The 54893-nt window shown below is 73.7% G+C and carries 53 protein-coding genes and 1 pseudogene (1 of these 54 cut by a window edge); 24 read left to right on the top strand and 30 right to left on the bottom strand.

The genetic code is table 11. The annotated features are described in order from the left end of the window. Positions 1-222 precede the first annotated feature (222 nt). Complete coding sequence (locus tag ACGF1Z_RS01580; RefSeq protein WP_392998698.1) at positions 223-894, bottom strand: class F sortase; 672 nt, start codon at positions 892-894, stop codon at positions 223-225. Between the two features lie 76 nt (positions 895-970). Continuing rightward, positions 971-1504, bottom strand: coding sequence for a sortase (locus tag ACGF1Z_RS01585; RefSeq protein WP_392998700.1), 534 nt, complete (start codon positions 1502-1504; stop codon positions 971-973). A gap of 396 nt (positions 1505-1900) precedes the next feature. On the opposite strand from ACGF1Z_RS01585, the gene ACGF1Z_RS01590 reads away from it, so the two are divergent. Further along, positions 1901-2962 carry a nitrous oxide reductase family maturation protein NosD gene (locus ACGF1Z_RS01590; protein WP_392998702.1) on the top strand — a complete coding sequence of 354 codons (1062 nt, stop codon included), beginning with the start codon at positions 1901-1903 and terminating at the stop codon, positions 2960-2962. Positions 2963-3040: 78 nt separating this feature from the next. Then, positions 3041-4069 carry a methyltransferase gene (locus ACGF1Z_RS01595; RefSeq protein ID WP_392998704.1) on the top strand — a complete coding sequence of 343 codons (1029 nt, stop codon included), beginning with the start codon at positions 3041-3043 and terminating at the stop codon, positions 4067-4069. Positions 4070-4350: 281 nt separating this feature from the next. Here ACGF1Z_RS01595 and ACGF1Z_RS01600 read toward each other — a convergent pair whose 3' ends face one another. The 7 genes from ACGF1Z_RS01600 to ACGF1Z_RS01630 all read right to left on the bottom strand — a co-directional run bounded on the left by ACGF1Z_RS01600 (position 4351) and on the right by ACGF1Z_RS01630 (position 9651). Continuing rightward, a complete protein-coding gene (locus ACGF1Z_RS01600; RefSeq protein WP_392998706.1) occupies positions 4351-4683 on the bottom strand; it encodes a TcmI family type II polyketide cyclase in 333 nt (110 codons plus the stop codon). A 23-nt stretch (positions 4684-4706) separates the two neighbouring features. Continuing rightward, the gene (locus ACGF1Z_RS01605; RefSeq protein WP_392998708.1) at positions 4707-5186 is read right to left on the bottom strand and encodes an SRPBCC family protein; all 480 of its coding nucleotides are present in this window, start codon (positions 5184-5186) and stop codon (positions 4707-4709) included. A 1-nt stretch (position 5187) separates the two neighbouring features. Next, a complete protein-coding gene (locus tag ACGF1Z_RS01610) occupies positions 5188-5448 on the bottom strand; it encodes an acyl carrier protein (protein ID WP_392998710.1) in 261 nt (86 codons plus the stop codon). Between the two features lie 25 nt (positions 5449-5473). Next, positions 5474-6721, bottom strand: coding sequence for a ketosynthase chain-length factor (locus ACGF1Z_RS01615; protein WP_392998712.1), 1248 nt, complete (start codon positions 6719-6721; stop codon positions 5474-5476). Continuing rightward, positions 6718-7986, bottom strand: coding sequence for a beta-ketoacyl-[acyl-carrier-protein] synthase family protein (locus tag ACGF1Z_RS01620; RefSeq protein ID WP_392998714.1), 1269 nt, complete (start codon positions 7984-7986; stop codon positions 6718-6720). The genes ACGF1Z_RS01615 and ACGF1Z_RS01620 overlap by 4 nt, the downstream gene beginning before the upstream one ends. Continuing rightward, positions 7983-8453 carry a cupin domain-containing protein gene (locus ACGF1Z_RS01625; protein WP_392998716.1) on the bottom strand — a complete coding sequence of 157 codons (471 nt, stop codon included), beginning with the start codon at positions 8451-8453 and terminating at the stop codon, positions 7983-7985. The genes ACGF1Z_RS01620 and ACGF1Z_RS01625 overlap by 4 nt, the downstream gene beginning before the upstream one ends. 64 nt (positions 8454-8517) lie before the next feature. Next, positions 8518-9651 carry a SchA/CurD-like domain-containing protein gene (locus ACGF1Z_RS01630; RefSeq protein ID WP_392998718.1) on the bottom strand — a complete coding sequence of 378 codons (1134 nt, stop codon included), beginning with the start codon at positions 9649-9651 and terminating at the stop codon, positions 8518-8520. A 231-nt stretch (positions 9652-9882) separates the two neighbouring features. Between ACGF1Z_RS01630 and ACGF1Z_RS01635 the strand changes: the two genes are divergently transcribed. After that, on the top strand, positions 9883-11577 hold the full coding sequence (locus tag ACGF1Z_RS01635; RefSeq protein ID WP_392998720.1) for an FAD-dependent oxidoreductase: 1695 nt from the start codon (positions 9883-9885) through the stop codon (positions 11575-11577). Between the two features lie 103 nt (positions 11578-11680). Here the strand turns inward: ACGF1Z_RS01635 and ACGF1Z_RS01640 are convergent, their stop codons facing one another. The 4 genes from ACGF1Z_RS01640 to ACGF1Z_RS01655 form a co-directional block, all read right to left on the bottom strand. Continuing rightward, the gene (locus ACGF1Z_RS01640; RefSeq protein ID WP_392998722.1) at positions 11681-13000 is read right to left on the bottom strand and encodes a radical SAM protein; all 1320 of its coding nucleotides are present in this window, start codon (positions 12998-13000) and stop codon (positions 11681-11683) included. A 131-nt stretch (positions 13001-13131) separates the two neighbouring features. After that, entirely contained in the window at positions 13132-13839 is a 708-nt protein-coding gene (locus tag ACGF1Z_RS01645) for a DUF2993 domain-containing protein (RefSeq protein ID WP_392998724.1), read from the bottom strand. A 58-nt stretch (positions 13840-13897) separates the two neighbouring features. After that, positions 13898-14809 carry an AAA family ATPase gene (locus ACGF1Z_RS01650; RefSeq protein ID WP_392998726.1) on the bottom strand — a complete coding sequence of 304 codons (912 nt, stop codon included), beginning with the start codon at positions 14807-14809 and terminating at the stop codon, positions 13898-13900. A gap of 2 nt (positions 14810-14811) precedes the next feature. Next, on the bottom strand, positions 14812-16029 hold the full coding sequence (locus ACGF1Z_RS01655) for an RNA ligase (protein ID WP_392998728.1): 1218 nt from the start codon (positions 16027-16029) through the stop codon (positions 14812-14814). Between the two features lie 513 nt (positions 16030-16542). Between ACGF1Z_RS01655 and ACGF1Z_RS01660 the strand changes: the two genes are divergently transcribed. Beyond that, positions 16543-16773, top strand: a complete 231-nt coding sequence (locus tag ACGF1Z_RS01660) for a hypothetical protein (protein WP_392998730.1) — start codon at positions 16543-16545, stop codon at positions 16771-16773. Positions 16774-16810: 37 nt separating this feature from the next. Beyond that, complete coding sequence (locus tag ACGF1Z_RS01665; RefSeq protein WP_392998732.1) at positions 16811-17479, top strand: class I SAM-dependent methyltransferase; 669 nt, start codon at positions 16811-16813, stop codon at positions 17477-17479. Between the two features lie 86 nt (positions 17480-17565). On the opposite strand, the gene ACGF1Z_RS01670 is transcribed toward ACGF1Z_RS01665, so the two are convergent. Both ACGF1Z_RS01670 and ACGF1Z_RS01675 read right to left on the bottom strand, forming a co-directional pair. Further along, positions 17566-19590: a prolyl oligopeptidase family protein gene (locus ACGF1Z_RS01670; protein ID WP_392998734.1), complete on the bottom strand. Its 2025-nt coding sequence runs from the start codon at positions 19588-19590 to the stop codon at positions 17566-17568. 102 nt (positions 19591-19692) lie between these two features. Continuing rightward, complete coding sequence (locus tag ACGF1Z_RS01675; protein ID WP_392998736.1) at positions 19693-20118, bottom strand: ester cyclase; 426 nt, start codon at positions 20116-20118, stop codon at positions 19693-19695. Between the two features lie 226 nt (positions 20119-20344). Here ACGF1Z_RS01675 and ACGF1Z_RS01680 point away from each other — a divergent pair, with 226 nt between their 5' ends. Beyond that, a complete protein-coding gene (locus ACGF1Z_RS01680; RefSeq protein WP_392998738.1) occupies positions 20345-22387 on the top strand; it encodes a phosphocholine-specific phospholipase C in 2043 nt (680 codons plus the stop codon). 538 nt (positions 22388-22925) lie between these two features. Further along, positions 22926-24293 (top strand): NAD(P)/FAD-dependent oxidoreductase, encoded by a 1368-nt coding sequence (locus ACGF1Z_RS01685; protein WP_392998740.1) that lies wholly within the window; start codon positions 22926-22928, stop codon positions 24291-24293. 7 nt (positions 24294-24300) lie between these two features. Here ACGF1Z_RS01685 and ACGF1Z_RS01690 read toward each other — a convergent pair. Beyond that, positions 24301-25434 (bottom strand): annotated as a pseudogene (locus ACGF1Z_RS01690) (MFS transporter); the annotation flags it as partial. Between the two features lie 173 nt (positions 25435-25607). Between ACGF1Z_RS01690 and ACGF1Z_RS01695 the strand changes: the two are divergent. Continuing rightward, on the top strand, positions 25608-26201 hold the full coding sequence (locus ACGF1Z_RS01695; RefSeq protein WP_392998742.1) for a CGNR zinc finger domain-containing protein: 594 nt from the start codon (positions 25608-25610) through the stop codon (positions 26199-26201). 4 nt (positions 26202-26205) lie between these two features. On the opposite strand, the gene ACGF1Z_RS01700 is transcribed toward ACGF1Z_RS01695, so the two are convergent. Then, positions 26206-26676 carry a hypothetical protein gene (locus tag ACGF1Z_RS01700; RefSeq protein WP_392998744.1) on the bottom strand — a complete coding sequence of 157 codons (471 nt, stop codon included), beginning with the start codon at positions 26674-26676 and terminating at the stop codon, positions 26206-26208. Positions 26677-26963: 287 nt separating this feature from the next. Further along, positions 26964-27734: a L,D-transpeptidase family protein gene (locus ACGF1Z_RS01705; protein ID WP_392998746.1), complete on the bottom strand. Its 771-nt coding sequence runs from the start codon at positions 27732-27734 to the stop codon at positions 26964-26966. Between the two features lie 175 nt (positions 27735-27909). On the opposite strand from ACGF1Z_RS01705, the gene ACGF1Z_RS01710 reads away from it, so the two are divergent. The 3 genes from ACGF1Z_RS01710 (at position 27910) to ACGF1Z_RS01720 (ending at position 30030) form a co-directional block, all read left to right on the top strand. Further along, on the top strand, positions 27910-28374 hold the full coding sequence (locus ACGF1Z_RS01710; protein ID WP_393000268.1) for a GNAT family N-acetyltransferase: 465 nt from the start codon (positions 27910-27912) through the stop codon (positions 28372-28374). 100 nt (positions 28375-28474) lie between these two features. After that, positions 28475-29554: a dihydrodipicolinate reductase gene (locus ACGF1Z_RS01715; protein ID WP_392998748.1), complete on the top strand. Its 1080-nt coding sequence runs from the start codon at positions 28475-28477 to the stop codon at positions 29552-29554. Continuing rightward, complete coding sequence (locus tag ACGF1Z_RS01720) at positions 29551-30030, top strand: carboxymuconolactone decarboxylase family protein (RefSeq protein WP_392998750.1); 480 nt, start codon at positions 29551-29553, stop codon at positions 30028-30030. Before ACGF1Z_RS01715 ends, ACGF1Z_RS01720 begins: the two co-directional genes overlap by 4 nt. Positions 30031-30093: 63 nt before the next feature. Here the strand turns inward: ACGF1Z_RS01720 and ACGF1Z_RS01725 are convergent, their stop codons facing one another. Continuing rightward, on the bottom strand, positions 30094-31749 hold the full coding sequence (locus ACGF1Z_RS01725; protein ID WP_392998752.1) for a GMC oxidoreductase: 1656 nt from the start codon (positions 31747-31749) through the stop codon (positions 30094-30096). Between the two features lie 397 nt (positions 31750-32146). On the opposite strand from ACGF1Z_RS01725, the gene ACGF1Z_RS01730 reads away from it, so the two are divergent. Next, the gene (locus tag ACGF1Z_RS01730) at positions 32147-35122 is read left to right on the top strand and encodes a protease pro-enzyme activation domain-containing protein (protein ID WP_392998754.1); all 2976 of its coding nucleotides are present in this window, start codon (positions 32147-32149) and stop codon (positions 35120-35122) included. Here the strand turns inward: ACGF1Z_RS01730 and ACGF1Z_RS01735 are convergent. Both ACGF1Z_RS01735 and ACGF1Z_RS01740 read right to left on the bottom strand, forming a co-directional pair. Further along, positions 35113-35442 (bottom strand): hypothetical protein, encoded by a 330-nt coding sequence (locus ACGF1Z_RS01735; RefSeq protein WP_392998756.1) that lies wholly within the window; start codon positions 35440-35442, stop codon positions 35113-35115. The two genes, ACGF1Z_RS01730 and ACGF1Z_RS01735, sit on opposite strands and share 10 nt — an antisense overlap. Before the next feature lie 92 nt (positions 35443-35534). After that, complete coding sequence (locus ACGF1Z_RS01740) at positions 35535-36299, bottom strand: alpha/beta fold hydrolase (protein WP_392998758.1); 765 nt, start codon at positions 36297-36299, stop codon at positions 35535-35537. Between the two features lie 159 nt (positions 36300-36458). On the opposite strand from ACGF1Z_RS01740, the gene ACGF1Z_RS01745 reads away from it, so the two are divergent. Beyond that, positions 36459-38978 carry a SpoIIE family protein phosphatase gene (locus tag ACGF1Z_RS01745; protein WP_392998760.1) on the top strand — a complete coding sequence of 840 codons (2520 nt, stop codon included), beginning with the start codon at positions 36459-36461 and terminating at the stop codon, positions 38976-38978. Positions 38979-38996: 18 nt separating this feature from the next. Here ACGF1Z_RS01745 and ACGF1Z_RS01750 read toward each other — a convergent pair whose 3' ends face one another. After that, positions 38997-39215, bottom strand: coding sequence for a hypothetical protein (locus ACGF1Z_RS01750; RefSeq protein ID WP_392998762.1), 219 nt, complete (start codon positions 39213-39215; stop codon positions 38997-38999). Between the two features lie 189 nt (positions 39216-39404). Between ACGF1Z_RS01750 and ACGF1Z_RS01755 the strand changes: the two genes are divergently transcribed. The 3 genes from ACGF1Z_RS01755 to ACGF1Z_RS01765 all read left to right on the top strand — a co-directional run bounded on the left by ACGF1Z_RS01755 (position 39405) and on the right by ACGF1Z_RS01765 (position 41509). Beyond that, positions 39405-39656: a type B 50S ribosomal protein L31 gene (locus tag ACGF1Z_RS01755; protein ID WP_392998764.1), complete on the top strand. Its 252-nt coding sequence runs from the start codon at positions 39405-39407 to the stop codon at positions 39654-39656. Positions 39657-39787: 131 nt separating this feature from the next. Further along, positions 39788-40627, top strand: a complete 840-nt coding sequence (locus ACGF1Z_RS01760) for an SDR family oxidoreductase (RefSeq protein ID WP_392998766.1) — start codon at positions 39788-39790, stop codon at positions 40625-40627. A gap of 120 nt (positions 40628-40747) precedes the next feature. Then, the gene (locus ACGF1Z_RS01765) at positions 40748-41509 is read left to right on the top strand and encodes an alpha/beta fold hydrolase (RefSeq protein ID WP_392998768.1); all 762 of its coding nucleotides are present in this window, start codon (positions 40748-40750) and stop codon (positions 41507-41509) included. Positions 41510-41602: 93 nt separating this feature from the next. Here ACGF1Z_RS01765 and ACGF1Z_RS01770 read toward each other — a convergent pair whose 3' ends face one another. Together ACGF1Z_RS01770 and ACGF1Z_RS01775 are read right to left on the bottom strand one after the other, a co-directional pair. Then, the gene (locus ACGF1Z_RS01770) at positions 41603-42100 is read right to left on the bottom strand and encodes a peptidylprolyl isomerase (protein WP_392998770.1); all 498 of its coding nucleotides are present in this window, start codon (positions 42098-42100) and stop codon (positions 41603-41605) included. A gap of 134 nt (positions 42101-42234) precedes the next feature. Further along, positions 42235-42453 (bottom strand): hypothetical protein, encoded by a 219-nt coding sequence (locus ACGF1Z_RS01775; protein WP_392998772.1) that lies wholly within the window; start codon positions 42451-42453, stop codon positions 42235-42237. A 181-nt stretch (positions 42454-42634) separates the two neighbouring features. Here ACGF1Z_RS01775 and ACGF1Z_RS01780 point away from each other — a divergent pair, with 181 nt between their 5' ends. Continuing rightward, positions 42635-43156 carry a hypothetical protein gene (locus tag ACGF1Z_RS01780; RefSeq protein ID WP_392998774.1) on the top strand — a complete coding sequence of 174 codons (522 nt, stop codon included), beginning with the start codon at positions 42635-42637 and terminating at the stop codon, positions 43154-43156. Positions 43157-43317: 161 nt separating this feature from the next. On the opposite strand, the gene ACGF1Z_RS01785 is transcribed toward ACGF1Z_RS01780, so the two are convergent. Then, positions 43318-44196, bottom strand: a complete 879-nt coding sequence (locus ACGF1Z_RS01785; RefSeq protein WP_392998776.1) for a YhjD/YihY/BrkB family envelope integrity protein — start codon at positions 44194-44196, stop codon at positions 43318-43320. Positions 44197-44324: 128 nt separating this feature from the next. Then, positions 44325-44798: a winged helix-turn-helix transcriptional regulator gene (locus tag ACGF1Z_RS01790; protein ID WP_392998778.1), complete on the bottom strand. Its 474-nt coding sequence runs from the start codon at positions 44796-44798 to the stop codon at positions 44325-44327. A gap of 112 nt (positions 44799-44910) precedes the next feature. On the opposite strand from ACGF1Z_RS01790, the gene ACGF1Z_RS01795 reads away from it, so the two are divergent. Next, the gene (locus tag ACGF1Z_RS01795; protein ID WP_392998780.1) at positions 44911-45399 is read left to right on the top strand and encodes a PaaI family thioesterase; all 489 of its coding nucleotides are present in this window, start codon (positions 44911-44913) and stop codon (positions 45397-45399) included. 88 nt (positions 45400-45487) lie between these two features. Here the strand turns inward: ACGF1Z_RS01795 and ACGF1Z_RS01800 are convergent, their stop codons facing one another. Next, on the bottom strand, positions 45488-45865 hold the full coding sequence (locus ACGF1Z_RS01800) for a luciferase family protein (RefSeq protein ID WP_392998782.1): 378 nt from the start codon (positions 45863-45865) through the stop codon (positions 45488-45490). Positions 45866-45948: 83 nt separating this feature from the next. Beyond that, positions 45949-47109 (bottom strand): PP2C family protein-serine/threonine phosphatase, encoded by a 1161-nt coding sequence (locus tag ACGF1Z_RS01805; protein WP_392998784.1) that lies wholly within the window; start codon positions 47107-47109, stop codon positions 45949-45951. Positions 47110-47414: 305 nt separating this feature from the next. On the opposite strand from ACGF1Z_RS01805, the gene ACGF1Z_RS01810 reads away from it, so the two are divergent. From ACGF1Z_RS01810 to ACGF1Z_RS01835, 6 genes are all read left to right on the top strand, one after another. Beyond that, a complete protein-coding gene (locus ACGF1Z_RS01810; RefSeq protein WP_392998786.1) occupies positions 47415-48284 on the top strand; it encodes an AAA family ATPase in 870 nt (289 codons plus the stop codon). Further along, complete coding sequence (locus ACGF1Z_RS01815) at positions 48281-49678, top strand: VWA domain-containing protein (protein WP_392998788.1); 1398 nt, start codon at positions 48281-48283, stop codon at positions 49676-49678. The genes ACGF1Z_RS01810 and ACGF1Z_RS01815 overlap by 4 nt, the downstream gene beginning before the upstream one ends. Positions 49679-49751: 73 nt before the next feature. Next, a complete protein-coding gene (locus tag ACGF1Z_RS01820; RefSeq protein WP_392998790.1) occupies positions 49752-50336 on the top strand; it encodes a nucleosidase in 585 nt (194 codons plus the stop codon). A 231-nt stretch (positions 50337-50567) separates the two neighbouring features. After that, positions 50568-50654: a putative leader peptide gene (locus ACGF1Z_RS01825; RefSeq protein ID WP_393000270.1), complete on the top strand. Its 87-nt coding sequence runs from the start codon at positions 50568-50570 to the stop codon at positions 50652-50654. A 230-nt stretch (positions 50655-50884) separates the two neighbouring features. Further along, positions 50885-52015 carry an LLM class flavin-dependent oxidoreductase gene (locus ACGF1Z_RS01830; RefSeq protein ID WP_392998792.1) on the top strand — a complete coding sequence of 377 codons (1131 nt, stop codon included), beginning with the start codon at positions 50885-50887 and terminating at the stop codon, positions 52013-52015. Beyond that, complete coding sequence (locus ACGF1Z_RS01835) at positions 52012-53376, top strand: NtaA/DmoA family FMN-dependent monooxygenase (protein WP_392998794.1); 1365 nt, start codon at positions 52012-52014, stop codon at positions 53374-53376. The genes ACGF1Z_RS01830 and ACGF1Z_RS01835 overlap by 4 nt, the downstream gene beginning before the upstream one ends. Positions 53377-53597: 221 nt before the next feature. On the opposite strand, the gene ACGF1Z_RS01840 is transcribed toward ACGF1Z_RS01835, so the two are convergent. Both ACGF1Z_RS01840 and ACGF1Z_RS01845 read right to left on the bottom strand, forming a co-directional pair. Continuing rightward, the gene (locus ACGF1Z_RS01840; protein WP_392998796.1) at positions 53598-54740 is read right to left on the bottom strand and encodes a PP2C family protein-serine/threonine phosphatase; all 1143 of its coding nucleotides are present in this window, start codon (positions 54738-54740) and stop codon (positions 53598-53600) included. A 39-nt stretch (positions 54741-54779) separates the two neighbouring features. After that, positions 54780-54893, bottom strand: the final stretch of a protein-coding gene (locus tag ACGF1Z_RS01845) for an MFS transporter (RefSeq protein ID WP_392998798.1). It continues 1269 nt past the right edge of the window; the window shows 114 of its 1383 coding nt (coding positions 1270-1383); its start codon lies off the right edge, out of view; it ends in the stop codon at positions 54780-54782.

Raw genomic sequence — 54893 nt, forward strand, 5'->3', positions numbered from 1 at the left:
CGGCGGACTCGGGCTGGGCACGGGCCTCGGCCAGGACGTCGGGGCCTCCGGCCCGGCAGCGTCCCCCGGCAGGGCGACAGGCCTCCAGGACGGCGGCAGGCCCCTGGCAGGGCGGCCGACCCGCGAAAGGGCAGCAGTCCCCCGGCACGGCAGCGGCCGGGGCAGCAGGCCTTCTGCCCGAGGGCGGCCGGGGCGGCGGGCCGCACGGCGGCGGGCCGCGGGCTATTCCGCCGCGGTGAGGGTCGCGTACACGACGACGTTGGCGTCGTACCCGGAGCCGCTCCGCCAGGACCCGCCACAGGTGATCAGCCGCAGCACCGGACGCCCGGACGGGCCGTACACCCGGTCGTCGGGGAAGGCGTTCTTCGCGTGGACCTCCACCGCGTCGACCGTGAACACCGCCGTCCGCCCGTCCTCGCGGTCGACGTCGATCTCGGCGCCCCGGGTCAGCGACCCGAGCCGGTAGAAGACGGCCGGCCCGGACGGGCTGTCCACATGGCCGGTCACGACGGCCGCACCCCGCGCGCCGGGAGCGGTGCCGTCGGCGTACCAGCCGGCGCGGGCGGCGGCCGAGGCAGGGGGCGGCCGGAGCCGGCCCCGGTGATCGAGCCCCAGCCTTGTCAGCTCGGCGGCCACCCCGATGTCCGGGATCCTGATGCTCACCGGGTCCGACGGAGGCAGGGGGCGTGCCGCGGGGTGGTCCGCACCGGCCTGCGGGGCGGTGCGCGGCACGGGCGGGCGCGCGTGCGCGGCGGTCGACGAGTCGACCGGGCCGTCGCCCAGCGCCCGGGCGACGAGGAGCAGGCCGGCGAGGGCCGTCCAGCCGACCGCGCCGAACGAGGGGGTGCGCCGCGGCGTCGTGCCGGTGCCCCGTCGCGCGGTGCCTTGCGTCATGTCGAGGATGCTTTCGTTCGAACCGGCGCCCTCCCCGTCCGCCCTCGTGCGGAGGGGTCCGGGGAGGGCCGCACGGTCAGGCCGAGGGCCTGGCGTTCGTGGCGCGCCGGCGCATGCGGATCGCTCCGCCCGCGACGGCGCCGCCGAGGAGCAGCGCGCCGAGGACGAGCTGACCGTCCGAGGAGTCCGTCTGCTCGGCCGCCGCGGCCCAGCCGTAACCGGCGTCCACAGCGCCGTTCGGCCGGCCGGAGACCTGGTAGGTCACCGTCTGCTTGATGCGCGGGGGGCACTTGAGGGTCACCGTGTCCGTGCCCGAGGCGGCGTCCTCGGGCACCTGGAAGGTCCCCACCAGGGTGCCCGGCCGTTCGCCCTGGAAGAGGTGGAACTGGCCGGCCGTCTCCGACTCGCCCTTGCCGTAGGTCTCCTTGCCGCACGCGGACGTGGTGACGGTGACGGTGGTGCCGGGGGCTGCCTTGGCCGGGAAGATCCGGGCGTCGCCTGCAGCCCCTCCGACCGCGGGCTCCGCGGCGGCGGCGAGGGCCGCGGGGCCGGACAGGACCAGGGTTCCCACGACCAGGACGGCCTGCAGAGCGGTACGTGCGGGAATCATGCATCTCTCCTTCGGCGGAGCCCGCCGGCTCGTCTGCCGGAAGGGTGCTGTGCTCCATGCACGAGGGAAAGGCCGGCCGGTGATCACCGCAACGCGAGGACCGCCCCCGGTTGTCCGCCGGACGGGTGCTCCTCGGCCCCCGTTCGCCCGGTCGCCGCAGGTCACAGCGGTGACCACGGTCCGTCACATATGACGCAGCCTCAGGTGCGAACGGGCGAGGCGGACTTCACCGTACGCCCGAGGGAGAGGCCGGCTCCCCGCGACCGGCTCCCCGCGGCCGGCTTCCCGCGTCGGGGGTCCCCGGGCCGGGGAGGGACGGTGGACACCCCGATCGGCCCCGGCCCACCCGGGCGATCACCGGTGGCGGGGCGGAACCCGCGCTCATAGCTTCGCGATATGACCAGACGACAGATCGCCCTCCTGGCGTGCGCCACCGCTCTCGCCGCCACGGGGCTGGGTGCCGCCGCACCGCCACCTGAGAGCCGCTCGATCCACCGGGTGATGCCCGGGGGGTCCATCCAGAAGGCCGTCGACGCCGCCAGGCCGGGCGACACGATCGTCCTGTCCCCCGGCACCTACCGCGAGAGCGTCCGGATCACCACCTCAGGGCTGACCCTGCGCGGCGCGGGCGGCCTGCCGACCGTCCTGGAGCCCGGCGCCGGCACCGACACCTGCGCGAAGGCGGGCAACGGCATCTGCGTGACGGGTACCGACGGACACCCCGTCGAGGGCGTCACCGTGCGCTCGGTGACCCTCCGGGGCTTCGCCAGGAACGGGCTGTGGGCCTCGTGGACCGACCGGCTGAAGGTCCAGCAGGTGATCGCCGAGAGGAACGGCACCTGGGGCATCGCCCAGGAGAGGTCCGTACGCAGCACGGTGCTCCGCAACATCGCCCGCGACAACGGCGACGCCGGCCTGTTCCTGGGCAACACCCTCGACCAGGAGCAGGGCGCCGCCGACACGATGGGCACCCGGGTCAGCGAGAACCGGGTGACCGGCAACCGGATCGGCATCACGGTCCGACGGCTGCGCAATCTCGCCGTCGAGCGCAACGAGGCGAGCGGCAACTGTGCCGCCGTGTTCGTCGTGGGCGACGAGTCCGCACCCCGGGCGGGCGCGATGAGCGTGCGCCGCAACAACATCCACGACAACAACAAGCTCTGCCCGAAGACCCCCCGGCTGCCGGCCCTGCAGGGCTCGGGCATCGTCCTGACCGGCGCGGAGGAGACCGTCGTCGCACGCAACAGGGTCGTGGACAACGTGGGCAGCTCGCCGTTGTCCGGCGGGATCGTGCTCTTCAAGAGCTTCGTGGGCGTCGTCAGCGAGCGGAACGAGATCCGCGACAACGTGGTGCTGCGCAACGGCAGCGCCGACCTGGCCAACCGGGACCTCGCGGGAACGGGCAACACCTTCCGCGGCAACACCTGCCGCGTCTCCGAGCCCGCGGGTCTGTGCTGACCGCGCGACGTCCTCCCCGCCCCTCATTCACCCGCCTGCCGGAACCGGCTCGGCACGACAGCAAAGGCACAGCGAGACATGACGACTCTTGATCCGGCTCCCCCGCCGCCCATGCGGCTGAGGGAGCTCGTCTTCGGGGCGGCCGCCGCCGCCGCGGTACGCGCTGCCGCCCGTCTCGGCGTGGCCGACGCCCTGGGCGACGAGCCCATGCGCGTGGAGGACCTCGCCGCCGCGGTGACGACCGAACCGGCCACCCTGCGGCGGCTGCTGCGCGCGCTGTCCAGCCAGGGGGTGTTCACGGAGCGGCCGGACGGCACCTTCGCCCACACCGAGATGTCCCGCCTGCTGCGCGAGGACGATCCGCACAGCCTGCGCTACATCGCGCTGTGGTGCACGGAGCCCTGGACGTGGGACGTGTGGCCCCGGCTCGACGAGGCGGTGCGTTCCGGCCGGAACGTCTTCGAGGACGTCTACGGGCGGGAGTTCTTCTCCTACCTCAACGAGGACGCGCCCGAGTCCGCCCATGTGTTCAACCGCGCCATGACCACCTCCAGCGAGCAGTCGGCCCGCGATGTCGCGGCACTGCTCGACCTGGGCGACGCGACCTCGGTCGTGGACATCGGCGGCGGTCAGGGGCACGTCCTGGCGAGTCTGCTGGAGAAGCACCCCGCGCTGCACGGCACGCTGCTCGACCTCCCGGCGGTGGTCGGCAACGCCGACGCGCGGCTGCGCGAGGGCGGTTCGCTGGCCTCCCGGGTCCGGATCGTGCCCGGCGACTGCCGCGAGGACATCCCCGTCCGGGCGGACGTGTACATCATCAAGAACATCCTGGAGTGGGACGACGAGAGCACGCGCAGGACGCTGCGCAACATCCGCGAGGCGGCGGCCCCCGGCGCACGCGTCGTCGTCATCGAGAACCTGGTGGACGACACCCCGTCGATGCGGTTCACGACGGCGATGGACCTGCTGCTGCTCCTCAACGTCGGAGGGGCCAAGCACACCCGGGCGAGCATGGTGGAACGGCTGACCGGCGCCGGACTCGTCCTCGGCGAGGTCCGTCCCGTCAACGCGTACCTCCACGCCTTCGAGTGCACCGTGCCCGTCTGACCGGGCGGTCCCCCCTCCTCCGTGCGCACCGGCCCCCGCGGCCGGTGCGCACTCCTGTGCCACCGGCGCTGCGGGCCGGGCCACGAACGGGCCGGATGCCGGGCGGGGCCGGGCCACGGACGGGGAGGAGGGCAGGACGGGGAGGAGGGGGGAGGGCAGATGCCCGGCCGGGGAAGAGGGAAGCGGCCCGGCCGGGGAACCCGGAAGGGGTCCGGGCACTTTCGAGGCCGCCGGCTCCGTGGACGGAGCCGGCGGCCTCGGCGTCGCTGCCGGGTGGGGCCTCAGGAGCCCGGCGCCCGCTCCCAGCGGTAGAAGCAGTGGGCCATGGCGTCCTTCGGGCTGCGCCAGGTCTCCGGGTCGTACGGGCTGACGAACGCCGAGAGCTGGTCGCTGATGGTGCGGAACTCCCGGTGCCCCGCGGTCCTGGCGATGGCCGGCGCCGGGTCCCGCTCGGACTCGATGAGGTGCAGGTACACGTCGCCGAACTGGAACAGGCTGCGCCGGTTGACGCCGACGAGGTGCGGCAGCTCACCGCGGTCGGACTCGGCGAACACCTCGGCGATCGACGGCGCCGAGCCCGGCGCCATGCGGGCGACGATCAGTGCGTGGTGCATGGACGTCCTTCCTGGGGTGCCCGTCAGGCGGACGCGACCGGGGCGTGGCCGCGCTCGCGCGCGGCCAGCACGATGCGGTCCCGGATGAGGGCCATCTGGGTGCGGGAGTTGCGGTTGATGTTGTCCGTCATCCACGTGTCGTCGACCGGGGCGTCGGGCTTCATGGCGAAGTCCTGGATCCAGCGCATCTGGACGCCGCCGGGCAGCTCCGTGTACTCCCACCGGATGTTCATGTGCGCGAACGGTCCGGTCTCGACGCGGTGGGCGCGGACGATCCGCCTCTCCCGGTCCACGGTGCGCTCGGACACCCAGCTCCAGACCGTCCCGTTGTCGTCCGGGTGCATGGTCAGCCGGAAGGTGGTCGTGTCGCCGTCGCGTGAGAGCACCTCGACGGAGGCGTACTCGCTGAAGAGGTCCGGCCAGCGCTCGATGTCGTTCGTGATCTCCCAGACCAGGTCGAGGGGAGCGTCGATGGTGATGCTGTTGTCGGTGTGTCCGGTCATGTCAGCGCCCCGCCTTCAGGACGTCGTTGACCAGGACGACGAACTCCGCCGGCGTCTTGCAGCGCTCGGCGTCGTTCGGGAGCGACACGCTGTAGCGGTTCTCCAGCTCGCCCACGATGCCCAGCAGGCCGAGCGAGTCCACCCCGAGGCTGCCGAAGTGGTTCTCCGGGTTCTGGGCGAGCTGCTGCGGGTCGACGGTCACGCCGGCCGACTGCTTCATCAGCGCGGCCAGTTCGTCGAAGGTCAGTTCCTTGGTGATCACTGTGTCTCTCCTTCTCCGCCCGGTCCTACCGGGCGGCCTCACCGCGGCGCACGACCAGCGCCGCGTTGGATCCCATGAGTCCCCGGCTGAGCACGAGGGCCGTGCGCAGTTCGGCGGGGCGCGCTCGGGACATCACCAGGTCGAGGTCGTGGCAGATGTCGAGCACATTGGGGGTGGGGGGCACCAGGCCGTGCTCCATCGCGAGCACCGCCGCCGCCGTGTCCAGCACGGACGCACCGCAGTAGGCGCGCCCGATGCCGGTCTTGGGCGCCGTCACCGGCACCCGGCGGGCGTGCGCGCCCAGGGCGTCGGCGATGGCCAGGGCCTCGGCCCGGTCGGCCTCCGGCACGCCGAGGGCGTCGGCGAACACGACGTCGACCTCCTCCGGCGCGCAGTCGGCCTCGTCGAGGGCGACCCGGATCGCCTGGGCGAGCCCTTCGCGGGACTCCGGCCAGCGCGAGGCGCCGGTGAAGGTGGCGCCGTGGCCGGCCACGAAGGCGCGGACGGTCGCTCCCCGGTCGAGCGCGCGCTGCTCGTCCTCGACGACGAACATGGCGCCGCCCTCGGCGGGGACGAAGCCGCAGGCGCCCTTGGTGAACGGGCGGTAGGCGCGGGCCGGGTCCTCGACGGTGCTGAGCTCGGGGTATCCGAGCTGGCAGGCCATCGAGTACGGGGCGAGCGGCGCCTCCGCGGCGCCGACGACCACGGCGCCGGTCCCCCGCCGGACGGCGCGGGCCGCGTGGGCGAGGGAGTCCAGGCCGCCGGCCTCGTCGCTGGCGACCACGCCGCACGGCCCCTTGAAGCCGTGCCGGATGGAGATCTGTCCGGTGCTCGCGGCGTAGAACCAGGCGATGGACTGGTAGGGGCCGACGAACTTGGATCCCTGTCCCCAGAGTTTCTGCAGCTCGCGCTGGCCGAACTCGCCGCCGCCCGATCCGGCGGCGGTGACCACTCCGATGGCGTAGGGGTCCTTCCGGCCGTGCTCGCCGCCGAGGCCGGCGTCGTGCAGGGCCAGTGCCGCCGCCGCCATCGCGTAGTGGGTGAAGCGGTCGGTCTGGACGAGGAAGCGCTCGTCGATCAGGGCGGAGGCGTCGAAGCCCTCGACCTGTCCCGCGACCTTCAGGGGGAGGTGCTCGCACCCCTCCCGGGTGATCCGGTCCAGGGCACCGAGTCCCTCGCGGACCGACTTCCAGTACGCGTCGGCGCGCAGCCCGTTGGGGGCGATCACGCCGATCCCGGTGACGGCCGTGCGCCGTGGCCGTTGACTGCTCATCGTGTCCTCCCACCCGGCCCGGTCAGGAGTACGGCGGACTGGAAGCCGCCGAAGCCGCTGCCTACGGAGAGCACGTTCCTCAGCTTCCGGGGGCGGGCGGTGCGCGGCACGTAGTCCAGGTCGCACTCGGGGTCGGGGGTCTCGTAGTTGGCCGTCGGGGGCACCACCTGGTGCTTCAGGGCGAGCACGCAGGCGGCGACCTCGATCGCGCCGATCGCCCCGAGCGAGTGCCCCACCATGGACTTGATGGAGCTCATGGGCGTGTCGTACGCGTGGGAGCCCAGGGACAGCTTCACGGCGGCCGTCTCGTGCCGGTCGTTCTGCCGGGTGCCGGAGCCGTGCGCGTTGACGTAGTCGATCGCCGTGGGGTCGGTCCTGGCCTGGGCGAGCGCGGTGTCGATCGCCCGGGACATCTCCAGCCCCTCGCTGGTCAGACCCGTCATGTGGTAGGCGTTGCCGTACGTGGCGTAGCCGCTGATCTCGCAGTAGACGTGCGCTCCGCGGGCCCGGGCGTGCTCGTACTCCTCCAGGACGAGGACCGCCGCGCCCTCTCCCATGACGAAGCCGTTGCGGCGGTTGTCGAAGGGCTTGGAGGCGTGCTCGGGGTCGTCGTTGTCCGGGGAGGTCGCCTTGATCGCGTCGAAGCACGCCATCGTGATCGGGGAGATCGGCGAGTCCGACGCCCCGGCGATGCACACGTCCGCCCGGCCCTCCTCGATGGTGTGGAAGGCGTAGCCGACGGCGTCGAGACCGGAGGTGCAGCCGGTGGAGACGGTCTGCACCGGACCGCGGGCGCCGAAGCGTTCCGCCACGACGGAGGCGAGGGTGCTCGGCGAGAACGCCAGGTGCAGTTTCGGCCGGGCGGCCCCGTGGTCCACGTCCCACCGCTGTCCGCGCTCGCTGACCAGGACGTAGTCGTGCTCCAGGCGGGTCGTGCCGCCGACGGCACTGCCCAGGGACACGGCGACGCGCCAGGGGTCCTCGGCGTCGGTGTCGAGACCGGAGTCGCGTACGGCCTCTCCCGCGGCGGCGACGGCGAACTGGACGTACCGGTCGGTGTGCTCGGTCAGTTCCGGGTCCAGGCCGTGGGCGAGCGGATCGAAGTCGCACTCGGCGGCGATGCGCGAGCGCAGGCCGGCCGGATCGAACAGGGTGATGCCCCGGGTCGCGGTCCGGCCCTCGGAGAGCAGGTCCCAGAAGGCCGCCGCGCCGTCCCCGCCCGGGGCTATGACCCCGATGCCGGTGACCGCCACGCGCCGGGTCACTCGAGCGCCCCCGTCCGCGCGGCCGCGTGGCCGTGGTCGCCCTCGCACCCGTGCGACCCGGTCGCGACGGGCTCGGCGTCCTCGGTGGCCTCGGTGTCGACGTGCCCCAGGCTGGGGCGCGGGGCGAGCGGTCCGAGGTGGAAGACCATGCGGGCCTCCACGTCGCCGACGTTGCGGAAGCGGTGCCGCACACCGATGGGGATCAGCAGCCCCTGATCGGGGAGCAGGGTGTGCGTGTCGCCGTCCAGGTCCACCTCGAAGTGCCCCTGGACCACGTACACGAACTCTTCGGAGTACGGGTGGTAGTGCTCGCCGATCCGCTCTCCCGGCTGCACGATGGCCAGGCCCATGAAGCCACTGGTGGAACCCACCGTGGCCGGCGTGAGCACGGCCCGGATGTCACCTCCGCGTCTGCGGTTGGGCTCCGTGTCGCTGAGGTTCACGATGTGCGGGAGCTGCTTGAGCATGGTTGATACCTCCGAGTGTGCGCTGACGGGTGGGGAGGCCGGGCGGAGGGCCGCGGTCGTCCGCTCAGGAGTCGCCCGAGGTCCGGTCGGTGACGGGCAGCATGTCGGCGTGCGACAGCAGCCGGTTGATGTTGCGCTCGTTGTCCAGGGCGCCCTCGACACCGATGGCGGGACCGTCGAGCAGACGCTCCAGTTCCGAGGCCTTCCCGGCGCCCTTGACGCCGAGGGAGGCGACGGGGTCCGCGTCGAGGTCGGCGGTGAGGTCGATGAGCCGCACCACGATGTCGTCGCGCGAGAAGAGGGTGCTGCCGTACACGGGGCTCTTCGGGTCCTCCGCGGCCTTCTGGTCCTGCTCGGCGAGCAGCCGGGCCAGCTCCATGCCCCGGCCGGGCTTGGCCGGGTAGTACAGGGCGTGCCGGCGCAGCCCGGCGGGCGTCGGGCGGCCGGAGACCACGTGGTGCACGGCCGGGAGCGCGGCGCGGGTGAAGAACACGCGGGCCGACTCGGGGTCGGCGAGGTCCCGGTCCTGCTCCAGGTAGGGGTTGATGGCCTCCTCGACCGCGCGGACGCCGGGCTGCCGGGCGACGTGGCGCAGCGCCGCGAGCAGGTCGCCCTCCACCTCGACGGCCCGCACCACCCGGTTGCCGTGCATGAAGAGCGAGGTGCGGCGCAGCCGGGTGTTCTCGTCGACCTGGGCCTCGGGCGACTCGTAGCCGGCGAGGAGCTCGGCGACCTTCGACTCGGAGCCCGGCTTGACGGTGAAGGTGAGCGCGTGGCGGGTCACGCCGTCGCCCTCCCGAGCCGTCCGCACGGCCGCGAGGGTCTCCGGCGTGGCCGGCAGCCGGGCTCCGGTCTCGCGGAGGATGCTGTAGCGCATCGACCGGGTGTCCCGGACGCAGCTGTGCATCGGCTTGACGGTGTCGACGTGCTCCTCGCTGTTGACCCAGGCCAGGAACGGCGGAGCGCTCTCCCACTCACTGGTGATGAGCCACTGGTTGGGGTTCTCGATGGACTGGCACAGCTGGTCGCTGATGTGTCCGGGGACGTCTGCGACCTGCCGGCGCATCACCTCGTACGCCTCGAGGAACTGCTGCTGGGCACCTTCGTACAGGTCGAGCAGCAGGATCACCCGCAGCCGGGATCCGTCGAACGCCGATTGCGAGGTGCGGGCCGTGGTGGTCGCGGTGGTGGTGGTCATACGACGCGTCTCTTCTCTTCTTCGAGAGCGGGGAGGGACGGTCCGGCTCGTGCGGCCGGGGTCGCCGTCATGTTCCGATGGTTGACGCGGTCCGGCGATCCCAGCGAGTCCCACGGCGCGGATGAGTGAACTACGCGTCATTCGGGTGCCCCTCGCGGGCGGCGCGGCCCGGGGAGGGCATGAATCTGCAACCCATCCCCGACGCGCGTCGCAGGTGACGCGGGAGGACCAATGAACCGAAGTGCACCGGCCGGCGATGAGATCGGGCACCGTACGCCCGTGCTCATCGTCGGCGGCTCCCTCGTGGGTCTGTCCACCTCGCTCTTCCTGGGGCGTCTCGGCGTGCCGCACACCCTCGTCGAGCGCCACTCGGGCACGTCGATCCACCCGCGTGGGCGGGGGAACAACGTGCGCACCATGGAGGTGTTCCGCGGCGCCGGGGTGCAGCAGCGCATCAAGGAGGCCGCGTCCGTCCTGGGCGCCAACAACGGCATCCTGCAGACGCCGACCCTGGTGGGCGAGGCCGGCGAGTGGCTGTTCAGGAAGATCGACTCGGACGGCAGTCTCGGCCGGTTCAGCCCCGCCGAGTGGTGTCTGTGCAGTCAGAACGACCTCGAACCGGTCCTGTTGGAGAGCGCTCGGGAGCTGGGCGCGGATCTGCGCTACTCGACCGAGCTGATGTCGTTCGAGCAGGACGCCGACGGCGTGACGGCGCAGGTCAAGAGCCGTGAGACGGGCGAGCACACCACCATTCGGGCGGATTTCCTGGTCGCGGCCGACGGCCCGCGCAGCCCCGTGCGCGAGCGGCTCGGCATCGGCCAGACCGGCCCGGGCGACCTGTTCCACAACGTGAGCATCACGTTCGTCTCCCGCGGCCTCGCGCCCCTCGTGGGCGACCGCCGGTTCATCGTCTGCTACCTGACGAACCCGGAGGCCGACGGGGCGCTGCTGCCCGTGGACAACGGCGAGCGCTGGGTGTTCCACGCCCCGTGGCATCCCGAGCGGGGCGAGACGCTGGAGGAGTTCACCGACGAGCGCTGCCGGGATCACATCCGGCGGGCCGTGGGGGTGCCGGACCTGGACGTGGAGATCACGGGCCGGGCCCCGTGGCACGCCGCCGAGCGGATCGCCGAGCGCTACGTGGCCGACCGGGTGTTCCTCGCGGGCGACGCGGCCCACGAGATGCCGCCCACGGGGGCCTTCGGCTCCAACACCGGCATTCAGGACGCGCACAACCTGGCCTGGAAGCTGGCCGCGGTGCTCGGTGGCTGGGCCGGTCGCGACCTGCTCACCTCGTACGACACGGAGCGCCGGCCGGTCGCTGAGGCGACGAGCGCCCGCGCCTCCTCGCGCTCGGTCGAGCACAGCCACCCGGGTTACGCCCCCGGTCCGGGAGCGGGCGGCCCTGGTGGAAGGACCGGCGGGATCCTCAACGTGGCCCTGGGCTACCGCTATCCGCACGGCGCGGTCCTGGGGGCGGACGTCACGGTGCCGGTCGTCCCGGACGGCCTGCGGCTGACGGGCGAGCCGGGCAGCCGTGCGCCCCACCTGTGGCTGGACCGCGCGGGCACCCGGATCTCGACGCTCGACCTCTGCGAGCGGTCCCTGGTGCTGCTGAGCTCCGCGAACGCCGCCGGCGGCTGGCACACCGCGGCCGCACGGGTGTCGGAGCGCCTCGCGGTGCCGGTCGACTCGTACCGGATCGGTACCGGTGGCGGCGCGGAACTGGCCCCGGAGGACGGCGTGGACTGGGCCGCCGCGTACGGCGTCACCCGGGACGGCGCGGTGCTGGTCCGCCCGGACGGGTTCGTCGCCTGGCGGTCCGACGGCGCGTCGGAGGATCCCGAGGGCGCCCTGCGGGCGGCTCTCACGGCGGTCCTCGCGCTGGACTCCCGGCCGGGCCGGGGCGCCCAGAGCAGGCGCTGACGCCCGGCGGACGCCGAGGATCACGGCCCCCGGCGAGAACGACGCCGCTCCTCCGCCGCACGGATGCGGCGGAGGAGCGGCGTCGTCTCCGGGTCCTGCGGGGTCAGTCCGTGGCGGCCGGGAGGCTGTCCATGAAGGAGCTCACCGAGAAGACCGCGTTGCCGGGGCCGGCCGGGCCGTAGCCGGGGGGCGAGCTGAGGCCGTGGGACTCCATCGTCGCCCGGTAGGCGTCGAGGAGCCGGATGTGGTACTCCAGCGGCGCACCGGCGGGGTTGGCCTTGCCGAGCGGGGTGGTGGGCTCGGGGCACCAGGTCGTGAACCGGGGCGTGATGCCGCGGGACATGAAGTACTCCAGGCCCTCCGTGGTGGAGGCGATGGCCTCGTCGACCGTGGTGAAGCCGAAGGGCTCGGCCATCTCCACGCCCGCCACGAAGTTGGGGATGACGTTGCGCGGGCCGAAGACCTCGGCGGAGTCGAGGATCCGGCGGTGCCACTCGTCGCGGCCCACGTACCTCTCCTTGCCCGGGCAGTACAGCTCGAACAGACGCTTGTCCCACACCTCGTAGTTGGGGTGGTAGATCTGGATGCCGTAGTCCTTGAAGCGCTGGACGTCAGCCTTGGGCAGGGCCTGGGCGACGACCTTGCCGATCCAGCGGCCGGGGAAGCGCTCCTCGATGGCCTGGGCGTACTGGCCGTAGAAGTCCGCCTCGTCCTTCCCGCCGACCTGGGAGGTGACGGCCCCGCCGGTGAGGGTGTAGGCGGTGGAGGCGCCCGTGGTGTCGTACTTGTCGATGATCGCGAGCGCCTCGAGGACCTCTTCCACGTCCTTCACCCCGGTGTAGGGGCGCCCGGCGGCCTTGTGCTGGCGCCAGTTGTGGTTGATGTCGCAGTACTGGCACTCCTCCTTGGCGCCGAAGTACTGGCAGACCCGGAAGACGGTCAGGTAGATCAGGTAGCCCCACTGGATGGTGGGGGCGACCTCCATGACCGACTTGCCGCTGGCGAGGGTGTGGCGGTAGTACTCGGGCATCGGCGGGAGGCCGACGTCGGCGATGCGGTTGCCGTCGAGGTAGAGACCGAGCATGCCGTCCTCCCCCGCGGCGACCCGGTAGGGCGATGCGGGGTTCACCCGCACGGACACGACGGTGCGCCGGAGCCCGTACGGGCCGCCCGTGAGGACGATCTCCTCGGGCGGGCGGCGCAGGGCGGCCTGGCCGAGCTCGGGCAGGGTGCGGTGGTCGAAGGAGAAGATGAAGTACGACTTGGGCTTGACCTCGCCCGATGCCTCGTCGCCGGAGTCGGTGAGGGCCGAGTCGTCGAACGCGATGCCGCCGCGCAGCAGGTCCTCCTTGATCACCGCCTCCTTGGGGACGTGCGGGAAGCGGTGCATGAGGTCTTCGACCTCGTCGGTGCGGCGGATCATGCGCGAAGACATCTCCTCGGTCGTGCGGTCGCGGGCTGCGTGGGCCTTGGTGTCCACCCTAGGACGGCTCCGGCGGGCCCGGCATCCGCCCCCGGTCCCGGTCGGTCTCCGTCGCCGGGCGGACGGCCCGGTCAGCGGCCCAGGACGACCTGGTGCCCGGTGACCTCCAGCTCCAGCCCGTCCGGGTGGGAGCGGGCCGCGGTGAAGTCGATGTTCCGGGGCAGGGGGACCCGCCAGGTGTACGTGGCGCCGCCGAGCTCGGGGACCCGCAGCTGGAACTCGTCGGCCGCGACGGCCACGCTCGCCGCCGTGTCCAGCGGCCTGCCCTCCCAGTTCCCGGTGATGCGCAGCGCGGCCTCCTGACCGCCCGCGGTGCTGCCGGCGGCCGGCACGACGGTGAGGGCGCCGCCCTTGCCGAGCAGCCGCGAGACGACTCCGGACAGGTCCTCGTAGCCGATGGTGACGCGGCCGGTGACCAGGTTGGCGCCGGCGCTGCGGGCGCTGAGCGAGGACGCGGTCAGGTCCTGCAGGTCCAGGTCGAGCTTCCGCACGTTGAGGTGGTCGCCCTGGGCGTTGACCGTGGTGTTGACGGAGAAGTTCCCGGCGCTCAGGGTCACGTGGTCGAGGCTGAGGTCCGCGGCCTGGGTGAGGAAGGGGAAGCCGTGGATCGAGACCTCGGTGAAGCCGTTGGTCGACCCGGCCCCGTAGCCGTACCTCTCCTCCGCGAGCGCGACGGCCTCCTTCTCCGCGTAGTGCACCGCGATCCGGTCCACCGCGACGAACAGCCCCGCGAGTACGACGACCATGATCACCAGCACTTTGACCCAGCGCCGCTTCATTCCGTGCTCCCCCCGTGTGTGCCGTGCCCGCTCGCTGCGGGCACCGGCTCACCCGATCCTAGAAGTTGCCGTAGTTGACCTGCCACGTGGGCAGCCCCATGCGGCGCCAGACGGCGACGACCCGGTCCCGGTCGTCGAGGGACACCCGGACGGCGTAGCGGTGGCGTACGTGGGCGTCGAAGAGCTCGGCCTTGACGAGGTCGTCGGAGCGGCCGTCGCCGGAGGCCCGCATCCACAGCTCGTCGTACGGCACCTCGTAGCGCTTCAGCCAGGCCTCGGTGAGCTCCCGGTGGTCCTCGCTGCGGCCGGAGAGCAGCACGATCCGGTCCTGGTGGGCGGCGCGGAAGGCCCGCAGGGCCTCGCGGACCGGGAGGTTGAGCAGGTCGAGGCCGCAGCGGGTGAAGTCGTACGGCCCGCGGTCGCCGCGCAGCGCGAGGGTGCCGTCGATGTCGCAGAGGACGGCACCGGGCAGCGCCGGGTCGGCGACGTACGGGGTGACGCCGGGGCGGTCGTTGAGCCAGGCGTCGGTGAGCCGCCAGCCGCCGCGGGTGGCCTTGGCGTGCTTGCCGGCGAGGATGCGGATGATCTCCTCGCCGACCGGCCGCTCGCGGGCGGCGTCCCGGCGGACGCACTCGTCGACGGGCACGTCGGTGTAGTCGTGCACCACGAAGGTGGCCTCGCGCCCGGCGACGGCGGCCTTGAGGCGCTTCGGGATGTGCGGGGTGAGGTGCGTGTTGTCGACGACGACGTCGAAGCCGTCGTCGACGGCGGCGCGGACCGCCGCGTCCTGGATGCCGAGGACGGTCTGCTCGTGGGCGGGCGAGCGGCGGTCGCCCGGCACGTCCAGCATGGTGCGCAGGTCGTCGAGGTTCACCCGGCGCATCCGGCCCTCGGACCGCTCCTGCAGGGCGCGGGCGGCGGTCGTCTTGCCGGAGGCCGGCAGTCCGGTCATGACGTGGACCACGGGCACGGTCAGTTCTCCTCGTCGGTGGTGAAGGGGTCGGCGGCCTCGGGGCGGAGGGCGCGCCAGAGCATCAGGTCGGTGCGGCGCCCGTCGAGGCGCAGGAAGACGGCGGAGCGCAGCTGCCGGTCGGGCAGCTGTGCGGCGGCCCGGGCGAAGGCGCCCCGGTCGTCGGCGAGGTGGGCCAGGGAGGCGTACGCCTCGTCGACGGCCCGCTCGCGCGCCGCGAAGTCCTCCTCCAGGCGGGTGATCACGGACCGCACCCAGGCGTCGAACTCGTCGGGCACCTGCTCCAGGAGGGCGTCGAGGGGACGCCCGCCCGCGGAGCGTATCCCGCCGAGCTCGGCCATCGACAGGCCGAGGCCCTGGGCCAGGATCCTGGCGGAGACGCCGGCGAAGCGCTGGATGCCGTGGCCGCGCCAGATGTCGCGCTCCGTGACACCGGTGAGGACCTTGTGGAGGCGTACGTACTCGGCGATCTTGGCCTTGGCGCGGACCCCGGAGGAGAAACGCAGCACGAAGCCCTCGGCGTCCATGCCGCTGGCGGGGCTGCCGTCGGGCAGCGTGTTCGTCTCGGTCAGCTTCAGGAGCTCGTCGAGCGGCATCGGCGGGTGGACGGTGACGACCGAGCCGATGCCCTGCCAGGCCGTCGCGGCCTCGGCGAGCGGGATCTCGGTGCCGTCGGGTCCGTGGGCGGCGAGCAGCACGAGGTCCCGGCGGGCGCCGTAGTCGACGACGATCCGGTTCTCCGGGTAGACGATCTCCGTCAGGTACGTCACGCCGGCCACGAGGGCCGTGGTGTCGGCGGCGTCGAGGCGGCGCTGGGCCCACGTGGCCTGGGTGCTGACGAAGGACCCCTTGGAGGCCACCCGCCACCGGCCCTCGTAGTGGAAGACGACGCCGAGGCTGCCGTCGACCTTCTCGTACACCTCGAACGGTTCGTCCGGGAGCGCGGGCGCGTACGGGCGCCCGGAGTCGTGCTCGGAGACGTTGAAGAACTTGGGCAGCGGCAGGGCGACGATCCGTCCGGTGCGGTCGTCGGCGACGAGACCGCGGCAGCGGGTGGTGACCTCGTTCCAGACGCCTTCGTACTGGCAGACCCGCGTGTACGTGTAGATCGACAGCGGCAGCTCGGGGTGCGCCTTGCGGGTCACGTGCCCGGCTTCGACGGCGGCGGCCAGCCGGTGCGGCGGCAGCAGCGCGTCGAGCATCAGATACGCCTGGCTCATGGGTTCCCTCCCCTGTTCAAGGCGGCCCATTCTTCTGTGCGTTCGCGCCCCTGACCAGCGAATTAGCGGACCGGGTCGGGCAGGGGGCGCTCCCGGCGGCGGCCCGCCCGCCAGACCGGCCCGCCGTGCCCGCGCGGCCGCCCTCCGACCCGCCGCGCGGGCACCCGGTCCCGGCGCCCGGCCCGGTCGTCCGGCCACCCGCCCGCCCGGGTGCCGGAGGTGCGCTTCTCGTGGTCACCCGGGGACCCCGGACCGGACCGGCGCCGGCCATCGCGACAGGCGTGATCTGCACGACTTCGCCGCCCGTGTGTCCGGCACCCCGGGAGAGGCGACGGCCGCGGAGACGGCCCTGGTCCCGCGCACCTACGAGCACGCCGGGCCGCCGGCGGCGGAGGCCTGAGCGGGCCGCCCGCGAGGCGTCCGGGATCCGGGCCCGCGCCGGGCCGGTGCGCCGGGCCCCGTAGACTCGCCGCCCGAGGACGTACGTCGCAGAACGCCGAGGAAGCGAGCCCCATGAACTACGCGGACACCACCGCCCCCATCTACGCCGAGCTCATACGTGAGCAGGGGGACGTTCCCGGCGAGGTGCGCCGGACCGCCGAGGAGGTGCTGCGCGACCTCAGCCGTGTGATCCAGATGCCGCCGTCCGGGCTCGCCCCGACCGGCGCGCAGATGCAGCAGATGCAGCCGATGCAGCAGATGCAGCAGATGCAGGGGATGCAGCCCACGCATCCGAGGCAGTGAGCAGGAGCCGCTTCGGCGGCCGACAGGGGGCCTGAGCATGACGGGTACGGAACACGCGAACGGGACCGGCGACGAGGTCCACGAGCGGGTACGACGCAGCTATGACGTGGTGGCCGAGGAGTACCGGGCCCGCATCGGGGACGAGCTCGACGGCAAGCCCCTGGACCGGGCGCTGCTCGCCGCCCTGGCCGAGCAGGCGGGTGACGGGGCGCTGATCGCCGATCTCGGCTGCGGGCCCGGACACATCGCCGGCTGGCTCGCGGAACACGGCCGGAACGTGGTCGGGGTCGACCTCTCCCCCGCGATGGTGGCGATCGGCCGCAAGGAGTATCCGCGGGCGGAGTTCCGCGAGGGCGACCTGCTCCGGCTGCCCGCGCGGGACGGCGAGTTCGACGCGGCCGTCGCGCTGTACTCGCTCATCCATCTCGCCCCGGCCGAGCTGGCGCCGGCCCTCGCCGAGATCCGGCGGGTGCTGCGGCCGGGCGCACCGCTCCTCGTCTCCTTCCACATCGGCAGCGAGGTGAGAAGGCTCACCGAGTGGTGGGGACACGACGTCGACGTCGACTTCCACTTCCTGGATCCCGCGGCCGTCGAGGCCGCGCTGCGGGAGGCGGGCTTCCGGATCGAGGCCCGGCTCGACCGCGCTCCCTATGCCCACGAGGCGGAGACGCGACGCGCCTATCTGCTGGCCCGCCGGGAGGACTGAGCACCGGGAAGGGCGGACGCCCGCGCGGTGCACCGCGCGGGCGACGGCAACATCCGGCTGTTCCCTCTCCCTCCCCCGCAGACGGGTCAGGCCCCCAGGGTGCGCCAGAGGAAGGTGTGCTCCAGGGCGCTGTTGTAGGCGGTCTGCTCGTGGTCGCTCGCGCCGGCGTGGCCGCCGGACAGGGTCTCGTGGAGCAGCACCCGGTGGCCGAGCTCGCGCAGCCGGGCGGCGGCCTTGCGCGCGTGCCCGGGGTGGACGCGGTCGTCTCTGGTCGAGGTGGTGAGCAGCACGGGCGGGTAGGGCTGCCCCGCGGCCAGCCGGTGGTACGGCGAGAGCGCGGCGAGGTGCGGCCGGTCCGCCGGATCGTCGGGGTCCCCGTATTCGGCGGTCCAGCTGGCACCGGCGAGCAGCGTGTGGAAGCGCAGCATGTCCAGTAGCGGGACGTGCGCGACGATCGCCCCGAAGAGCTCGGGGCTGCGCACGAGCATGGCGCCCATGAGGAGGCCGCCGTTGCTGGCTCCGGTGATGCCGAGGCGTTCGGGGGTGGTGATGCCCCGGGCGACGAGGTCGCGGGCGACGGCCTCGAAGTCCTCGTAGGCGCGGTGCCGGTCGGCCTTGAGGGCGCTGCGGTGCCAGCGCGGGCCGTACTCCCCGCCGCCGCGGATGCCCGCCACCACGTACGTGCCGCCGCGGGCGAGCCAGGCGCGGCCGCGCACGCTGTCGTAGGAGGGGGTCAGGGAGACCTCGAAGCCGCCGTATCCGGTGAGGAGGGTGGGCCCGGGAACGTGCTCGCGGGCGCCGACGACCGTGTAGGGGACGCGGGTGCCGTCGGCGGAGGTCGCGAAGTACTGGCGGGCGTCGAGGCCCGTGGCGTCGAAACGCTCGGGCGCCTGCTTCACGGTCTCGCCGGGCAGGCCGATCTCGCCGCGGTGGAGCGTGGTCGGGGTGAGGTGTCCGGTGATCGAGAGGAAGTACTCGTCGCCGGTGTCCGGGTCGGTGTCGGTCAGGGTCGCGGAGGCGAGCGGCGGGATCTCGGCGAGTTCGCGCCGCTGCCAGCCCTCGGGCCCCGGGGTGAGGACGTGCAGGCGGCTGGCGACGTCCTGGAGGGTCTCGACGACGAGGTGGTTGCGGGTCCAGGCGTGGCCGGCGAGGGCGGTCCGCTCGTCGGGGACGAAGAGGACCTCGGGCTCGCGGTCGCCGGCGAGGAAGGCGTCGAGGCGGAAGGCGAGCAGGGCGCCGGCGGGCCGGCCGAGCCAGGGCGTCTTGGGGGTGACGAGCAGCCATTCGCGGTGCACGGAGCTGTCGGCGTCGTCGGGGACGTCGATCCGGCGCAGCTCACCGGCCTCGGTCAGCAGGTGGGTCTCGTGGTGCCAGAAGTCGCGGTAGCGGGTGACGAAGTCGCGCTCGAAGCCCTCGGTCGGATCGTGCCAGGCGGAGACGGCGAGGTCCGACTCGGCGCCCTCGTGGACGAGTGCGGCGGACTCGAGCGGGGTGCCGCGGCGCCAGCGGCTTACCGTGCGGGGGTACCCGGAGGCGGTCATGGTGCCGGGCCCCTGGTCGGTGCCGACGAAGACGTGGTCCTCGTCGATCCAGCCGATGTCGGTCTTGGCCTCGGGCAGCCGGAAGCCGTCCTCGACGAAGGCCCGCCGCTCCAGGTCGTACTCCCGCACCACCACGGCGTCGCCGCCGCCCCGGGCGAGGCTCACCAGGGCCCGGCGGAAGGCGGGCCGCAGCACCTGCGCGCCGGCCCAGGTCCAGTCCTCGCCCTCGGCGGCGGCGAGTGCGTCGAGGTCGAGCAGGACGTCCCAGGCGGGCTCGTCGGTGCGGTACTCGTCGAGGGTGGTGCGCCGCCAGACGCCCCGGGTGTGACCGGCGCCCTGCCAGAAGTTGTAGAGGTGCTCCCCGCGCCGCCGGGGGTACGGGATCCGGTCGGGCGCGTCGAGCACCTCGCGCAGGTCGGCGACGAGCGCGGCGAAGCCCTGGCCGTCGGCGAGTTCGGCCTTCGTCTCGGCGTTGCGCTCCCGCACCCAGGCGAGCGCGCGCTCGCCCTCGACCTCCTCCAGCCAGAGGTAGGGGTCGGCGGGGCCGGTGTCCGTGCTCGTCTCGGTCATGCCGACGATTGTGGACCACGCCACGGACACCGTGCGGCCCGCCCCGGGCCGGCAGGGGTGCGGCCGGGGGCGGCCGATCGGCCGGCCCGCCGCGGTCCCGGTTCACTCCTCCGGCAGCAGGCCCAGCTGGTCGAGGAACTCCATCTGGTCGAAGTACAGCCGGTAGCTGGTGATCCGGCCGTCCTTCACCTGGGCCAGGTCGATCCCGCGGAGGTTGACGGTCCTGCCGGTCGCCGGCAGCGTCTCCCCGTCGGGCAGCGGGATCGGGCCGGTGTTCCTGCCGGTGTAGATGCCCTCGTCGATCGCGGTGTCGCCGGTCTCGAAGCGGTTCCGGTAGGTGAACGTCGCGTCCGGTATCGACGTGGTCATCGTCCGCCAGTACGCGACGATCGCGTCGCGCCCCTGGATCTCGCCCTCGTCGGGTGTGAGCGCGACGGCGTCCTCCGTGTAGAGGCCGGCGATCGTCTCGAGGTCTCCATGGGTCACCGCCTCGGTGAGACGGTCCATGACATCGCGTGCCTCGCCCATGATCCACCTCCGTGGTCAGGATCCCGGGTGCGTCCCGTCCTTCCATTCTTCCACCGGCACGCATTGGTTCGTTTCCGGACCAATCAGCAGACGCCTCAACCCGGAACCCTCAGGGTCCTCCGGAAGTTAACCAATCGATTACTGCACGGCCGTATACCTTTGAGCCCTGTTCCCTCATCCTGTCCTCGACGTGCCACCGGGGCACACGGGACACGAGGGGCGGGACATGATTCCCATCAGCCGCAGAGGGTTCGTCGGCATCGGGGCGGGGCTCGTCGCGGGGGCCGCGCTGCCCGCGGGTTCGGCCGGGGCGACCGAGGCGACCTCGGCCGCCGCCGCGGCGGCCACCGGGACCATCACCGACGTGAAGCACGTGGTGATCCTCATGCAGGAGAACCGGAGCTTCGACCACTACTTCGGCCGGCTGCGCGGCGTGCGGGGCTTCGGCGACCGGGCCGCGGGGAACATACCGGGCGGCTGGGGCACCTTCAACCAGCCCAACTGGGGCGGTCGGCAGTATCCGTGGAAGCTGAGTTCCACTCCCCCGGCGGGCGGCGTGGACGGCGAGACGCTCGCGCAGTGCAACGGCGACCTGCCGCACAGCTGGACCTCGCAGCACGCCGCCTGGAACAAGGGGCGGATGGACAACTGGGTGACGGGCGTGGGGAACACCCGCACTCTCGGCTACCTGGACCGCGGCGACATCCCGTTCCACTACGCACTCGCCGACAGCTACACGGTCTGCGACGCCTACTTCTGCTCGACGCTCAGCGCGACGGGCCCCAACCGCACCTTCCTGTGGAGCGGAAAGGTCGACGCCGGCAGCAAGGACGGCGGCGAGGAGTCCGGGCTGACCTGGGAGACGTACGCCGAGGCCCTGCAGCGGGCCGGGATGACCTGGAAGGTCTACCAGAACGCCCAGGACAACTACGGCGACAACGGTCTCGCCTACTTCAAGAGGTTCACCGACGCGCGGCCCGGCGACCCGCTCTGGGACCGCGGCATGGGCTCGGTGCCGAAGGTGACCGGCTCGACCCCGGACGACATCGCGGCCGCGATCCGCGCGGACGTCGTCGCCGGCACGCTGCCGCAGGTCTCCTGGGTGGTGGCGAGCGAGGCGTTCTCCGAGCACCCGTACGCCCCGCCCGGCGACGGTGCCCACTTCGTGGACCTGGTCTACCGGGCGCTGGCCGCGAACCCCGAGGTCTTCGACTCGACGGTGCTCTTCCTCAACTACGACGAGAACGACGGGTTCTTCGACCACGTGCCGCCGCCGGTCGCGCCGCCCGGCACCGCGGGCGAGTACATCGACGGGGTGCCGATCGGTCTCGGCTTCCGGGTCCCGATGATCGTCATGTCGCCGTGGACCCGGGGCGGCTGGGTCAGTTCCGAGGTCTTCGACCACACCTCCGTCCTGCGCTTCATGGAGGTCTGGACGGCGGCTCTCGGCACCCCCGCCTCCTGCCCCAACATCAGCGCCTGGCGCCGGAAGGTGGTCGGCGACCTGACCGGCGTCTTCGACTTCGCGCACCCGGTGTACGGGGTGCCGGCGAACCTGCCCGGCACCGCGAAGGTCATCGGGCAGTCCACCTGCGGTCCGCTGCCCAACCCGGCCCCGCAGGACAACGCGCTGCCCGCCCAGGAGCCGGGCACCCGCCCGGCGCGCGCCGTGCCCTACCAGGTCAACGGCAACCTCGACCGCTTCGAGTTCGGCGCCGCGGGCAAGATCCTCGCCTGGTTCTCCATGACCAACCAGGGGACCGAGGCCCGCCGCGCGGCACACTTCACGATCCATCCGCACCAGTACCGCGACACGGCCGCCTGGCAGTACACCGTCGACCCGGGCACCACCGCCACCGACTACTTCAACATCGGGCTCGGCTCCGGCTCCGGCAAGTACGACATCTCGATGATGGGCCCGAACCGCTTCCTGCGCCGCTTCATCGGCGACGCCTCCAAGGCGGGCAAGGACATCGAGGTCGCGGCGCGGTACGCGGTCGAGCCGGGCACCGGGAAGACGGCCGTCTGGTTCAGGATGACCAACAACTCCGCCTCGGACGTCACCTTCACCATCCGCTCCAACGCCTACCGCACGGACGGGCCCTGGACGTACACGGTGCCGGCGAAGTCCTCGCGCGAGGACTACTTCAACGCGGTCGCGTACAGCAACGGGTGGTACGACTTCACGATCCTCGCCGACCTCGACGGCACCTGGTCGCGCCGCTACACCGGCCACATCGAGACCGGCGCGCCGAGCATCTCGGGCTGACCCCTGCCCGCCCCGGGCCTGCCGCCGAGGCGGGACCGGGGCATACCGACAGGCCGCCCGCGGCTTCCCGGGGCGGCCACCCGGAGGCCCGCAGCCACCCCGAGGTCCGCGGCCACCCGCCGGACCGCAACCACCCGCCGGACCGGTCGCCGGGGGATGCCCGACCTGGCCCTGAGCTCCCCTGGACCGGCCGCCCGGAGGGCCGGCAGCCACCCGCCGGGCCGCTGCCGGGCCTGGCCGGGCCGGGCCGACGCCGGACCGGTCGCCGGGGGGATAGGGGTTGATGTGCACGGCCTCGCGCCGGGCGGCCCCGGCCTCCTCCAGCCGGCCGAGCGTGCGCAGCGCGTAGCCGCGGACGCCCCCCGCTGTCCGCCGCCGGCCGCCGGGGTCCGCAGCGGCCGCCCGGGGTCCCGCCGACGGCACCCTCGTCACCCACTCGGCCGATATACAGGGTTTCCCGATGATCCCCCCGGTTAGTCGTCTTCCAAGGACCGTCGATCTGTCGGCGGTCAGGAACGTGGAAGGGCGGACTGTCACCGTGTCTCGACCGAGAATCCTCGTGGTGGGCGCCGGATTCGCCGGGGTCGCGTGCGTACGGCGCCTCGAACGGCGGCTGGTCGACCGGGAGGCCGCGATCTCGCTGCTCTCCCCCTTCTCGTACCAGCTCTATCTGCCCCTGCTCCCCCAGGTCGCCTCCGGCGTCCTCACCCCCCAGTCGGTCGCGCTCTCCCTGCGGCGCAGCGAACGGCACCGGACCCGGATCATCCCCGGCGGCGCGGTCGGCATCGACACCGATGCCAAGGTCTGTGTGGTGCGCACCATCACGGGCGAGCTCGAGACCGAGCCGTACGACCACCTGGTCCTCGCACCCGGCAGCGTCACCCGCACCTTCGACATCCCCGGGCTCGCGGAGCACGCCCGCGGCATGAAGACGCTGGCCGAGGCGGCCTACATCCGTGACCACGTCATCGCTCAGCTCGACCTCGCCGACGCGAGCCAGGACGAGGCGGAGCGGGCCGCGCGGCTGCAGTTCGTGGTGGTCGGCGGCGGCTACGCGGGGACCGAGACGGTCGCCTGCCTGCAGCTGCTCACCGCCACCGCGGTCAAGCGCTATCCCCGGCTCGACCCGCGGCTCATCAAGTGGCACCTGGTCGACATCGCCCCCGCGCTGATGCCCGAACTGGGGCCCAAGCTGGGCGCGGCGGCCCTGGCCATCCTGCGCAGGCGGGGGATCGAGATCTCCCTCGGGGTGTCCGTGGCCTCGGTGGACGACGAGAACGTGACGCTCACCGACGGGCGGGTGCTGCCCTGCCGGACGCTCATCTGGACGGCCGGCGTCGCCGCGAGCCCGCTCATCGGGACGCTCGGCGCCGAGACCGTGCGCGGCCGTCTCGCGGTCGAGGCGGACATGACGGTGCCGGGCTTCCCCGGGGTGTACGCCCTGGGCGACGCGGCCGCGGTGCCCGACCTGGCCAAGGGCGAGAAGGGGGCGATCTGCCCGCCCACCGCGCAGCACGCGATGCGCCAGGGCAAGGTGGTCGCCGACAACCTGGTGGCGACGCTGCGGGGCGAGCGGACCCACCCGTACGAGCACAAGGACCTGGGCCTGGTCGTGGACCTGGGCGGGTTGGACGGCGTCTCCAAGCCGCTCGGCGTGGAACTCCACGGCATGCCCGCCCAGGCGGTCGCCCGCGCCTACCACTGGGGCGCGCTGCGCACCAACGTGGCCAAGACCCGGGTGCTGACGAACTGGCTGCTCAACGCGGTGGCCGGGGACGACTTCGTGCGCACGGGCTTCCTGTCCTCGAAGTCCGGCACGCTGCGCGACTTCGAGTACACGGACGCCTACCTCTCCCCCGAAGAGGTCCGCGCGAAGACGGCCGCTCTGCGCGCCGCCTCGTCCTGACACCCCCGCCGCCGGCCGCCGCGTGGGCCGCGGCGGCGAGCAGCTGCACGGCGGCGGCCGCGAGCAGGGCGCCCGGCAGGGAGCGGGCGGCGAGCGGCCCGGCCAGGGCCGCGCCCAGGGCGAATGCGGTGATCTTCACACTGGCCCCGGTCGTGAAGACCTGGGCCCGCAGCCGCTCCGGCGCCTCCCGCTGCCGCACCGCGAACAGGGCGGTGAGCTGGGGCCCTTCGGCGGCCCCCGCCAGGAGCACGGCGGCCACGAGCGGCCCGGTCCGGCAGCTCGCCGCGGTCGCGAAGGCCGCCGCGAGCACCAGCGGCGCGACCCACAGGACCGTGTCGGGCACGGGCGGGCGCCGCCGCCGGGCGAGCACCGCGCCCGCGCCGAGGGCGGCCAGGGCGACGCAGGCGAGCAGCAGCGCCCCGTTGCCCGGGGCGCCGAGGGCCCGCGCCCCGAGCAGCGGGAGGCACGCGACGAACCCGCCCTGCCCCAGGCAGGAGACCGTCGAGGTGAGGGTGGCCCGGGCCAGCGGCCGGGAGCGGGCCAGGAAGGCGAAGCCGCGCACCAGGTCGCCCGCGACGGCCCGCACGGTCACCGGTTCGCGCGGCGCAGGCCGGCGCGGCAGGCCCCTGGTGGCCGGCACGGCGACGAGGATCAGCGCGGCGGCGACCACCACCGCGGAAGCGGCGCCCGCCGGCCCCGCGAGGAGCCCCGCGAGGGCGGGGCCGAGCAGACCGGACGCGCCGAAGGTCATCGCGTCGAGCGCGTGGACCCGGTGCAGCCGGTCGGCGGGCACGGATCCGGAGAGCTGCGAGGTCCAGCCGCCCGCGAGGGCGGGGGCGAGTGTCCCGGCGGCGAGCGCGACCAGCAGCGTCAGCGCGAACGGGACGCGGCCGAGGCTCAGCAGGACACCCCACAACCCGAAGGCGTAGAGCACGAGTGTGCCGGCGAGCAGTCGGCCCGGACGCGCCGCCCGGTCCAGGAGCACGCCGAAGATGGGTCCGCCGAGCGCCGCGGCGGCCGTGATTCCCGCGAGGAGCGCCGCGGCGGTCGTGGTGGAGCCGGTCTGGGAGTAGCCGAGCAGCAGGAGCGCCGGGCCGGACATCTCGTCGCCGGTCCGCGCCGCGGTGGCGCCCAGGAGCAGACGCCGGGTGAGGGGACTCCCGAGGACGGAGCCCCGGGTGACGGAGCGTCGGGGAACCGGGCGCGGGCGGTCGCCGCGCGGGGTGTCCGGGCTGGAGCGCCGGTGGTGGTGGGGCACCGGCCCGACGCTACGCAGGTAACTCAAAAGTCCACAAGATGCGTTACATTCGCCGGATGGCCCCCACCACGCCCCCGGTCCTGGACGACGGCCCCGCCCGCCACTCCGTGCTCGCCAACGCACGGCGCGCCGCCGCTCTCGTCAACGTGCTGAGCGGTCCGGACCCGGGTCCGAGCCGGATCGACGAGGTCGCCGGGGTACTGCGTGCGTACGGCGAGAGCGAGCCGCTCGGACTGTCCGACGAGGATCTCCCCGGCCTGCGGGAAGCGGCCTCGGCCCTGCGGTCGGTGTTCGCCGCGGAGGGCGTCACCGAGGCGGCGGAGAGCCTCAACTCCCTGCTCGCCGCGCGGACGGGCCCGCTGCGGCTCACCGCGCACGGCGGTGCGAGCCCCTGGCATCCGCACGTGGACCGGGACGACGACGCCCCGTGGGCCGAGTGGTTCCTCGCCTCCTCGTGCCTGTCCCTGGCCGTGCTCCTGTGGGACCGGGGCCGCGCTCCCGGCGGCGTGTGCGCGTCGGGCGCGTGCCGGGACGTCTTCGTCCCCGACGGGCGCGGGCGGGAGCGCCGCTACTGCTCGCGCCGGTGCGCCACCCGCGAGCGGGTCGCGGCGCACCGGCGGGGCCGGCCGGCCGCCGAGGGCGGCCGGTGAGGCGTCAGATGTCGATGACGCGGTAGGCGATCGTGTAGACGCCGCCGGAGCCCTCCAGGGAGCGGTACTGGACCTCGGACCCGGCCTCGCTGCCGGTGACCAGGGTCGCGCCCAGCTTGTCGTCCCCGCCGAAGGTGTCCTTGTCCCAGAGCGTGAGCGTGCGGGCCTGCTCGCGGCCGAGGATCAGGGCCGCGTTGCCGTTGCCGTCGGTCAGGGTGCGCACGTAGCCGGTGCCCATGGTCTGGTACGTGATCCCGTTGCCGGGCCAGACCTTGACCTGGTTGCCGTTGGCGTCGGTGATGTTGAGGTAGGCCTCGTCGTGGTCGCCCTCGCTCTGCTGGTGGCAGGTGAGCTGGACGAGCTCGATCTTCACGTAGTCGATCGGCTCGGCCTGCGCCGTGCCGGCGAAGACTCCCAGGCTGCCGAGCCCGAGAAGGGCGGCGGCGGCCATGCGGACGCTGCGGTTCTTGTTCATGTGGTTCCCCCTTGGTGACGTCCCGTCGGGTGACGGGCTGCGGTGCGTCCCGCCTCCGTGGCGGGCCGTTCGTGCCGTTCCCCCCGGCACGTCCCTTACTGTGCCGGGCCGGCCGGGTCCCGTTCTACGCGCGTTCCGCTGGGTGGAACATCACGTACGACGGCGCCGCCACCAGCGCGCCGTCCTACGGCAGCCCACCCCGACGGGACCGCAGCAGCACGCACCGGTGCCGTGGTTCCGAGCCCGACCGGCACCGGACCCACCGTCGGCGCCGCCCCCTCCGCGGGTCAGCCGGCCAGCACCACGGCCGGTCCCATGACGACGACGGGCTCGCGGGCCGGGTCGAGCGCGCGCAGCAGTGCCGTCATGTCCTCGCGGGGCAGCGCGACACAGGCCTGGGTGGGGCCGCCGTGGTCGACGTGGATCCAGACGCCGCCGCCCTTCTCCTCGCCGAGCGGGCGCTCCTTGTCGAGCGGGGTCCTGCCGGGGACGCGGTTGTAGTCGATGGCGACGACGTAGTCGAAGGAGCCTTCGAGGGGTTCGCCGAGGAAGCCGGTGCCCGAGACGTCGAACGCCTCGTCGTGGTCGTAGGGGAGGCGGGCCCCGGGGTCGGGCAGCCGGCCCCCGGCGTCGCCGAGCCGGAACACGCCGATGGGGGATCGCAGGTCGCCCGCCTCGTGGTCCTCGGTCCAGCCGCGCAGGGCGTTGCGCGCGGTCCAGGGGCCGGCCGACCTGCGCCAGGGGCCGGCCGGGTCCCGCTCGTACAGCGCCACGTCGGCGACGGTGCCGTCGACGGCGTCGCCGCTCACCACGAGGGCCTGCGTGGTGCCGTCGGGAATGTGGGCGTGGGTGCGCGGTCCGACTCCGGGGATGCGTGCGGGGGCGCGGTTCGCGGCGTCGCGCGCATCGGTCAGCGCGGTGCTCGGCGCCGCCGACGCGTGGGCGGGCGCCGGCGCCGGGGCCCCGGCGGGCGGCCGCGGAGCGCCACAGCCGGTCAGCGCCAGGGCCGCGGACAGGGCACACGTGAGCACCGTTGCGGTGCCCTTGCGGACGGGCATGAGCCGGCCACCTCCGAGGGTCGGGGCAATGCGCCCATCCGTACCCGGTGCGCTCCCGGCCTGTCGCCCCGGCCGGGCCTCCTCACCCGTCCGGGCCAGGGGCAAAGCAGTTGACGGGGCGTCGGCCGGGCGCTTGGCTGCAGCCGTGAACGACTCCCCCGCGAACGCCCTTCGCATCACCGCAGTCGACCCGGACGACCCGGTCGCCTCCCCCGCGCTCCTGGCGGACTGGCGGCGGGTCCACAACACGATCATCCCGACGGCCCCGCTCTCCGCCGACCAGGTGCGCGAACGCGCGGGCCGCAACCGGCTCGACGTCGCGTACGCGGACGGCACCCCGGTCGGCTGCTCCACGGTCCGCCCGCCGGACGAGGAGACGCCCGCGGCGACGGTCATCTCCCGCATCCTGCCGGGGTACCGCGGCCGGGGCTACGGCACGGCACTGTACGAACGGGGCCTGGCGCACGCCCGGACGCTGAGCGACGCGGGCGTGGAGACGGTCGTACTGGCGAGCAACGAGGAGGGGCTGCGCTTCGCCCTGGCCCGCGGCTTCGTGGAGACCGAGCGCTACGTCCTGCCGGGCGACACCGTGCCGTTCGTGACGCTGCGGCTGGAGGAGGACACGGCGTCCGGGTCGTAGGGGGGCGCCGCCGTCGCCCGCCGGCCATGGCCTGATGGCTCGTCAGATCAACCGGGTCTCGACTCTGGGAACCTCGCGCCCCCGGCGCTACCCTCCGCGCATGATTCCGACCGTGGTGTGGGGAACCGGAAATGTCGGGCGCGCGGCGATCCGAGCCGTCGACGCCCATCCGGCGCTCGAACTCTCGGCCGTCCTCGTCGCGAACCCCGCCAAGGTCGGCCGCGACGCGGGCGAGCTCGCCGGGCTGGGGCGTGATCTGGGGGTCGCGGCCCGGGACGACGTCGAGGGCGTCCTGGCCGAGGGGCCGCGCGCCGTCGTGTACGCCGCCTCCGGCGACATGCGCCCGGACGACGCGCTCGCCGACGTGGTCCGGGCCGTCCGGGCCGGGGCGGTCGTCGTGACGCCCTCGCTCTATCCGCTCTACGACCAGCGCGGCGCTCCCGCGGAGTTCCGCGAGCCGGTCCTGGCCGCGGTCGCGGAGGGCGGCGGCTCGCTGTTCGCCTCGGGTGTCGACCCGGGCTGGGGCAACGACGTCCTGCCGCTGCTCGTGAGCGGTCTGGGCAGCACGGTGGAGGCGATCCGCTGCCAGGAGATCTTCGACTACTCGACGTACGAGCAGGAGGAGTCGGTCCGGTATCTCGTCGGCATGGGCCAGCCCATGGACTACGAGCCGCCGATGCTGCTGCCGTCGGTGCCGACGATGGTGTGGGGCGGTCAGCTGCGGCTGATGGCCCGGGCGCTCGGGGTCGAGCTCGACGAGATCCGCGAGACGCTGGACCGGCGCCCGCTGGAGGCGACGGTGCGCACCCGCACGATGGGCGAGTTCGCGGCCGGCACCCAGGGCGCGGTCCGCTTCGAGGTGCAGGGGATCGTCGACGGCGAGCCGCGCCTGGTGATCGAGCACGTGACCCGGATCCACCCGGACTGCGCCCCGGACTGGCCGGTGCCGCCCGACGGGTCGGGGGCGCACCGGGTGATCGTGGAGGGCCGGCCGCGGATCGAGGTGACCGTGGCGGCTTCGGACGAGGGCGAGAACCGGTCGGCGGGCGGGAACGCGACCGCCGTGGGGCGGCTCGTGGGGGCCGTGGACTGGCTCGTGGAGTCGGAGCCCGGACTGTACGACGCGCTGGACGTGCCGTTGCGACCGGCGGTGGGGAAGCTGGGAAGGAGACCGCGGTGATCATCGACATTCCCGAGGGCCAGGAGCCGATCGGGTACGTATGGGGCGACATGGTGCCCGGGATCGGGATGGCGGCGGCGAACTTCTCGCTGTCCGTGTACTCCCACACGACCCTGGGACTGCGCGAGTTCGAGGCGGCGCGGCTGCGGATCGCGCAGATCAACGGGTGCAGGTTCTGCCTGGACTGGCGCACGGACCGGGACGGGGAGAAGGTCGAGGAGGAGTTCGCCGACGCCGTCCTGGAGTGGCGCACGACGGAGGCCTTCGACGAGCGGACGCGGCTGGCCGCGGAGTACGCGGAACGGTACGCGCTCGACCATCACCGCCTGGACGAGGAGTTCTGGGGGCGGATGACCGCGGCGTACAGCCAGGTGGAGATCGTGGAACTGACGATGAGCCTGGGTTCGTGGCTGGCCTTCGGGCGCCTCAACCGGGTGCTCGGGCTCGACACGGTGTGCGTGCTGCCGACGCACTGAGCGGCGGAAGGGGGCCGGCCGGTCCGTTGCTCGGCCGGCCCCCTTCGTGCGCCGCGCTTCCTCCTACAGGTCGGTCGCGATGATCTTCTCGATGTTGCGTTCGGCCAGGGCCGTGATCGTGACGAACGGGTTGACGCTCGTGCTGCCCGGGATGAGCGCCCCGTCGATGACGTACAGGCCGTCGTAGCCGCGCAGCCGGCCGTAGTTGTCGGTCGCGCTGCCGAGCACGGCGCCGCCGAGCGGGTGGTACGTGAGATGGTCGCCCCAGATCTTGTACGTGCCGAAGAGGTCGGTGCGGTAGATCGTCCCCTCCTTGGCGTTGATCTTGTCGAAGATGGTCCTGGCCGCGTCGATGGAGGTCTGCTTCCAGGCGCGGTCCCAGTTCAGGTCGACGCGTCCGGTGGCGGCGTTCCAGCTGAACTCGGCGCGGTGGGGCGTCTTCGTGATGGACAGGTAGAAGGACGCGTAGGTCTCGATGCCGGTGGGCAGCGGGGCGACCTCGGCGAAGGCGCCGCCCGCGTCCCAGTTGTCGATGCCCGCGGTGGGCATGGCGGACTGGAGCTTCCCGGTCGGGTCCCACATGTGGTTGGCCCGGCCGCACATGACGTTGCCGTTGTCGCCCCAGCCCTTGCCGACCTGATCGGTGAGGGCGGGCAGGGCGCCGGTGGCCCTGAGGCGGGTGAGGAGCTTGCTGGTGCCGACACTGCCGGCGGCGAAGAACACGCGGTCGGCGGTGACGGTCTTGGTCTCGACGGTGGCGCCGGTGGTGTCGAGCCGGTCGATGGTGACGGTGTAGCCGCCGCCGGACGCGGGCGTGACGTTCGTGACCTTGTGGAGCGGGGAGACGGCGACACGGCCGGTCTCGGCGGCGCGGGCGAGGTAGGTCTTCTGGAGGCTCTTCTTGCCGTGGTTGTTGCCGTAGATGACCTCGCCCTCCAGGGCCGACCTGGGCACCGAGCCGGCGGCCTCCCGCTTCATGTAGTCCCAGTCGTAGACGTTGGGCACGAAGACGAAGGGGAAGCCGGAGCGCTGCGCGTGCTTACGGCCGACGCGGGCGTACTGGTAGCAGTCGGCGCTCTCCCACCAGGCCTGGTCCACGCTGGTGACGCCGAGTCCGGCGTTGGCGCGCGGATAGTAGGTGGCGTACATCTCGGCCGGGTCGACGGTCGGAAGGAGCGACGGGAAGACCTCGCGGCGCGGGGTGACGGCCATGCCGCCGTTGACGAGCGAGCCGCCGCCGACGCCGCGGCCCTGGTAGACGGTGATGCCGGCGAAGTCCTCGGCGTCCAGGATGCCGGTGTAGCGGGGGACGTCCTTGTCGAGCGGGAAGCCGAGGAAGTTGCTCAGCGGCTGCTTGGTGCGGGTGCGCAGCCAGAAGGACCGGTAGTCGGGTTTGGTGGTGTTGGCGAAGATCTTCCCGTCGGGCCCGGGGGTGTCCCAGGCCATGCCCATCTCGATCATGTGGACGTCGACGCCGGCCTGGGCGAGCCGGAGGGCGGCGACCGAGCCGCCGTAGCCGGTGCCGACCACGAGGGCGGCGACGCGGGCGCCCGGCGGGATGGGGGCGAGGACGGCGGCGACCTCTGCGGGGGTGGCGGCGTTGGCCTGGCCGGTATGCCCGGCGAGCGCGAGGCCGCCGAGAAGAGAACCGGTTCCAGTGACGAAGCGACGGCGGGTCAGACCTCTGGATTCCGAGGTCGTCGGGGATCTGTCACTCACGTGATGTTCCTCACTTCGAGAGTGAATGGGAACATGTTCTACTGGCGCATTCGTGGGAAGTCACGCGAAACCGACGGGTAACTTGCGGCTGAAAAGCGCCGTCTGCGATCACTTCGCACCGCACAACCGCCCCCCGGGTGTCGCGCACGACTCCGGGCCTGATAAATCTTCACATCTGGTCGTCGCTCCGCAGCCCGTGGGCGTGCGCGAACGGCACCGGGGGGGTTCACGCGAGACGGGTTCGTGCGCCATGGCGCCGCGCCCTCGGTTCAGCTGCGCCGTTTCTCCTTCCCGGGCCGCTCCCTGCCCGGGTGCGCCGCGACGCGGAACGTGAAAAGGGAGCGTGCGCATGGGCCGAACCGCCCGTGAGAAGGCATTCAGATGGGGTGCGGCCACCGTGGCCGCACTGGCCGTCACCACAGCCGCCGTCCCGGCTTCGGCCGCGACGGCGGCGCCGGCCGGCGAACCGGGCCCTCAGCGGGTCGGTTCGGCGCCCAAGGTGCCGCGGGGCGCGGTCCGTACCGCCGACCCGGCCCCCGGTGAGACGCTGGAGCTGAGCGTCGTCCTGGAGCCGAGGGACCCGGCCGCGCTGAGCCGGTTCGTCAGCGAGGTCTCCACCCCGGGCTCGCCGCGCTACCGCCAGTACCTCGGTACGGGCGAGTTCGCGCAGGTCTTCGGCGCCGAGCCGCAGGCCGTGGAGCGCGTGCGCGCCGAGCTGAGCGCGAAGGGCCTCACCGTCGGCGCGCTGCAGTCGGACGGCCTCACGCTGCCGGTGACGACGACCGTCGCCAAGGCCGCCAAGGCGTTCGGCACCGAGTTCGACGGCTACCGGCTGCGGAACGGCCGGGCCGGCCTCGTCAACACGGTGGCCCCGCAGTTCGGCGGCCGCACCGCCGAGGACGTCCGCGGAGTCGTCGGCCTGAGCACGCTCTCCTCGTACGAGCCGCGCAACACCGGCGCGAAGGGCAAGCCCCGCAAGGCGGCGGCCGGGACCGACACGGTCGCCCGCCAGCCCCGCCTCACCGGCACCACGCCGACGATGTGCACCGAGATCAAGAACCTGTACGCGACCGCGTCGGGCGGCGTGCCCGCCGCGTACGACGGACAGGACTACTGGAGCGCCAAGTCGCTCGCCGCGCAGTACAACATGGCGAACCAGCCGAACGTGCAGACCGGCACCACCATCGCGGTCTACTCGCTGGAGAACTACGACCTCCGGGACATCAACGCCTACCAGGCCTGTCACAAGACGAAGGTCCCGGTCAGCTCGGTCCGCATCAACGGCGGCCCCGCCGAGCCGGCGAGCTACGAGACGGGTGTGGGTCTCGAGACCGCGCTCGACGTCGAGACCATCGCCGGTCTCGTCCCGCAGTCCAAGATCCTCGTGTACCAGGCCCCCAACACCTGGAACGACGGCACGGCCCTCTTCCGCCGGATCGTCTCCGACAACCGGGCCAAGGTCGTCTCCGTCAGCTGGGGCAGCTGTGAGATGAACACGCCGACCGAGGTCATCGACGCGGAGAACCTGGCCTTCCAGCAGGCCACCGCCCAGGGCCAGAGCGTCGTCGTGGCCTCCGGCGACAGCGGCTCCACCGGCTGCTACTCCGACTACGACGGCAACGGCGTCCCGGACCAGCCCAACGCCAACCAGCTCGTGGCCGACTTCCCGGCCGCCTCGCCGTACGTCCTCGGCGTCGGCGGCACGACCATGCGCGGCTCCGTCGCCAACCAGACCACCTGGAAGGGCTCCGGCGGCGGCGTCTCCCGGCACTTCGCCGTGGACTCCACCACCGGCTTCCAGGCCGGCCGCACCGGCGCCGGCTACAGCGACACCTTCTGCAGCCCGGCCGCCGGCAGCGCCTGCCGCCAGGTCCCGGACGTCTCCGCCGTCGGCGACAGCGCCACCGGCTACCCCGTCGCGTTCGGCGAGGGCGGCCAGTACTGGTGGATCATCGGCGGCACCAGCGGCGCCGCGCCGGTCTGGGCCGCGCTCCTCGCGCAGGCAGACCAGGACCTGGCCTGCCAGGCCAACGGCTCCGTCGGCTACGTCCACCCGGCGCTCTACAAGCTCCCGGCGACCGCCTTCCGCGACGTCACCACGGGCGACAACAACCTGACGGCGTCCGGCAACAACAGCGGCCTCTACAAGGCGGGGGCCGGTTACGACCTCGCCACCGGCCTCGGCTCCCCCAACGGACGCGAGATAGTCACCGGCCTGTGCAAGGCCGTCGCCCCGGCTCCGGCCGCGACGTTCAACGCGCTGCCGCCGGCCCGCATCCTCGACACCCGCTACGGCATCGGCCGCGCCGGCACCTCCCCGGTCGCCGGCAACGCCACCGTCAAGCTGAAGGTGACCGGCGTGGGCGGCGTCCCGACGACCGGCGTGACCTCCGTGGTCATGAACGTGACGGCCGCCTCGCCGACCGCGGCGGGCTTCCTCATCGCGTACCCGACGGGCACCACCCGCCCGAACTCGTCCAACATGAACTGGCTGAAGGGCCAGATCGTCCCGAACCTGGTGACCGTCCCGGTCGGCAAGGACGGCTCGGTCGACCTCTTCAACGCCGGCAGCGGCACCACCCACTTCATCGCCGACATCTCGGGCTACTACTCGACCGAGGCCGGCGGCGGCACGTACGTGCCCAAGGGCCCGGCGCGCATCCTCGACACCCGCTACGGCATCGGCCGCGCCGGCACCTCCCCGGTCGCCGGCAAGGGCACCGTCTCGCTGACCGTCGCGGGCGCCGGCGGCGTCCCGGCCACCGGGGCCACCGCCGTGGTGCTCAACGTCACGGCGACCGCGCCGGCGTCGGGCGGTCACCTCATCGCCTACCCGAGCGGCACCCCGCAGCCGACCGCGTCGAACATCAACTGGCTGGCCGGTCAGACCCGCCCGAACATGGTCGTCCTGCCGATCGGCGCCGACGGCAAGGTGAACCTGTACAACGCCGGTACCGGCACCGTGCACTTCATCGCCGACGTGTTCGGCTACTTCACCGCGGGTGGCGAGGGCTCGGCCTTCCACACCGCGGGCCCGGCCCGGCTGCTCGACACCCGGTCCGCTCTCGGCACCGCGGCGGCCGCGCCCCTGAAGGGCGGCACCAACCTGGTGCTGAACCTGAACGACGGTCACACGCTGGCCACGGCCAAGGCGGTCGTCCTGAACGTCACGACCACCGCCCCAACCTCCGGCGGCTTCCTGACCGTGTGGCCGGACGGCACCGCGCTGCCCAACGCGTCCAACCTCAACTGGACCGCCGGGCAGACCACCGCCAACCTCGTCACCGTGCCCGTCGTCAACGGAAAGATCGACTTCCGGGCGAACGCCGGAACGGTCCACGTGATCGCCGACCTCTTCGGCTACTACTCCTGATTCCGGGAGCCCCCGGGCCCCGTCCCCCGCGCGCGAGCGCCGGGGGCGGGGCCCTCGCCGTTTCCGCTCCCGGAGCTCAGTCCCGCCACCAGGATCCCCGCCAGCGCGGCCCAGGCCACGGCGCCGGGACCGGTCCCGCGCCAGCCGAGGGCCGCCAGGAGCAGACCCGCGCAGAGCCCGGCGGTGAGGGCCCGCCGGTCGCGGAGGAAGGCGAGGGTGCGCCGGGCGGAACCGGGGGTGCGCCGCTCACGCAGGGCGAGCCGGCAGACGAGCAGGGCCGCGGCGACCGCCGCGGTCAGGGCCAGGATCATCCCGTGCACCGCCTCTCCCCGCGGTCCGGCCGGGGTCCGTGTGCCGGGCCGTGGTCCGTCCGCCTGCGCACAGTGTCCCCGGCCCCGGCCGCCGGCGCGCGTCAGGCCGCCAGGAAGGCCTCGATGGCGTCGGCGAGGGCCTGCGGGGTCTCCTCAGGGGCGTAGTGGCCCGCCTCGGGGAGGACCTCCAGCCGGGCGTTGGGGTACCAGCGCAGCCAGGTGGACTCCATGGCCTCCGCACCGAGGGCGGGGTCGTGGGCGCCGACGACGAGGAGGACGGGGGCCTGGTTGTCGCGGACCCGCTCGTGAAAGTCGGTACGGGACCAGGAGTCGAGGTAGGCGCGGAAGGCGGTGGCCGACGAGCGCCGCAGCGAGCGGTCCACGAGCGCGGAGAGCCAGGCCTCGTCGTACCGGCCGCCGGTGGTGTTGTCGATGATCGCCCGGCGGTTTCCGGGGTTCTCGGCGGCTCCGGCGAAGAGCTCCCAGGTGTCGGCGTCGAGGGGGAAGCCGGCCGCGGAGACCGGGGAGATCCCGACGATGGACCGGACCCGCTCCGGAGCGTCGAGCAGCATCAGCTGGGCAGCCTTGCCGCCCATGGAATGACCGACCACGGAGAAGGTGTCCCAGCCCAGGTCGTCCGCGACGGCGAGGGCGTCGGCCGCGACCTCCTCCATGGTGTAGGCGCCCTCCGCGTCGATCGCCTCGCCGTAGCCCCGGCAGTCGAGGAAGGCGTACGACCCGGCCGCCTCGTCGAGGTGGTCCCGCAGCGGTGCGAAGCTCGTGCGGTCGCCGAACCAGTTGTGCAGCACCAGCGCCCGGCGCGGTCCGCTGCCCTGTACGTCGTACGGAAGAACCCGGCCCGTCATCGGTCCCCCTGGTCACGAGGTGGTGGGGCCGCACGCCCGCCGCGACGGCCGGGCACCGAGTCTCGCGAGCGGGGGAGCGCCGGTCAATGCCCCCGGAGAGTGGTTCACGCGCCGTTACTCCGGATGCGTGGCCCTTCGGGGCGGGAGCATGCTGGCTGTGTGACCTCGTACGGCGCGGCAGGCTCCGCCCCGTCGGCCGCGACCGGGCCGCCGCCCCGGGACACCGCCGTCGACGGGCACCCCGCCGACGCCCTGGGCGTGGTGCTCGCCGAGGCGGTGCTGCGGGCCGTGGAGGCGGCGGGCGGATACGCGGGCGGCGTCTACCTGCAGTCGGGGACGCCCGGGCTGCTGCGGCTCGCCGTGCTCGCGGGCCTGCCGGGCTCGCTGTTCCGGCCCTGGTGGCGGATGCACGTGAACCGCCCGTTCCCGGTGGCCGAGGCCCACCGATCGGGCCAGCCGGTCCACCTGGGGGACGTCGAGGAGGCCATGCGGCTCTTCCCGCAGCTCGTGGCGAGCCTCCCGTTCCCCTTCGCCTCCCTCTACACCCCGGTGATCAGCGGCCGGGAGCGGTTCGGCGTCCTGGTGGTGCTGCGCGACCCCACGCCGGGGGTGCCGGTGGACACCCGGGACCGCGGCCGCATGATCCACGAGGCGCGCCGCCTGGGCGTGACGCTCGCGGAGCTCGCGGCGCACGGCACCCGGGTCGAGTGGCCGGGCGAACCGGTGTCCGTGCAGCTGCCGACCCGGACCGGGCCTCCGGTGCGGATCGGCTACTTCGACTGGAACCTGGACACCGGCACGGTCACCGCGGACCAGGGGCTGCGGGACATCCTGGGCGAGACGACCCCACTCCCCTGGGACGTCGAGGCGCTGACCGCCCGGCTGATGCCCGAGGACACGTACGCGTTGTGGGCGCTCGCCCGGCAGGCGGCGGGCTCCGGCGGGCCCGCAGCGCGCCGGATCCGGCTGAAGGGCCCGGACGGCGGGCTGCACCTCCTGGAGGTGACCGCCCGCCCGCTCGACCGGGACCGGGGCGGAAACCTGCTGACCGGCTCGCTCGTGGACCTCGGCACCGGGCTCCTCGGCTCGGACGCCACCGACCGGCTGCCCCGGGCGATCCTGGCGATCGACCGGCTGGGGCGAATCACCTACGTGAACGAGCGCACGGAGGCGCTCCTCGGTCGGCCGCGGGGCACCCTGGCCGGGCACCCGCTGTGGGAGGCGCTGCCCTGGTTCGCCCACCCGTATCACGAGGAGCAGCTGCGCGGCGCGCTGCTGTCCGACCAGCCGATCCACTTCCTGGCCCATCCGGGGCGCGGCGAGTGGCTGTCCGTCTCCCTGTATCCGGGGCAGGACGGGGTGACGCTGGTCCTGGTCCCCCAGGGGGATCCGGCCGACGGACCGAGCGGTGGCCTCACCGGCCCCGACGACGACGGCCTGTCCTCGCCGGAGGGCCGGGCCGCCGCTCTGTACCGTCCGGTGGCCCTCGCCATCGCGCTGTCGGAGGCGGTGACGGCGCGCCAGGTGTCCGCCGTGGTCACCGAGGAGCTGCTGCCCGCCTTCGGCGGCCGGCAGCTGGCGATCTACCTGCTCAGCGAACGGCATCTGTACCTGGCGTGGGAGACCGGCTTCCCGCCGGGCTTCCTGGAGCCCTTCGACGGGGTCGGTCTGGGCGCCCACGTACCCGGTGTGGAGACGCTGACGACGGGTAGGCCGCTCTTCTTCGAGTCCATGGAGCAGCTGAACGCGGCCTACCCGGGGCTTCCGCTCGACGCCCACACGGGTGCGCGGGCGTTCCTGCCGCTCATCGCCTCGGGCCGGCCGGTCGGCTCGTGCATCCTGGGCTTCGACAGACCGCGCGGCTTCGACGCCGAGGAGCGCACGGTGCTCACCGCTCTCGCCGGTCTCATCGCCCAGGCCCTGGAGCGGGCTCAGCGCTACGACTCGGAGTCGGCGCTCGCCCGGGGGCTGCAGGACGCGCTGCTCCCCCACCGGCTGCCGGTGTACGAGGGCGTGGAGACGGTGGGCCGCTATCTGCCCGGCACGCAGGGCATGGAAGTGGGCGGGGACTGGTACGACGTGATCGAGACGATCCCGGGGCACCTGGCCCTCGTCATCGGCGACGTGCAGGGCCACGGTGTGGCCGCGGCGGCGACGATGGGCCAGCTGCGCAGCGCGGTGCGGGCGTTCGCGCTGGGCGGCCTGCCGCCGGAGGACGTGGTGCGGGGGACGAACCGGCTGCTGATCGACCTGGATCCGGGCCAGTTCGCGAGCTGCTGCTACGTCGCCCTCGACCCGGAGACGGGCGCGGTGCAGGCCGCCAGGGCCGGGCATCCGCAGCCGCTGCTGCGCCGGGCGGACGGCCGCACCGAGGTGGTGGACCTGGCGGGCGGCGTGGTCCTCGGTGTCGACGACACGGCCACGTATCCGGAGACCCGGCTGCGGCTCGAACCGGGCGAGGTCCTCGCCCTGTTCACCGACGGCCTGGTGGAGCGGCCGGACACGGACATCGACGTGGGCATCGAGCAGCTGCGCCGCACGTTCGCCGCGACCGGGGCGGTGCCGCTCGCGGACGCGGCCGACCGTCTGATCCGCGAGGCACGCCAGGCCCCCGACCGCCCGGACGACATCGCCCTGCTGCTCGCGGCCCGGTGGGGCCCGCGCGGTCACGCGGGGTGAGGGCCGGCCGGCGGCGGCTCAGGGGCGGTGGTGCTGGTCGGTCATGGTCGGCAGGCTGGAGTGCACGGCGGTCGAGGAGAAGTTCGAGCGGTCGAGGTGGGCCCGCTCCCTCCGGGCCTGCTCCATGACGAGGCCGTCGGCGTTCTCGGTGCCTCCGTTGCCCCGGCGCAGCAGGACGACGACGAGCACCGCGACAAGGACGGCGAGGACGGCGAACAGTACGAGCAGTGTGGTCACGAAGTCTCCCCCTCGTAGCGGACGGGCCGTCACCGGCGCCGTTCGCGCTCACGATATCCGGGGGCCGGTCACGCGGGAACGCTCTGACCGCCGTCACCCGGTCGGCTGTGCGGCGCTGGTACGGCGGGCGGTGCCCGGAGAGGCTGGGCGCACCGGGGGGACGACTGGCAGGCCGTCCGAGGAGGACATGTGCAGCAGGACAAGCAGCCCGAGTACCGCCCCGTGGTGTTCCGCGACCGCTCCGCCGGGTTCGCCTTTCTGACGCGGTCCACCGCCACCAGCGACCGGACCATCGAGTGGGACGACGGCAACACCTACCCCGTGGTCGACGTCGAGATCTCGTCCGAGAGCCACCCCTTCTACACGGGCACGGCGCGGACGGTGGACAGCGAGGGCAGGATCGCGAGGTTCGAACGCCGGTACGGCGAGGAGAACGGCTGAGCCGCTCCGCCATAACCGGTCAGTGGATGACCACTTCGCCTTCCAGGATGAGTGACGTGACCGCGACGGAGCCTCTCCGCTCCGTCCGGCCACGCTCTTGTCTGCTTGTGTCTGCTGGGAGGGAACGCGTCATGATCGTGGTCACCGGAGCGACCGGTAACGTCGGACGACTGCTCGTGGAGGAGCTGGCCGCGGCCGGCGAGGACGTGACGGCGGTGAGCCGCCGGCCGGGCGCCGCGCCGCTGCCGGAGGGCGTGCGGCACCGGTCCGCCGACCTCGCGCGGCCCGAAGGGCCGGAAGCCGCCTTCGCGGGCGCCGACGCGGTGTTCCTGCTGGTCGCCGGGGTCGGCGACGAACTGCGGCCGCGGGAGATCGTCGCCGCCGCCGTGGCGGCCGGGGTGCGCAGGCTCGTCCTGCAGTCCTCGCAGCTGCTCGGCACCCGGCCGGATTCCGCGTCCCACCGCCCGCTGCGGGAGTTCGAGGCCGCGGTGCGCGAGTCCGGTCTGGAGTGGACGGTGCTGCGGCCCTCGGGCTTCGCGTCGAACGCGTTCCTGTGGGCCGACGCGGTGCGGACGACGAGGACCGTGGCGGCGCCCTTCGCCGACGTGGCCCTTCCGGTCGTCGACCCGGCCGACATCGCCGGGGTCGCGGCCGCCGTGCTGCGCGAGGACGGGCACGCCGGGCGCACATACGTCCTGACCGGTCCCGTACCGGTCACCCCCCGCGAGCAGGTGGCGGCCCTCGCGCGGGCGGTGGACGCGCCGGTGCGGTTCGTGGCGCAGACCCGGGACGAGGCCCGGGAGCAACTTATGCGGTTCCTGCCGGAGGCGGCCGTGGAGGGCATGCTGACCGTGCTGGGCGAGCCGTACGCCGAGGAGCAGCGGGTGAGCCCCGACGTGGAGCGGGTGCTCGGGCGGGCCGGCCGGCCGTTCTCGGCGTGGGCGGAGCGCAACGCCTTCGCCTTCGTGTGACGGCGGGGGCCCGGGCTCCCCGCCCTCCTCCTGCCCCGGTGGCGTTGTCAGTGCCGCCACGTAGGGTGACCGACGCCGGTGACAAGCCGGCCGACGGGGTGTCACGGGAGGCGAGGGGCGATGCGGGAGCTGTTTCTGGAGGAGCCGAAGGGGTTCGTGCGGTGGATCGACCTGCCCGGCTCCGAGGAGGGTCCCGCGCGGGTGTACGTGCACGGCCTGGGGTGCACCGGCGCCTCGGACTTCGCTCACATCGCGGTCCATCCGGCGCTCGCGGGGAGGCGCTCGCTCCTCGTCGACCTGCTGGGTTTCGGGCTGAGTGACCGGCCCCGCGACTTCGACTACCGCATGGAGTCCCAGGCGGCGGCCGTCGCCCGGATCCTCGACCACGAGGGTCTGACGGGGGTCGAGCTGGTCGGGCACTCGATGGGCGGGACCGTCGCGATCCATCTGGCCGCGGCCCGGCCGGATCTGGTGGACCGGCTGGTGGTGGCCGAGCCGAATCTGTACGCGGGCGGTGGGGCGTTCTCGTCGCCGGTCGCGGCGATGGCGGAGGACCTCTTCGTCCGGGTGGGCTGCGCTGCGATGATCGCCGGGGCCGCCCGGGCGGACTACGCGGCGCGGCTGCGGCTCGCGGACCCGAGGGCGGTGCACCGCAGCGCGGTGGCACTGGTGGAGGGTTCGGTGCCGACGGCGGGCGAGCTGTTCGCCGCGCTCCAGCGGCCCCGGGCCTTCCTGGTGGGCGAGTTGAGCCTGCCGGACGCCGATGCCGGGAAGGTCGCGGCGATGGGTGTCCCGGTACTGGAGGTGCCGTCGGCCGGGCACAACATGTCGCTGGACAACCCGGACGGTTTCGCCCGGGCTCTGGCCCGCGCGCTCGCCTGAGTGCCGGCGGGGGCGGGTCAGGACGTGCGACCGCCCCCGGCCGGTGCGACACGGGGGCGGTGGCCGACGCCGGGCGTGGGCCGTGCGGTCGGATCAGGCCTCGATGACGCCGGAGGCCGCGACGCGGATGTCGGCGTTGGTGGCGCCGGAGCGGGAGCCCAGGGACTCGATCTTGTCGACGATGTCCTGGCCCTCGACGACCTCGCCGAAGACGACGTGCTTGCCGTCGAGCCAGTCGGTGACGATGGTGGTGATGAAGAACTGGGAGCCGTTGGTGTTGCGGCCCGCGTTCGCCATGGACAGCAGGTACGGGCGGTCGTGCTTGCGCTTGAAGTTCTCGTCCTCGAACTTCTCGCCGTAGATGCTCTTGCCGCCGGTGCCGTTCTCGTTGGTGAAGTCACCGCCCTGGAGCATGAACTGGGGGATGACGCGGTGGAACGGGGAGCCGGCGTAGCCGAAGCCGTGCTGGCCGGTGGCGAGCTCGCGGAAGTTGCGGGCGGTCTTCGGGACGTCCTCGTCGTAGAGCTTGAAGACGATCCGGCCCGCCGGCTGCTTGTCGATGGTGATGTCGAAGTACACGTTGTTGCTCATGGGGACATCCTGTCATTCCTCGGGCACTGCACACGCACGGGCCGCCGCCTCCCGGGTGGCAGTGGCGGAGACCACGTGCCCCGCACGGCCCTGGGGAGCGGTGCGGGGCACGGGCGGATCGGGGGTGGCCGTGCTCAGAGCAGGCCGCCGACCTCCGAGATCGGGAGGCCGCCCGCGCCCTCGGCGGTCTCGCCCACGAGGGTGCTGACGTCCTGGTCCTCCTGGAGCAGGCCGGTGACGCCGGGGCCGGCGGTGCCCGGCTCCGCGGCGGAGGCGTGCGGGGGCGGGGTGACCAGGGCGGTGACGACACCGGCCGCGAGGGAGGCGATGGCGAGCATGCTGCGCTTCTTCATGCCCTGGTCAACTACCGAGCAGAGCTGAGGTTACGGCGGCGCTCGCCTCGATTCCGCGTACCGGTGCGCACATACTGAGTCACATCAGAAAAACGCACCAAAAGGCGGGAACCACCCATTCGGCACGAATGTCTTTCCCTATGACACTCCAGTCCCCATCCCAGGAAGTTCGGGGGACGCCATGTTCCACCGTCAGACCCTCGCGACCGCGGCCGCGGGCATCCTTCTCGCCGGCGGGATCGGCGCCACGATCCCCGCGGGCGCCGCGTCCGCCCCGTCCCGTACGACCCCGCCGGCAACGGCCCAGGTCGTCAACGTCCGCTGGGGCGGACACCCGGGCTTCGACCGGCTCGTGATCGACGTCCGGGGCACCATGCCCCCGGTGAGCGTCAAGCCGGTGAAGGAGCTGCGCTACGACGGCTCGGGCACCAGGGTGCCGCTCCCCGGGAGGCACTTCCTGGAGATCAGGCTCTCGCCCGCCGCCGCCCACAACGAGTCCGGGCAGTCCGTCTACCGGGGACCCCGGCTCCTCAGGATCCACCTCCCCGCGCTCAAGGGCGTCGCCCTCACCGGCGACTTCGAGGGCGTGGTCACCGTCGGAGCCGCCTTCACCGCCAAACCCGTGTACCGGACCTACGTGCTGCACTCCCCCGAGCGCTTCGTGCTCGACGTCACCCACCCCGCACCCGTCTGCCACGGGTGATCCGGCCCCTCCCGCGGGGCGGTGGCCGCCCGGCGGCGGCTGCCGCCCCCCTTCCGCCCGGGAGTCCCCTCCCGGGCGGCCTCCGGCTGCCGGCGGACGGGGCGTGGCCCCGCGCGGCCGGCGGCGCGGTCCTCCCGGCGGGGCCCCGGGACCGGTGACGGTCAGGTCGGCCGCTCCGGTTCACGGGCGTCGCGGTCCAGACGGCGCAGCACGAGCTGCTCGTGGACGAGCCGGCCGACCAGCGCGCCCCCGTAGACGACGAAGCCGACCCCGACGAGCCAGGACTGCAGGACGAGGACCGTGCCGAACTGCCCGTAGGTGACGGCGTTCGAGGCGATCAGGGGCGAGAAGACGAGCGCGGAGAAGATCCGCAGCCCCAGCAGGCCGAGGGCGGTGAGGACCGCTCCGGGCAGCAGGGCGCGCCAGCGGATACGGCCGCAGAGCAGGAAGCGCTGCGACCACCAGAAGAACAGGAAGGTGCCGAGGACGTCGCCGAGGGCGACGAGGGCGGTGACGAGGGCCGAGGAGCGCTCGGGCGCGGGCGTCGCCACGAAGAGCAGGAGGGCGACGACGAGGACACCGAGCCACACGACATGGCGCCACATGGTGTGCCAGCGGGCCGTGGGCAGGCCCCAGACCCGTTCGTAGCCGGTCTGGACGGCGGACCCGAAGGTCACGCCGAAGGCGGCGAGCGCGGCGAGACCGAAGGCGGTGGTGCGCTGGAGGGCCGCCCCCGGCTGCCCGAAGAGCTGCTCGACCTCCTCCTCGGAGACGTCGGAGACGCCGAGGCCCTGAACGAGCCAGCGGGCGAAGCCCTGGCCGCTGGCGAGGTCGGCGGCGGCGATCACGATGAGGAGGGGAACCAGGGTGAGCAGGCTGAGCGCGGCGAACCCCATGGCACGGTGCATGAGTTCCATCTCGCGCCCCCGGTTCCAGAGGAGTCCGACCGAGGAGGTGAGAACCCGCTCGTGGAATCGGTGGAACCAGTGGCCGTGCTCGGTGGGGGCATCGTCGTGCGGCGCACCGGAAGAGGGGGGCATGCCTCGTCGAGTACCCCGCCGACCGGCCGAACCCGTCCGGCATGCCGCCGAACGGGTGCAGGAGTCGAACCCGTCACCATGCCGGGCAGGGTGGCCGGACCGCGCGTGAACGCGCGGCGACGGCGCCGTCAGGCGCTGCGGAGCCGCGCGGCGGGGCCGGACCGGACGGTCACCTCGTAGGTGCTGAGGGTCGCGTGGTCGTCGCCGGAGCAGACGACCTCGACGCGGACCGGAGCCCCGCAGTCGGCGTGCCGGATGTCGAGGGGAGTGCCGGCGGGATCCCCGGCGTGGAGATCGCCCCACTGCTTCAGGGCGAGCAGGACGGGCCACAGGTCGCGGCCCTTGGGGGTGAGGCGGTACTGGGAGCGGGTGCGGGCCCCGGGCTCGCGGTAGGGCTCCACCCGCAGGACGCCCGCCGCGACGAGCTTGCGCAGCCGGTCGGCGAGGACGGCCTCGGAGAGTCCGATGTGGCGGCGGAAGTCGTCGTAGCGGCGCACCCCGTTGAAGGCGTCCCGCAGGATCAGCAGGGACCACTTCTCGCCCACCAGGTCGAGCGCGCGGCGGACCGGGCAGTTCTCGGTGTCCATGTCGAGGTAGTCCATCGTCACACTGTAGACAGCTGGCTACGGCATTGACAGTCAGCTGGACGGACATCTAGCTTCGATCTTCGAAGTCAGATGAGGGGCACCCGGCCCCGGACGGAGGGAACCGGTGATGGAACGGACACGGACGGTGCACTGGAACGACGCGACGGCCACCGCCGGGGCCGCCGCCCGCATGGCCGGTCTGGACTTCCTCCGCGAGCTGATCGCGGGGCGCCTTCCGGGGCCCCCGATCGGCGCACTGATCGGCTTCGGCCTGGACGAGGTCGAGCACGGCCGCGCGGTGTTCTCGTTCGAGCCGGGCGAGGAGCACTACAACCCCATCGGCAGCGTGCACGGCGGGGTCTACGCGACCCTGCTCGACTCGGCGGCCGGCTGCGCGGTGCACACGACGCTGCCGCAGGGCATGGCCTACACCTCGCTCGACCTGTCGACGCGCTTCCTGCGCCCGATCACGATGCACACGGGCAAGGTGCGGGCGATCGGCACGGTGCTGAGCGCGGGCAAGCGAACGGCACTGGCCGAGGCGGGCCTCTACGACGACCAGGACCGCCTGCTCGGGCATGCGACGAGCACCTGCATGCTGTTCCCGGTGGGCTGAACGGGCCCGTCCCGTCGGTCCGCGGCCGGCCCGCGCGAGCACGGACCGGCGCCGGGGCCGGGCCGGAACGGGTCCGGTCAGTGGGGTTTCAGGAGCACACGAAGGGGCTTCCGGTGCGGGTGCAGTGGTCGGGCGCGAGGTCGTCGGCGGGGTAGGGGGCTCCGGTGGCCTGGAGAGCGGCGCTCACCAGGGTGGCGAGCAGGTCGATGTCCGAGCCCATGTCCAGACGGACCGTCACCCAACCCGAACCGGCCCGCAGGCGCAGCGCACTCGATGTCAGGAGGGCCGGCCGGAGCCGGGCGATCATGGCACGGGTCAGATGGACCTCGGCCTCGTGCTCACCGTGGAAGTGCACGATCTCCTGCGTCGCGGTGCGCAGTCCGAGCTCGGCACCGCACGGCGTGCGTCCGGCGGTCAGCGAGGGCCAGCTCATCAGGCGTTCACTGGCGTGCCTGGCTGTGTTCATACGAGGAGCGTGCCGCGCCGGAAGGGCCTGCACAAGCGTCCTGCCGAAACAATCCCGCCTCGGCTGGAAATCGTCGACTCGGTTCACGCCACGGGGCGTTCGCGGACCCGCGCCGCGAGCACCGCGACGTCGTCCTCGGCGGTGCCTGCGTCGAGCCTCCGCAGCACCTCGTCGACGACCGCCTCCGGCCCCGAGCCCGGCGGCAGGCGCAGTGCGGCGAGCCTGGCCAGCGAGACGTCGATGTCCTCACCGCGCCGCTCCACGAGCCCGTCCGTGAAGAGCAGGAGGGTGTCGGCCGGGCCGAGGGTGCGGACCTCCGGCTCGTAGCCGCCGAGCCCGGTGCCGAGCGGCGGGCCGACCGGCAGGCCGACGAGTCCGGCCGACCCGTCGGCGCCGAAGACGACCGGCGGGAGGTGCCCGGCGCTGGCGAAGGTGGCCGTGGACCGTGCCGGATCGACCTGGATCAGCAGGCAGGTCGCGGGGCGCCGGCCCTCGTCCTCGGCGACGACGGCGTCGAGTTGACGCAGCACCCGGTGCGGCGGCAGGTCGGTGGCGGCCACCTCGCGCAACGCGGTCCGGTAGGCGTTCATGTCGACCGCGGCGTCCAGGCCGTGACCCATGACGTCCCCCACCACCAGGAGGCTGCGCCCGAAGTGCAGCCGGACGGTCTCGAACCAGTCCCCGCCCACCAGGGTGCGGGGCCCGGCCGGGAGGTACCGGCCGGCGATCTCCAGATTGGGGTGGGGACGCCCCGGCTCGGCGACCAGGGCGCGCTGCAGGTGCAGGGCGGTGGCCTCCGTGGCGGCGAGCCGGCGCGCGTGGCCGAGGTGGAGACCGGCGAGCCGCGCGGCGTGGGAGACGACGGCCGACTCGTGCGCGGAGAACGCACCGGACGCCCGGGCCACCCGCACGCTCCCCAGCTCCTCGCCGTTCCCGGTCACGAGCGGCCGGGCCAGCACCCGGGAGCCGTGCGGCGCACCGTCGTCGCCGGTCCCGTCCAGGAGCGCCCCGCGCCCGACGACGGAGGCGCCTGGGGCGGGATCGGCGCCCTCCGGGGGAAGGAGGTCGACCCCCGCGGCGTCGGCCACCCTGCGTACCAGGAACCCGGCCAGTTCGGCGCAGACGGTCCGTTCGTCGAGCCGGGTGCCTATCTCGGCGGCGGCGTGCTCCAGGGCGTCGATCCTGGCGAGGGCGGCCTCGTACTCCCCCTCCGGCCAGGACCGCTCCCCCGCTCGTTCCGACACCGCGCCTCCACCGCCGTTGGACTCCCTCCCATTCCACCAGCGGGCCGCCGGGCCCGCGCGCGGCACCCCCGGACCCGCCGCGGGTCACCCTCCGTGTCGCCCGGGAGCGGCGAACGCCGAGCGGCCCGGGGCGCCGGGTCGCGCCGGGCCGCGGCGGAGATCCCGGCGGCGGCCGCGGCGGGGTCTCCCGGCTCCGGGGACGGGATCCGCGCTCTGCGCCGGTGAGCCGTGCCCGGGTCCGCGGCTGACGGTACGCTGCGACTACTGGCGGGTAACCCAAGCGCACTCCGGGGGGGGAACTTCTCATGACGACCGGATACTTCAGCTCCGTCGACGACGTCGCCGCGCGGCTCGCCGCCACCGGCTACCTGGCCTCGCCCGCGGTCGCCACCAGCGTGTTCCTCGCCGACCGGCTGGGCAAGCCGCTGCTCGTCGAGGGACCCGCGGGGGTCGGCAAGACGGAGCTCGCGAAGGCGGTCGCCGAGGTCACCGGGGCCCGGCTGGTCCGGTTGCAGTGCTACGAGGGCGTCGACGAGGCCCGTGCGCTCTACGAGTGGAACCATGCCAAGCAGCTGCTGCGGATCACCGCGGGGCGCGACGAGAGCTGGGACGAGACCCGCACCGACATCTTCGGCGAGGAGTTCCTGCTGTCCCGCCCGCTGCTCACCGCGATCCGCTCCGACGAGCCGACCGTGCTGCTCGTCGACGAGACCGACAAGGCCGACGTCGAGGTGGAGGGGCTGCTCCTGGAGGTCCTCAGCGACTTCCAGGTGACCGTGCCCGAGCTCGGCACCATCACCGCCACCCGCCGCCCCTTCGTGGTGCTCACCTCCAACGCGAGCCGCGAGCTCTCGGAGGCGCTGCGCCGCCGTTGCCTCTTCCTCCACATCGGCTTCCCCGAGGAGGAACTGGAACGCCGGATCGTCCGGGCCAAGGTGCCCGGCATCGACGAGGCGCTGACCGCCTCCGTCGTCCGGGTGGTCGGCGCGCTGCGCGCGATGGACCTGCGGAAGGCGCCCTCCGTGGCCGAGACCGTCGACTGGGCCCGCACGCTGCTCGCGCTCGGCGCGGACACCCTCTCCGAGGAGGTCGTACGGGACAGCCTGGGCGTGATCCTCAAGCACCAGGAGGACATCCGGCAGGCGGCGGCCAAGCTCGACCTGGGCGCGGTGTGAACGCCGCCCCCGAGCGGTCCGGCGCGGCCGACCGGGTGACCGGCCTGGTCCGGGCGCTGCGGGCGCACGGCCTGCGCATCGGCACGGGCGAGACCGTCGACGCCGGCCTCGCGCTGGAGGCCGTGGGCTTCGACGACCGGCAGCGGATGCGCGAGGCGCTCGCCGCGACGCTGCTCCACGGCGAGGGACAGCGGCGGGTGTTCGACCGGGTCTTCGACCTGTACTTCCCGCTCGTCGAGGGGCGGACGCCGGAGCACGAGCCGGGTCTGCCGGACGACGATCCCGCGGCCGCCCTCGCCGGGCTGCGCGAGCGGCTCGTCGCCGCCCTCGCCGCGGCCGACGCGACCGCGCTGACGACGCTCGCCGGCGAGGCCGTCGGCGCGCTCGGCGGCTTCGGCTCGACGCCCGGCTCGGACGGCTGGTCCTCCCACCAGACGCTGTCCCGGCTGCGGCCCGAGACCCTGCTCGCCCGGGTCCGCGCCGCGCTGCGCGAGGGCGGCGGCCGGGATCCGGAGTTCGGCGACCGTCTCACGGACGACGAGATCCGGCGCCGCATCGAGGACTTCCGGGAGCGGGTGCGGACCGAGGCCCGCCGCCGGGTGGCCCTGCGGCAGGGCCGCGAGCAGGTGGCCAGGCGGGCCGTCGCCGCGACCCCGGACCGGGTCGACTTCCTGCTGGCCGGACGCGAGCAGCTGGAGGAGCTCCGCCGGACGCTCCGGCCCCTGGCCCGCACGCTGGCCACCCGGCTCGCCGCGCGCCGCCGCCGGGCCGCGCGCGGCGAGATCGACCTGAGGCGCACCCTGCGGCGCTCGCTGTCGACCGGCGGCGTGCCCGTGCGGCCGGTGCTGCGGCGCCGCCGCCCCGGGCGGCCCGACCTCGTCCTGCTCTGTGACGTGTCGGGCTCGGTGGCCGGCTTCGCGCACTTCACGATGCTGCTCGTGCAGGCCCTGCACGACCAGTTCAGCCGGGTGCGGGTGTTCGCCTTCGTCAACCGCGTCGACGAGGTGACGGACCTGGTCGCCCGCGGCCGGAGCGACCCGGCGGGGCTCGGGGAGCGGATCCTCGCCGAGGCGACGCTGACCGGCTGGCACGGACAGAGCGACTACGGGACGGCGCTGGGCGAGTTCACCGAGCGCTACGCCGACGCGCTGGGCCCCCGGACCGTCGTCTTCGTGCTGGGCGACGCCCGCACCAACCGCAGCGACCCCAACCTGCCCGCCCTGAAGTTCCTCGCGGACCGGGCCCGGCGCGTGTACTGGCTCAATCCGGAACAGCCCGCGCTGTGGTCCACCGGCGACTCGGTCGCCCATGCCTACGGCGAGCTGGTCGACATGCGATCCTGTCGCAACGCGGGGCAGCTCGCGGAGCTCGTCGGACGGCTCCTCCCGGTCTGAGCCGTCCGCTCCCGGGACCGGTGGCAGCGGCCTGATCAGGGGAGATCGTCCCGCACCGGGTAGCGTGGCCCGCATGGAACTCTTGGGTGAGATCACGGCCGGCCGTCCCCTGCTCGTCCTCGCGGTCAAGGAGGAGGCGCAGCATCTCGACACCGACCTGCCGGTGCTGCTGACCGGCATGGGCAAGGTCAACGCGGCCACGGCGCTCGCCACGGCCCTCGCCCGCGGGCCGCTCCCCTCCGAGGTCGTCAACCTGGGCACGGCGGGCGCGCTGCGCCCCGGCTGGACCGGCACCCATGTCGTCGGCACCGTGATCCAGCACGACCTCGACGGCGAGCTGCTCGCCAGTCTCACCGGCGAGACCTACGGGGCGCCGATCGCCCTGCCGACCGGCGGCGAGGTCGTCCTCGCGACCGGTGACGCGTTCATCGCGGACGAGGCGGCCCGGGAGCGGCTGGCGCTGCGGGCGGCCCTGGTGGACATGGAGGGCTACGCCCTCGCGACCGCCGCCGCCTTCGCCGGGGTCCCGCTGCGGATCGTCAAGCACGTGAGCGACGAGGCCGGCGAGGGGGCGGCCCGCAGCTGGCGCGAGTCGGTCGCCGAGTGCGCCCGGGCCCTGGCCGACTGGGCCGAGGCGAACACCCCGTACCGCGGCTGACCCGGCCGGACCCGAACACGGGGCGCCCGCCGGGTGCCCCGCGGCGGACCCGCCCCCGGGCGGCGCGTCCCGACGAACGCGCCGCCGGCCAACGGGAGTTCCCTCCCCGGGGCTCCCGGTGTCCCTTGACATTCCGGAACCGCCCCTGCCTAAGCTGGGGCGTTCCCTTCCGGACCCGTGGAGGCCCCCGTGCACGCACCGATCGCCGCGCAGCGCCGTGGCCGTCGTGCCGTGACCTCCGGGGCGCGCTTGAGCTGGCGGCGGCACGTCGATCTGTGCCGCACCGCCTCCGCCATCTGTCCTTCCGCGCACCGCTGACCCCGCCCCGCCGCCGCGCACCCGCGCCGCGGTGACGGCCCGTCGCACGCCGCGCATCCGCTGACGCACCGCAGAGCGCCGGGGCCCCGAGACGCCACGGCCCGAGCCGCCGTACCGCTGCATCGCCCCGTCGCCGCAGCGCCCCGGCGTGTCACTCGCCCTCGTGCCGTCCGCTCCCCCGCCGCCGTGCCGACGGTCCGCCGTGCCGCCCGACGTTCGGAAGGACCTCCATGCCTCACCCCGCCCTGCACCTCGCCGTCGAGATCGACGGCGACGGTGCCCACCCGGCCGCCTGGCGCCGGGCCGCGCACGCTCCGGGAGCACTGCTGAGCCCCCGCCGGGCCGCCCGGGTCGCTGCCGTCGCCGAGAACTCCGGCTTCACCCTGGTCACCCTGGACGACGGCATCCTGCCGCCCGGCTCCGCGGCCTCGGGCGGTCCCGCGGGCCGCATCGGCGCGGTGGAGCGGGCGGCCTTCATCGCCGCGTCCACGAGCGTGATCGGGGTGGCCCCGGTCGTCGCGACCACCTACGCCGAGCCGTTCCACGTCTCCACCCGCCTCGCCTCGCTCGACCACGTCTCGGTGGGCCGGGCCGGCTGGGTCGTCGGGGTGGAGGACGCCCCGGAGGCCGCCCGCGCCTGGGGCAGGCCGCTCGTCGCGGGCGAGGCGGCGCTGCGCCGCGAGGCCGTGGACGGACTGCGCGTGGTGCGCGACCTGTGGGACTCGTGGGAGGACGACGCCGTCATCCGTTCGGTCGCCACCAGCCGCTACCTGGACCGCGGGCGGCTGCACTACGTCGACTTCACGGGCGAGACGTACAGCGTGAAGGGCCCGGCGATCGTGCCCCGCCCGCCGCAGGGGCGGCCCGTCGTCCTCGCCCCCGCCGGGCTCGTCCCTCCGGAACTGGTCGACGTCGCCCTGGTCGAGGGCTCCTCCCCCGCGCTCCTCGGACGGGCGGCAGCCGCCTCCGGCGCGCCGCTCGCCTTCGCCGAGATCGAGGTCGCCCTGGACACCCCGGACGAGTCGGCCGCCGAGCGGATCGCCGACCTGGAGCGCTTCGCGTCCTGGGACTCCGACCCGGGCCGGCCGCCGGGACGGCTGCGCTACACCGGCTCCGCCCAGGGGCTCGTCGAGCTCCTGGACGAACTGAGCGCCCTGGTGGACGGCGTGCGGCTGCACCCGCTGGTGCTCGACGAGGACCTGGCGGTGCTCTCCCGGCTGGTCCTTCCCGACCTGTTCGTCCGGCGGGTGGCCGCCCGTCCGCTGCCGGGTGCGACGCTCCGGACCTCGCTCGGACTCCCCCGGCCCGAGAGCCGCTTCGCCACCGCCGCCGCCACGCCCGCCCGGGAGGGGAACCGATGACCGCCACCGACCCGTACGACGTCCCCCGCCCCGACGCCCAGCTGCATTTCGGCGTCTTCTTCCAGGGCGTGAACCACTGGACCATCTGGTCCCATCCGGACAGCGGCTCGCAGATCGACCCGGCCTCCTTCCGGCGGGTCGCGCAGACCGCGGAACGCGGGCTCTTCGACGCCTTCTTCCTCGGTGACGGGCTGCGCCTGCGCGAGACGGGCGGCGAGATCCACGAGCTGGACGTCGCGGGGCGTCCCGACTCGCTCGCCCAGCTGTCCGCGCTCGCCGCCGTGACCCACCGGATCGGTCTGGTCTCCACCTCCAACACGACGTTCAACGAGCCGGTCGACCTCGCCCGCCGGCTCGCGAGCCTCGATCTGCTCTCCGAGGGCCGGGCCGGGTGGAACGTCGTCACCACCGACAACGCCTGGACCGGAGCCAACTTCCGGCGCGGCGGCTTCCTCGACCACGCCGACCGCTACCGGCGCGCCGAGGAGTTCCTGAGCGTCGCCCGCGCGGTCTGGAACGGCTGGGCGGACGGCGCGGTGGCCGATTCGGCCGATGCCCGCACCTGGTCGGTGCCGGGCACGATCGGCCGGGTGCGGGCCGCCGGGGCGCAGTTCGACGTGGACCTGACCCCCACGCTGCCGTGCAGTGCGCAGGGGCATCCGGTGATCTTCCAGGCGGGCGACTCGCCGGACGGCCGGGACTTCGCGGCGCGTAACGCCGACGTCATCTTCTCGGCGCACGGTCAGGACTTCGACGACGCGCTGGCGTTCGCCGGGAACATCCGGCGCCGGCTGCGCGCGGCGGGGCGGCCGGAGGACGCGCTGCGGATCCTGCCGGGCACCGAGATCATCATCGGGGCGACGGAGAAGGAGGCCGAGGAGAAGGCGCGCTGGGTGCGGCAGGAGCAGGTCACCCCGGCGACGGCCCTCGCCGTCGCGGGCCGCGTGTGGAATCTCGACCTCTCCGACCGGGACGCGGACGGACCACTGCCCGCGGAGGACCCGGTGGTGCTGGAGAACACCGGGGCCTTCGGCGCGTCCCGGATCGCCGACCCCCGGACGGTGGTCGCCGAGTGGCGGGCGAAGGCGGAGGCGAACGGCTGGTCGCTTCGGGAGACCGTCATCGAACTGGGGCCGCAGCGCGGACACGTGGGGACGCCGTCGGAACTCGCCGCCAGGTTCACGCGCTTCGCCCGGCACGGTGCGGTGGACGGCTTCAACGTCTCGCCGTATCTGATCCCGGACGGTCTCGACGACATCGTCGACCTGCTGGTCCCGGAGCTCCAGGAGCGCGGGGTCTACCGGACGGCGTACACGGGGAGCACGCTGCGGGAGCACCTGGGCCTCGCCCCGCTCGCCTGACCGAGCCCCGGGTCTCCGCCGGGAGCGGGCCGGGCCGTCGCCCGGCCCGCTCCCGCCCCGCGGCGCCGTACCACCCGTTCGGCCGGGCGGCGGTTCGAGCGGTGCGGGAGCGTCCTCGGCGGAGGCCACGATGGTCGGCGCCCGGACCGGTGAGAGGGCCGACCCGTGCGGGGACGGCAGCGCCCGTCCGGCTCCGCACGCCCGAAGGCGGTCCGGGGCCGCTACGGCAGGGCGGCCGGCGCCTCCGCCGCTCGCGGGGCGGCCGGTTCCGGGGGGCGCACGACGAGCAGCGCGGCCACGTCGTCGTCGAGGCCGCTCGCCCCGTAGACCGCGAGGTCCTCGTGGAGCAGCGTCAGCACCCGCTCCGCGGGCTCGTCCGCCCAGCCGCCCAGCCGCTCCTCCAGGGGATAGAAGTCACCGGCGCGGTCGCGGGTCTCGCTCACCCCGTCGGTGAACAGCAGGAGCCGGTCCCCCGGCCCGAACGGTACCTCCTCGATGTGGTGCCGGGAGGCGTACAGGCCCGCGAGGTTGACGGGCAGGGAGGGGTCGGTGAAGTCGACGGCACGCACGCGGCCCTCGTGCTGGAGCAGGGGGGCCGGGTGGCCGCAGCTGAGGAGGCGCACCAGGTTCAGGTCGTCGCGCAGCTCGATCAGGAGGACGGTGGCGAAGCGCTCGGCGGCGTCGGAGTCGGGATCCCAGGCCCCGTAGCGCTGCAGCCCCTCTTCGAGCCGGTCGGCGAGCGCGCCGAGGTCGGGCGCCTCGGTGACGGCGGCGCGGTAGGCACCGAGCAGGACCGAGGCGGTCTCGACGGCGCCGAGGCCCTTGCCCTGGACGTCGCCGAGCATGACGCGGACTCCGCCCGGGACCCGTACAGCCTCGTAGAAGTCCCCGCCGATCCGGGCCTTGGCCGCGGCCGAGACGTACAGGAGGTGCAGCTCGACCGTGCCGAGACGGGGTGCCAGCGGGCGCAGCAGCACCCGCTGGACGACCTCGGCGACGGCGGTGACCTCGCTCAGGTCGCGCTCGTAGCGGGTGCGGACCCCGCTGACCCACAGCGCCGCGACGGTGACGGCGGCCAGGACCAGCTCAGCGGCGACGACGTCCGTCACGGGATCGTGCTGGGCCACCCCGAGGACCACCCTCAGCGCCATGGCGACCAGACCGATCGCGAGGGTGCCGCGCACGCTCCAGGTGATGGCGGCGAGCGCGGGACCGATGACGAGCAGCCGGTCGAAGTGCTGCCCTTGCGAGGTGATGAGATCGGCGGCCGCCACGAGGGCGAGGGCCAGGAGGGGCAGCGCGAGGCCGAGGTTGAACTCGGTGCTCGTCTTCGTCACGGCGGGGAGGCGACCACCATTGGGCATTCCGTGATCGTACGTAGGAAAGCGGGCCGTACGCGGGCGTTACGGCCCCGCTGGCGTGTCCGCGACCCGCCGTCGGGCGCCCTGCTCCTGCCTCGGCACCCCGGGCAGGCGGAGCGCGGCCGGTACGGCGAGCGCGCCGACGGCGGCGAGGGC

The organism is Streptomyces sp. NPDC048018 (assembly GCF_043202995.1).
GTDB lineage: Bacteria > Actinomycetota > Actinomycetes > Streptomycetales > Streptomycetaceae > Streptomyces.

What these genes read in the sequence shown, in the direction of transcription:
- ACGF1Z_RS01775 (WP_392998772.1), bottom strand. Translation starts at nt 42,453, where the DNA reads ATGAAGAAGCGCAGCATGCTCGCCATCGCCTCCCTCGCGGCCGGTGTC.
- ACGF1Z_RS01675 (WP_392998736.1), bottom strand. Translation starts at nt 20,118, where the DNA reads ATGGGCGAGGCACGCGATGTCATGGACCGTCTCACCGAGGCGGTGACC.
- ACGF1Z_RS01580 (WP_392998698.1), bottom strand. Translation starts at nt 894, where the DNA reads ATGACGCAAGGCACCGCGCGACGGGGCACCGGCACGACGCCGCGGCGC.
- ACGF1Z_RS01810 (WP_392998786.1), top strand. Translation starts at nt 47,415, where the DNA reads ATGACGACCGGATACTTCAGCTCCGTCGACGACGTCGCCGCGCGGCTC.
- ACGF1Z_RS01605 (WP_392998708.1), bottom strand. Translation starts at nt 5,186, where the DNA reads ATGACCGGACACACCGACAACAGCATCACCATCGACGCTCCCCTCGAC.
- ACGF1Z_RS01790 (WP_392998778.1), bottom strand. Translation starts at nt 44,798, where the DNA reads ATGGACTACCTCGACATGGACACCGAGAACTGCCCGGTCCGCCGCGCG.
- ACGF1Z_RS01800 (WP_392998782.1), bottom strand. Translation starts at nt 45,865, where the DNA reads ATGAACACAGCCAGGCACGCCAGTGAACGCCTGATGAGCTGGCCCTCG.
- ACGF1Z_RS01740 (WP_392998758.1), bottom strand. Translation starts at nt 36,299, where the DNA reads ATGACGGGCCGGGTTCTTCCGTACGACGTACAGGGCAGCGGACCGCGC.
- ACGF1Z_RS01830 (WP_392998792.1), top strand. Translation starts at nt 50,885, where the DNA reads ATGCCTCACCCCGCCCTGCACCTCGCCGTCGAGATCGACGGCGACGGT.
- ACGF1Z_RS01645 (WP_392998724.1), bottom strand. Translation starts at nt 13,839, where the DNA reads ATGAAGCGGCGCTGGGTCAAAGTGCTGGTGATCATGGTCGTCGTACTC.
- ACGF1Z_RS01695 (WP_392998742.1), top strand. Translation starts at nt 25,608, where the DNA reads ATGGCCCCCACCACGCCCCCGGTCCTGGACGACGGCCCCGCCCGCCAC.
- ACGF1Z_RS01765 (WP_392998768.1), top strand. Translation starts at nt 40,748, where the DNA reads ATGCGGGAGCTGTTTCTGGAGGAGCCGAAGGGGTTCGTGCGGTGGATC.
- ACGF1Z_RS01770 (WP_392998770.1), bottom strand. Translation starts at nt 42,100, where the DNA reads ATGAGCAACAACGTGTACTTCGACATCACCATCGACAAGCAGCCGGCG.
- ACGF1Z_RS01655 (WP_392998728.1), bottom strand. Translation starts at nt 16,029, where the DNA reads ATGAGCCAGGCGTATCTGATGCTCGACGCGCTGCTGCCGCCGCACCGG.
- ACGF1Z_RS01665 (WP_392998732.1), top strand. Translation starts at nt 16,811, where the DNA reads ATGACGGGTACGGAACACGCGAACGGGACCGGCGACGAGGTCCACGAG.
- ACGF1Z_RS01840 (WP_392998796.1), bottom strand. Translation starts at nt 54,740, where the DNA reads ATGCCCAATGGTGGTCGCCTCCCCGCCGTGACGAAGACGAGCACCGAG.
- ACGF1Z_RS01635 (WP_392998720.1), top strand. Translation starts at nt 9,883, where the DNA reads ATGAACCGAAGTGCACCGGCCGGCGATGAGATCGGGCACCGTACGCCC.
- ACGF1Z_RS01600 (WP_392998706.1), bottom strand. Translation starts at nt 4,683, where the DNA reads ATGCACCACGCACTGATCGTCGCCCGCATGGCGCCGGGCTCGGCGCCG.
- ACGF1Z_RS01780 (WP_392998774.1), top strand. Translation starts at nt 42,635, where the DNA reads ATGTTCCACCGTCAGACCCTCGCGACCGCGGCCGCGGGCATCCTTCTC.
- ACGF1Z_RS01835 (WP_392998794.1), top strand. Translation starts at nt 52,012, where the DNA reads ATGACCGCCACCGACCCGTACGACGTCCCCCGCCCCGACGCCCAGCTG.
- ACGF1Z_RS01630 (WP_392998718.1), bottom strand. Translation starts at nt 9,651, where the DNA reads ATGACCACCACCACCGCGACCACCACGGCCCGCACCTCGCAATCGGCG.
- ACGF1Z_RS01795 (WP_392998780.1), top strand. Translation starts at nt 44,911, where the DNA reads ATGGAACGGACACGGACGGTGCACTGGAACGACGCGACGGCCACCGCC.
- ACGF1Z_RS01715 (WP_392998748.1), top strand. Translation starts at nt 28,475, where the DNA reads ATGATTCCGACCGTGGTGTGGGGAACCGGAAATGTCGGGCGCGCGGCG.
- ACGF1Z_RS01660 (WP_392998730.1), top strand. Translation starts at nt 16,543, where the DNA reads ATGAACTACGCGGACACCACCGCCCCCATCTACGCCGAGCTCATACGT.
- ACGF1Z_RS01785 (WP_392998776.1), bottom strand. Translation starts at nt 44,196, where the DNA reads ATGCCCCCCTCTTCCGGTGCGCCGCACGACGATGCCCCCACCGAGCAC.
- ACGF1Z_RS01625 (WP_392998716.1), bottom strand. Translation starts at nt 8,453, where the DNA reads ATGCTCAAGCAGCTCCCGCACATCGTGAACCTCAGCGACACGGAGCCC.
- ACGF1Z_RS01760 (WP_392998766.1), top strand. Translation starts at nt 39,788, where the DNA reads ATGATCGTGGTCACCGGAGCGACCGGTAACGTCGGACGACTGCTCGTG.
- ACGF1Z_RS01820 (WP_392998790.1), top strand. Translation starts at nt 49,752, where the DNA reads ATGGAACTCTTGGGTGAGATCACGGCCGGCCGTCCCCTGCTCGTCCTC.
- ACGF1Z_RS01590 (WP_392998702.1), top strand. Translation starts at nt 1,901, where the DNA reads ATGACCAGACGACAGATCGCCCTCCTGGCGTGCGCCACCGCTCTCGCC.
- ACGF1Z_RS01705 (WP_392998746.1), bottom strand. Translation starts at nt 27,734, where the DNA reads ATGCCCGTCCGCAAGGGCACCGCAACGGTGCTCACGTGTGCCCTGTCC.
- ACGF1Z_RS01640 (WP_392998722.1), bottom strand. Translation starts at nt 13,000, where the DNA reads ATGATCCGCCGCACCGACGAGGTCGAAGACCTCATGCACCGCTTCCCG.
- ACGF1Z_RS01615 (WP_392998712.1), bottom strand. Translation starts at nt 6,721, where the DNA reads ATGAGCAGTCAACGGCCACGGCGCACGGCCGTCACCGGGATCGGCGTG.
- ACGF1Z_RS01595 (WP_392998704.1), top strand. Translation starts at nt 3,041, where the DNA reads ATGACGACTCTTGATCCGGCTCCCCCGCCGCCCATGCGGCTGAGGGAG.
- ACGF1Z_RS01680 (WP_392998738.1), top strand. Translation starts at nt 20,345, where the DNA reads ATGATTCCCATCAGCCGCAGAGGGTTCGTCGGCATCGGGGCGGGGCTC.
- ACGF1Z_RS01670 (WP_392998734.1), bottom strand. Translation starts at nt 19,590, where the DNA reads ATGACCGAGACGAGCACGGACACCGGCCCCGCCGACCCCTACCTCTGG.
- ACGF1Z_RS01585 (WP_392998700.1), bottom strand. Translation starts at nt 1,504, where the DNA reads ATGATTCCCGCACGTACCGCTCTGCAGGCCGTCCTGGTCGTGGGAACC.
- ACGF1Z_RS01700 (WP_392998744.1), bottom strand. Translation starts at nt 26,676, where the DNA reads ATGAACAAGAACCGCAGCGTCCGCATGGCCGCCGCCGCCCTTCTCGGG.